Raw genomic sequence first — 57,671 nt, 5'->3', positions numbered from 1 at the left:
GCATATGGAGGTGCTGCATGAGCGAAGTTTCCTCGCTGCGCTGGCGAATGCCGAGAATGTTCGCGAAGCAGCCTGTGCACGTTCTCGAGCCGATTCTCAAATCGCTCAGGAAGCACGACCCCCGCGCCAACACCGCGCTCGTGCAGCGCGCCTACGAGGTCGCGAAGGATGCGCACGAGGGGCAGTTCCGACGCAGCGGCGAGCCGTACATCACCCACCCGGTCGCGGTCGCCAAGATCCTCGCCGACCTCGGCATCGGCTCGATCACCGTGGCAGCGGCCCTCCTCCACGACACGGTCGAGGACACGGAGTACACGCTCGACGAGCTCCGCTCAGATTTCGGTGACGAGATCGCGATGCTCGTCGACGGCGTCACCAAGCTCGACAAGGTCAAATACGGCGACAACGCGCAGGCGGAGACCGTGCGCAAGATGGTCGTCGCGATGTCCAAGGACATCCGCGTCCTCGTGATCAAGTTGGCCGACCGTCTCCACAACGCCCGAACCTGGGGCTTCATGTCGCCTGAGAAGGCGAAGAGCAAGGCCAAGGAGACCCTGGAGATCTACGCCCCGCTCGCGCACCGGATGGGCATCCAGGCGATGAAGAACGAGCTCGAGGATCTCTCGTTCGCCGTCATCAACCCCAAGATCTACTCAGAGATCAAGAACCTCGTCGCTCACCGTCAGCCAGAGCGCGAGAAGTACGTCCAGCGCGTCATCGCCGAGGTGCAGTCCGACCTCCGCCAGCTGAAGATGCGCGGCGACGTCTACGGGCGCCCCAAGGAGCTCTACTCGATCTACCAGAAGATGATCGTCCGCGGGCGGGACTTCGACGAGATCTACGACCTCACCGCCATCCGGCTCATCGTCGACTCGGTCCGCGACTGCTACGGCGTCCTCGGAGCGATCCACGCACGGTGGACGCCGATGCCCGGCAGGTTCAAGGACTACATCGCGACGCCCAAGTTCAACCTCTACCAGTCGCTGCACACGACGGTCATCGGGCCGGACGGCAAGCCGGTCGAGATCCAGATCCGCACCGTCGAGATGCATCGTCGCGCCGAGTTCGGCGTCGCGGCGCACTGGATGTACAAGCAGAACGCCCAGTCAGGCAAGCAGGACAAGGCTGATGAGACCCGGACCGAGATGGCCTGGCTCAAGCACCTCAGCGACTGGCAGCAGGAGACGACGGACCCGGGGGAGTTCCTCGACTCGCTGCGCTTCGACCTGGGCGCGAAGGAGGTCTACGTCTTCACGCCGCAGGGAAAGGTCATCGGTCTCAGCGCCGGAGCGACACCCGTGGACTTCGCGTACGCCATCCACACCGACGTCGGTCACCGGACGATGGGCGCGAAGGTCAACGGGCGGCTCCTCCCGCTCGACTCCAAGCTGCAGAACGGTGACGTCGTCGAGGTGTTCACCTCGAAGAACCCGGACGCGGGACCGAAGCAGGACTGGCTGACCTTCGTCGCCAGCGCCAGGGCGAAGAACAAGATCAGGCAGTGGTTCTCGAAGGAGCGCCGCGACGAGGCGATCGAGCAGGGCAAGGACTCCGTCGCGAAGGCACTGCGCAAAGCGGGGCTCCCGCTTAACAAGGACCATGTCCAGGAGGCGTTCTCGTCCGTCGCCTCCAACCTGCGCTACCTCGACGTGACCGCCCTCTACGCGGCGGTCGGCGATGGACACGTCTCCACGCAGTCCGTCATGGAGAAGCTGCAGGCCGCGCTCCGTCAAGAGCAGGACGTCCCGGCCGCCGACGAGGCGCCGCAGTTCACGCCAGGCACGACCATCCCCACGACGAGCGACTCCGGAGTGCTCGTGCGCGGCGCGCCCGACATCCTCGTCAAGGTCGCCAAGTGCTGCACTCCGGTTCCGGGTGATGAGATCCTCGGCTTCGTCACGCGCGGGCAGGGCGTCTCCGTGCACCGTTCCGACTGCAACAACGTGGCAAGCCTCCTCCGCGAGCCGGAGCGCATGATCGAAGTCCAGTGGGCGCCGAGCTCGTCGAGCGTGTTCCTCGTCAACATCCAGGTCGAGGCGCTCGACCGGTCTGGCCTGCTGAGCGACGTCACACGGGTGCTGAGCGAGCACCACGTCAACATCCTCTCGGCAACCGTGCACACCTCGAAGGCGCGCCTCGCGATCAGCAAGTTCTCCTTCCAGATGGGCGACACGACGCACCTGGACCGCGTGCTCAACGCGGTGCGTCGTATCGACGGCGTGTACGACGTGTACCGCGTCAAGACCCAGTAGCGGCCCTCGCCAACGTCGCACGCCTCCTCGCCAGGGCGGCGAACGGCCGACGCAGCGTGACGCGGGCCGCGAGCAGTTCGACAGGATCCAGGTCGAGCCGCCGCACGGCGAGATCGATGGTCGCCTGCTCGGTTCCCGGGTCGTGCAGCAGGTCGAGCAGAGCCAGCCACGGCACGACGACCCGCACGCCGCCGACGAGCCGGACCGCCGCGTCTGGGGGCGCGGTGGACCGATAGCGCACGCCGGCGAGTTGCTGCCTGGGTGGACGCGCTCCGCGCTGCGTGGAGATGGTGAGCGCTGACGGTGCAGGTCCGCCTGTGTGCACCCAGATCGCTGAGGCCCCGCCCACGGCAGCGCTTCCCGTCACCAGCGGCGCGACCGACGCGGCTCGGTGTGCCGGCGTGAGGCGGTCTGCCACGGACGCGTACGCGAGTGCGCAGTCGTGCCCGAAGCGCACGACGACGCCGTCGCGCCACATGACCTGCAGCTCTGCATCGGGCAGCGGACGAAGTGGGGCAGGATGCACTCTCGCATCCTGCCCCACCTGGTGGCCGTCTCGCCGGTCAGCTCGGTGAGCTGTGGACAGCGTTCGACGTTCTAGCTGCCGATGGCTCCGAGCCACACGCGGCGGGCTTCGAGCGCCTCCTCGGCTTCCTTCACGGCACGCGTGTCGCCGCGGGCCTCCGCGGCAGCACGCTCGGCCTCGAGCTTCTCGATCGCCTCGGTGAGCTGGCTGTGCATGCCCTGGCTCCGCGCCTGACGCTCCGGGTTGGACTTCTGCCAGTGGTCGTCGTCGAGCTTGCGGACGTGCTGCTCGATCGCGCGGAGACGGTCCTCCGTCGCCTTGAAGTTCTCACGGGGGACACGACCGATCTCATCCCAGCGTCGCTGGATGTCGGCGAGCTTTTCGCGTGCCGCGCGACGGTCGGTGATCTGGAGGATCGGCGTGGCCTCCTCGAGCAGCGCGGCTTTCGCCTCGTAGTTCGCGGCGTACTCGACGTTCTCGGCCGCGTCGACCTCGCCCTTCGCCTGGAAGAGCACGTCTCCGGCCGCCTTGAACTGGTTCCACAGCGCATCGTCGTACTTGCGACCCGCGCGGCCAGCAGCCTTCCACTCGTCGAGCAGGCGGCGGTACTCGGCCACGCCGTCCGCGCCGCGAGGGGCGAGCGCCTCGGCGCGCTCGAGGATCTTCGTCTTCGCATCCCGAGCGGTCTTGTGGCTGGCATCCAGCTCGGCGAAGAAGGCACGACGCTCGCGCTCGAGCGTGCTCCTGGCACCACGGAAGCGCTTCCAGAGGGCATTGGCCTCGGCCTTGGGCAGACGCGGCCCATCCTGCTGGTGCGCCTTCCACTTCGTGAAGAGCTCGTCGATGCTCGCCGTCGTCTGCTTCCACTGGATGGAGGCCGGGGGCTGAGCAGCAAGGCGCTCAGCCTCGACGACGATCGCCTCGCGTTCCGCGAGAGCCCCGGCGATCTCCTCCTGCTGCGCCTCACGCTGCTGCTCGGTGAGCTCGCTGACCGTCCCACCGAGCGCCTCGAGGCGCGACCGGAGCGCCGCGAGGTCGCCGACGGCGTTCGCGTCGCTCAGCTGCGCGCTGAGGTGCTTGGCCGACTTCGCGATGTCGGAGGCCGGGGCGCCGTTCTTGACGCGCTGCTCGAGCAGCGAGACCTGCCCCTCGAGGTCAGAGAACTTGCGGACGAAGTACGCGAGAGCCTCCTCTGCCGTGCCGTCCGGGTACTGGCCGACCTTGCGCTCAGTCCCTTCTTCGATCACGTACACGGTGCCGTCTTCTTCGACGCGGCCCCACGGGTTCTGGGGGAGTGCAGACATGGCGGGTATTCCCTCACGGTAGGCGTTTGCGCAGCTTGCGCGACTGACTCCCCATGCTAGGACACTGCGGACGCTTCGTTCACCAGCGCATGCCCAGTCTCCGGAGGCGACGGGGAGCCCTGTCGCCGCGTCCGGGCGGCCCGACCCGCTACTCGAGGGTGAGCGACGTGATCACCGCAGGTGCGACGGGCGCACCATCGCCGCCCCCTGAAGCGGGGTCGACGCCGGCATCCACGATGCCCGAGATGAGCTGATCCAGTCCGTCCGTGACCTGACCCATGACGGTGTACCCACCTGCCGCGTCACCGGGCAGGGTCGTGTCCTCGTAGACGATGAAGAACTGGCTTCCCATGCTCTCGGCGTTGCCGCCCTGGCGGGCCATGGCGATGGTGCCGGCCGGGTAGACCCCGTCCTCCGGTGCGTTCTCGATCGGGCCCCAGCTGTAGCCGGGCCCACCCGTCCCGCTGCCGGTCGGATCGCCGCACTGGAGCACGAACAGCCCCTCGGTCGTGAGGCGGTGGCAGGACGTGTCGGTGAAGTAGTTCTCACCGCTGAGGGAGACCATGTTCGCGACCGCCTGGGGAGCCGCCGCACCGTCGAGCTCGATGCCGAGCGTGAGGTCGTCGTTGAAGGTCAGCTCGCCCGTCCAGGTACGCGCCTCGGCGATGGCGGGGTCCGGTACCTCTCCGGCGGGCGTGGCGGCGGGCGTCGAGGTCGCGTCCGCTGCGGGGGCCGGGGCACCGGGGCCACCCGTGAAGTAGAAGACCTGCAGGGCGCCGACGACAAGCGCGACGACGACGAGCGCGACGGTCCAGACGCGGTTGTCTCGACTCCGACGTCGGACACCCCGTTCGTGGACGGCGACGCGCGCCTCGTACTCGCGGGTACGCCGGCGCTGTTCACGCGTGTTCTTCTCCGAAGTTGCCACTGTGCCTCATTCGCTTGTCCTCAGCATGCCGTGCAGGCACCAGAGGGGAGTTTACTAACATCGGGCCTCATGACCGGTGACGCGCCAAGCCTGGCGGGGACAACCGCGCCCCTCGCGGTGCGGATGCGCCCGCGATCTCTCGACGAGGTCGTCGGCCAGCGGCACCTCCTGCGGCCGGGATCGCCCCTCCGCGCGCTCGCATCCCCCGAGCAGGACGCACGAGCCGGCACCTCCGTGATCCTCTGGGGTCCGCCAGGAACGGGCAAGACGACACTCGCGCAGGCGATCGCGCACACCTCCGGCAAGCGGTTCACCCAGCTCTCCGCGATCTCGGCCGGCGTCAAGGACGTCCGCCAGGTGATGGATGAGGCGCTCACGCAACGCGACCTCTACGGCATCCAGTCGGTGCTGTTCCTCGACGAGATCCACCGGTTCACGAAGGCGCAGCAGGACGCGCTCCTGCCAGGCGTTGAGAACGGCTGGGTGACGCTCGTCGCAGCCACGACGGAGAATCCGTCGTTCTCGGTGATCAGCCCGCTGCTCTCCAGGAGCCTGCTGCTCACGCTGCAACCGCTCGACGAGGCGGATCTGATCGAGCTCATCGACCGCGCCGCAACCGACAAGCGAGGACTCTCCGGGGTCTTCGAGGTCGCAGACGACGCCAAACGGGCTATCGTCCAGTTCTCCTCCGGCGACGCGCGACGCGCGCTGACCACACTCGAGGCGGCGGCCGCCGCAGCGCAGGCCTCCGAGCAGACGACCATCGACGCCGAGCTCGTCGCGAGCGCCTCCGACCAGGCGCTCCTGCGCTACGACAGGGACGGCGACGAGCACTACGACGTCATCAGCGCGTTCATCAAATCCGTCCGAGGGAGCGACCCGGACGCTGCGCTCCACTACCTGGCGCGGATGATCGTCGCGGGGGAGGACCCGCGCTTCATCGCCCGGCGCCTCATCGTGCTGGCAAGCGAGGACATCGGACTCGCGGAACCGCGCGGACTCGAGATGGCAGTCGCCGCGGCAGATGCCGTGCAGCTCATCGGAATGCCAGAAGGGCGGATCCCGCTCGCCCAGGCCACGGTGTTCCTCGCCACGGCCCCGAAGTCCAACGCCGCGTACTCCGGCATCAACGCCGCCATCGCCGATGTCAAGGCGGGCGGCATCGGCCGCGTTCCCAAGCACCTTCGGGACGCGCACTACGCAGGAGCGAAGCGCCTCGGTCACGGCAAGGGGTACAAGTACCCGCACGACGACGCGCGCGGTGTCTCCGAGCAGCAGTACCTCCCCGACGAGCTGAGCCAGCGCGAGTACTACTCGCCGACCCGCTTCGGCGAGGAGCGCGAGATCGCTGCCAGGCTCGAGAAGCTCCGCGCCATCACCAAGCCGGGTACCTGAGGGCATGCCGCACTGTGCTAGTCTTTCTCGGTCTACGTCCCGGGATCGCGTGCGGCTGCGCGTCCGAGAGTAAGGCGTGCAGTCTGTAGCCGACGCACGCGCGACACTGCTCAAGTTTGACGCCGGGGCATGGCCTTGGCGGAGAGCAACTTCATTTCTGCGCGCTCACGCGCGCCAAACTTCGCTCGAAAGGCAATTGTGTCCAAGACCTCACGTTCACGCAGCAAGGTGCGCCTCAGCCGCGCACTCGGCATCGCACTCACTCCGAAGGCAGAGCGCGCGCTCGAGAAGCGCCCGTACGCACCGGGCGAGCACGGCCGCACGCGTCGCAAGACCGACAGCGACTACGCCGTCCGTCTCCGCGAGAAGCAGCGCCTGCGCGCCCAGTACGGGCTCCGCGAGAAGCAGCTTCGCATCGTCTTCGAAGAGTCGCGTCGCGCGGCAGGCCTGACGGGTGAGAACCTCGTCGAGCTGCTCGAGATGCGCCTCGACGCGCTCGTCCTGCGTTCGGGCTTCGCCCGCACGACGGCCCAGGCTCGTCAGCTCGTGGTGCACCGCCACATCCTCGTCGACGGCAAGCTCGTCGACCGCCCCAGCTTCCGCGTGAAGCCGGGACAGCTCATCCAGGTCAAGCAGCGCTCGGAGGCCCTCGAGGTCTTCCAGGTCGCCGCAGCCGGTGGCCACGCGGACGTCCTCCCGAAGCTCCCCGCGTACCTCGATGTCGACCTCGCAACGCTCCAGGCGCGCCTCGTGCGTCGCCCGAAGCGCGTCGAGGTCCCGGTGACGTGTGAAGTCCAGCTCGTCGTCGAGTACTACGCTGCTCGCTAGCCAAGCTGGCGCTCCGGTTCGCCGCAACTGGCAGTTCGGGGCGACCCGAGCAGCCGGAGCCAACTAACATAGGGGCGGGTCATCGCGAGATGACCCGCCCTTTTGTCTGTCCTGCGGCGCTGCGGCGCTCGTCTACCCGCGCGGCGACGCGCCGCGCTCACTAAGGAGCACCATGTCTGGTGGCGACATCGCCGGCCTCATCGCGGCCGGAGTCTTCCTCATCCTCGTCCTTCTGCTCGCGGTGCCGCTGCTCAAGCTCGGGGGAGTGCTCGACGAGGTGCGCAGCGGCATCCGAGAATCCGTCGATGCGATCACGCCGACGCTCGCCGAGACGCAGGTCACCGTCCTCGAGGCCAACAAGCAGCTCGCGAAGATCGACAGCATCACGACGCACGTCTCCGAGACGACAAGCAACGTGTCCAGCCTCGTCGCGCTCACGGCGGCGACGGTCGGTGGCCCGCTCATCAAGCTCGCCGGCTTCTCCGCAGCGGTCCGCGCTGGCATCTCGAGCCTCAAGAGCGACGGACCAGCGACGGTCAAGTCCGCCTCGAAGCCGAAGAAGCCGAAGCCGCGCGCAACACGCTGACCCGCCAGACACCCGCTCACCACGTTCCAGGAGATCTCATGCGCACAGCGCTCAGCATCATCGGCGGCATCGCCGCAGGCTTCGCCCTCGCCCACCTCGTCAACTCGACCCCTGCAGGCCGCAGGTTCTTCTCCGGCGTGAACGAGCGCGTCGACGAGTTCACCGAAGCCGTGGCGGAGGGCTACCGCGCCCGCACGCAGGACCTCACCGCGGCCATCGCCGACATCAAGTAGCGCGACACCCCACCCACCGTCCGGGGGACCTCGTCGCCCGTCGCCAGTCGCCACAGAAAGAGCCACACAGCACGATGCAAACCGCCGAGATCCGTCGCCGCTACCTCGACTTCTTCGAGAAGCGGGGGCACACCGCCGTCCCCTCAGCGCCCCTGGTGAGCGACGACCCGACGATCATGTTCACGATCGCCGGCATGGTTCCGTTCATCCCGTACTTCACGGGAGTCGTCCCAGCGCCGTTCGACCGCGCGGTGAGCGTGCAGAAGTGCATCAGGACCAACGACATCGAGGAGGTCGGCAAGACCCCCCGGCACGGCACGTTCTTCCAGATGTGCGGGAACTTCTCGTTCGGCGACTACTTCAAGCAGGGTGCGATCGAGTTCGCCTGGGAGCTGCTCACCACGCCCGAGAGTGCGGGTGGGCTCGGATTCAGGCCGGAAGACCTGTGGATCACGGTCTACGAGAAGGACGACGTCGCACGCGGCATCTGGCGCGAGGTCACGGGGTTCCCCGATGCACGCATCCAGGGCCTCGGCATGAAGGACAACTTCTGGTCGGCGGGCGGCCCAGGCAGCCCCGCCGGGCCATGCTCTGAGATCTTCTTCGACCGTGGCCCGCAGTACGGAGCCGACGGCGGACCGGCGACCGACGATGATCGCTACGTCGAGATCTGGAACCTCGTATTCATGCAGTACGAGCGCGGCGAGGGCACGACCAAGGACGACTACGAGATCATCGCCGACCTCCCGAAGCAGAACATCGACACGGGCATGGGGCTCGAGCGCATCGCCTTCATCAAGCAGGGTGTCGACAACATGTACGAGATCGACCAGGTGCGCCCGGTCCTCGACAAGGCTGCCGAGATCTCGGGCAAGGCCTACGGAGCCTCCCACGAGGACGACGTGCGCATGCGCGTCGTGGCCGACCACGTGCGCTCGTCGCTCATGCTCATGGCCGACCGGGTCGAGCCGGGCAACGAGGGACGTGGGTACATCCTGCGACGCCTCCTGCGCCGTGTCGTCCGAGCCATGCGCCTTCTCGGGTTCGAAGGCGCGAGCCTCCCGCAGCTCCTGCCCGCTTCGAAGGAAGCGATGAAGGACGCCTACCCGGAGCTGGTGGACGCGTTCCCGCGCATCGCTCGTCTCGCCTACGCCGAGGAAGAGACCTTCCTCCGCACGCTCGCAGCTGGTACGGCCATCCTCGAGACCGCGGTGACCGAGACCCGTGCAAGCGGCGTGCAGCACCTCTCCGGAGAGACCGCGTTCAAGCTGCACGACACGTTCGGCTTCCCCATCGACCTCACCGTGGAGATCGCCGAGGAGGCGGGCGTCAGCGTCAACCGCGAGGCGTTCGAGCGGCTGATGAGCGAGCAGCGCACGCGTGCGAAGGCGGATGCGAAGTCCAAGCGCTCGGCCCTGGCCGACGTCTCCGTGTACAGCGAGTTCCGTTCCCTCGGCGAGACCGCCTTCGTCGGGTACACCGACCTGGCCCACGAGAGCGAGGTGCTCGGCCTCATCATCGACGGGCATCCGGCTGCGAGCGCGAGCACTGGTCAGCAGGTTGAGCTCATCCTCGCGAGCACCGCGCTCTACGCGGAATCGGGCGGACAGGAAGCCGATTCGGGCCAGATCACCTCAGCAGCTCGGGGGCTGGTGGCCGACGTCGTCGACGTCCAGCGACCGATCGCCGGTCTCGTGAGCCACACCGTCTCCATCGTCTCGGGTGAAGTGGCCGTCGGCGACCGCGTCGAGACGATCGTCGATGCCGGGTACCGCCGGAGCGCGAACCAGGCGCACACGGCGACGCACCTCCTCCACGCCGCGCTCCGCGACGTGCTCGGACCTGATGCGCACCAGTCCGGGTCATACAACAAGGCCGGCTACCTGCGCCTCGACTTCTCCTGGAGCCAGGCGCTCACGAACGACACGAAGGCCGAGCTCGAGGGCATCGTGAACGACGCGATCCGGGCGAACCACGTCGTCACGACGCGCGAGATGGACCTCGACGAGGCGAAGTCGCTCGGCGCTCGAGCGCTGTTCGGTGAGAAGTACGGCAGCCGGGTGCGGATGGTCGACATCGGCGGCCCGTGGTCGCGCGAGCTGTGCGGTGGAACGCACGTCGGCAGCTCCTCGGAGATCGGGATCGTCAACCTCGTGGGGGAGTCCTCCGTGGGTTCGAGCAACCGACGCATCGAGTCGCTCGTGGGCCGAGACGCCTTCGCCGACTTCGCCGTCGAACGCGCCATCGTCTCGCAGCTGACGAGCAGCCTCAAGGCGCCGCGCGAGCAGCTGGCTGACCGCGTGCAGGATCTCGCGACCAGCCTCAAGACGGCGCAGAAGCGCATCGCGGAGCTCGAGGCCGCCGAGGCCATGCAGCGCGTGCCAGCGATCGCCGCCGAGGCGAGCAGCGCTGGCAGGGTCGTCCTCGTCGCGAAGCACCTCGGCGAGGTGCGCAGCGCGGACGAGCTCCGGTCCCTGGCGCTCGCCGTGCGCGAGCAGCTGGGCGACCGCCCGGCCGTCGTCGCACTCGGCGCCGCATCGAACGGCAAGCCGATCGTCTTGGTCGCCACCAACCCGGGCGCCCGCGACGCAGGTGCCGCGGCCGGCGCCCTCGTCCGCATCGCCGCACCCATCCTCGGGGGTGGCGGTGGAGGGAAGCCGGACGTCGCCCAGGGCGGCGGCACGGACGTCGATCGCCTCGACGACGCGCTCGCCGCGATCCGCACTGAACTCGCGAATGGCTGACATCCGCCCAGGCACTCGCCTCGGCGTCGACGTGGGCAAGGCCCGCGTCGGCGTCAGCAGGAGCGACCCGCACGGAATGCTCGCGACGCCGCTGGAGACGGTGCCGCGGGATGGCGCCAAGGGCGACGCACACGCCAGGCGGATCGCGGAGCTCGTCGTCGAGTACGACGCCATCGAGATCATCGTGGGTCTCCCGCTCTCGCTCTCGGGCACCGAGACCGCATCGACCGCGGATGCGAGGGGCGTGGCCGAGCAGATCGCCGCCCACTCCCCGGTTCCACTCAGGTTGGTGGACGAGCGTCTGACGACGGTCAGCGCGAGCCGGCAGCTTCGCGACGTGGGCCGGAAGGCCTCCAGATCTCGGAACATCATCGACCAGGTGGCGGCAGTCGTCATCTTGCAGACCTCGCTCGACGCGGAGCGCCAATCCGGACGTGCGCCGGGTGAGCTCCTCTCCCGAAAGGATCAGGACTCTGACGGACAACCAGCCCCCAGGTAGCCAAGAAGGTCGCAAGCGATTCACCCCGGACGATCCGTTCGGTGACCTCCTCTCCGACGAGACCGCGAAGCAGGCGGACGCAGGCGACGGCAGTCCGCGGAGGTCCGGCGGGAACCGCAGGCGCCAGTCGGCCGCGGCCAGGCAGGGCAAGCGCAGCCTGATCGTCATCCTCGTGCTCGTCGTGGTCGTGGCCGTGAGCGCGGCGGTCGTCTGGTTCGGCTTCGGCTCGCAGCTGCGCAGCCTGTTCGGGGGTGGTGCGTCCTCGGCCGACTTCGAAGGCAGCGGCAACGGCACGGAGATGGCGTTCACCATCGAGTCAGGCGATACCGGCACCTCCATCGGCGAGCGACTCTCAGAGGTCGGCATCGTGAAGTCCCCCGGTGCCTTCGTGGACGAGGTGCTCGCGCAGCCCGAGGATCCCGTCTTCATTCCGGGCAGCTACGGCATGCAGGAGGAGATGAGCGCCGAAGCCGCGCTCGCCTCGCTGCTCGACCCCGCGAACCGCCAGGAGTCGACCGTCGTGATTCCGGAGGGCACGGCGCTCCAGGACGTCTACGCGCTCATCGAGGGTGGCGTCGGCATTCCCGTCGCCGATCTCGAGGCAGCGGCGATCCCAGCCAACTTCGGGCTCCCCGCAGAGGCGACGACGCTCGAGGGGTTCCTGTTCCCGGCGACCTACAGCTTCGACCCCGGCGTAGACGCGAACACGGTGCTGAAGACGCTTGTCGACCGCATGTTCCAGTCACTCGACGAGCACGGCGTCGCGCCAGAAGCACGCTGGGACACGATCCGTCTGGCCTCCCTCATCCAGAAGGAAGCGGGCCTCCGCGAGGACTACTACAAGGTCTCCCGGGTGTTCCTCAACAGGCTCGACATGGGCATGCTCCTGCAGTCCGACGCGACCGTGGCCTATGGCACCGGCAACACACACCGAGTCTCCACGAGCGACGCGGAACGCGCCGACGCGGCGAACATCTACAACACCTACGTGCATCCTGGGATGGTCGCGGGGCCGATCTCGAACCCGGGCGATATCGCCATCGACGCGGCCGTGAACCCCGCAGACGGGCCATGGGTGTACTTCGTGACCTGGAACCTGGACACGGGGGAGACGATCTTCTCCGAGACGTTCGAGGAGCACGAGGTCGCGGTCGCCAAGTGGCTCGCATGGATGGAAGATCACCCTGAGTATGGCTGAGACAGGCGAGGCCTCGCCGGGGACCAGGCTCGCGGTCCTCGGCTCCCCGATCGACCATTCGAAGTCGCCGGCGATCCATGCCGCGGCGTACAGGCAGCTCGGGCTCGACTGGCGCTACGAGCGGTTCGACGTTCCGGAAGGCGAGCTCGCCGACTTCATGTCGACGCGCGGACCGGGGTGGCGTGGGTTCTCCATCACGATGCCCCTCAAGCAGGAGGCGCACGAATTCGCGTCCTGGCTCGCCCCGGCTGCCGTTGAGATCGGGGCCGTCAACACGCTCGTCTTCGACGATCCGGACGCGGGCGGCGCCGCTCGTGGGTGGAACACGGATGTGCTCGGGTTCGTCGCAGCGCTGAACGCTGCGGGTGTGCAGGCTGCGCCGAGGGTCCGCCTGCTCGGGGCCGGGGGCACGGCGGCGGCTGTCGTCGCAGCGCTGCCATCGCTCGGCACGTCCGAGCTGCTTGTCGTCGTCCGCGCTCCTGAGCGCGCGCGGGAGCTGGCCGCGCTGGCGTCGTCACTCGGGGTGGGCGTCGACGTGCTGACGTTCGCCCAGTTTGACGCCCTGCCTGTCGAGTCCAAGCACGCCGAGCTCGTCGTCAATACCGTCCCTGGTGACCAGGACCACCTCCTGGTCGACGAGGCCTGGGTCGACGGAGCTGTCCTCTTCGACGTGCTCTACGACCCGTGGCCGACGAATCTCGCGTCGCGCTGGCTGTCTGCCGGCGGACAGGTGGTCTCCGGACTCGAGCTCCTGCTCGAGCAGGCGCTCGTGCAAGTGCGCCTCTTCACCGGACGCGGGGTCTCCGAACCGCTGCCGCGAGAGGCCGACGTGCGGGCCGCGATGCGGAGCGCCGCGCTGCGCGTGTCAGAATAGTCCAATGCTTCGATGGCTCACGGCCGGGGAATCCCACGGCCCAGAACTCCTTGCGATCCTCGAGGGACTCCCAGCAGGTGTCCCGCTGTCCCTCGACGATCTCCGCACCGACCTCGCGCGGCGAAAGCTCGGCCACGGCCGGGGAGCGCGGATGAAGTTCGAGCAGGACGAGCTGACGCTCTCCGCGGGCGTGCGCCACGGCGTCACGATGGGGTCGCCCATCGGCATCCGAATCGGCAACACGGAGTGGCCCAAGTGGGTCGAGGTCATGAGCCCGGAGCCCGTAGACCCCGCCGTGTTCGACACCGGCAGGGGTGCGAAGCTCACGCGTCCGCGCCCCGGACACGCCGATCTCATCGGCATGCAGAAGCACGGCTTCGACGACGCCCGCCCCGTCCTCGAGCGCGCGAGCGCCCGTGAGACAGCGGCGCGTGTCGCGCTCGGCGCGATCGCGAAGCGCTTCCTGGCCGAGCTGGGGATCACGACGCTCAGTCACACGCTGGCCATCGGCACGGTTCGCGTTCCGGACGACGCGCCGCTACCTGCCTACGCCGACCTTGCGGCGATCGACGCGGATCCCGTCCGAGTCTTCGACGCGGAGACGTCGGCGGCGGCCGTTGCGCTCATCGACGAGGTCCGCAAGAGTGGCGACACGCTCGGCGGGGTCACGGAGGTCCACGTGTGGGGACTGCCGCCCGGCATCGGTTCATACGTGCACTGGGACCGTCGACTCGACGCGCGCCTCGCGAAGGCGCTCATGAGCGTGCAGGCCATCAAGGGTGTCGAGGTCGGCGACGGGTTCGAGACGACTCGCCGTCCGGGGACCGCTGCGCACGACCCGCTGTACGTCAGGGACGGCTCCATCGTGCGCTCGAGCGACCGCGCCGGCGGTATCGAGGGCGGCATGGCCACGGGCACGGTCCTGCGCGTGCGAGCGGGCATGAAGCCGATCGCGACCGTCCCGAAGGCGCTGCACACCGTGGATGTCGCGACCGGCCAGGACGCGGCAGCGCACCACCAGCGCTCCGACGTGTGCGCGGTCCCGGCCTCCGGCGTCGTCGTCGAGGCCATGGTGGCCCTCACCATCGCGGACTCGATCCTGGAAAAGTTCGGCGGGGACTCGGTGGCGGAGACGAAGCGAAACATCGAGAGCTACCTCGAGAGCATCCCACCGCTGCTGCGGACGTCCCACGAGTCGGTCTCCGAGTCCGAGCTGCAGGCCGGTCCCGTCGACGAGACGCCGATGGGGGACTCGCTGAGCGAGTGGCGCGTATGAGCGTCGTCCTCATCGGCCCGCCTGCGGCCGGCAAGTCGAGGGCTGGGCGCCGGCTCGCAAAGGTGCTCGGAGCGAGCTACGCGGACACCGACAAGGTGATCGTGGCGCGCCACGGGGCGATTCCCGACATCTTCGCCGCACACGGGGAGCTCGAGTTCAGGCGACTCGAGCGCGACGTGATCGCGGAGCACCTCGAGACGACCGAGGTCCTCTCGCTCGGGGGCGGGGCGGTCATGGATGCCGAGACGCAGGCGCGGCTCGACGGCCACACGGTCGTGCTGCTGACCGCGTCCCCCGCTGCCATCGCGGAGCGCATCACCGGCAACTCGAAGCGGCCGCTCATCACGGGCATCGAGAGCTGGACACAGATCTACGAAGCCCGCCGCGAGACGTACGAGCGTCTCGCGGACGTGAGCTTCGACACCTCATTCCGGCCCATGGTCCGCGTCGTCGACGACATCGCGGAGTGGCTGGAGCAGAACTCCAAGGAAGGACCAAGCGACGTTGCCTGAGATCATCGAGGTTCCCGGCGCCCACGGCGACATCATCATCGGCGGCGGCCAGTTCCGCGACGCGGCCACCGTGGTCCCGGCGCTGCTGGGCGAGGGCGTCGCCAAGGTCCTGATCGTGCACGCCCCCCACCTCGCGAACGTGGCGGAGCGTGTCCGGGAGCAGCTCGTCGTCGAGTACACCCAGGTCCTGATCGCCGAGATCCCGGATGCGGAGGGCGCGAAGCGCATCGAGGTGGCCGCGTTCTGCTGGCAGATCCTCGGCCAGGCGGACTTCACGAGGTCGGACGCCGTCATCACGATCGGCGGAGGCGCGACGAGCGACATCGGCGGCTTCATCGCCGCGACGTGGCTGCGTGGCGTCAAGGTCGTGCACATGCCCACGACGGTGCTCGCGATGGTTGACGCAGCGATCGGCGGCAAGACAGGGCTGAACACGAACGAGGGCAAGAACCTCGTCGGGTCCTTCCACCCTCCTGCTGGCGTCGTCATCGATCCGGAGATCCTCGACAGCCTGCCGCGAAACGAGCTCCTGGCCGGCTTCGCCGAGGTCGTGAAGGCCGGCTTCATCGCGGAGCCGGAGATCCTCGACATCATTGAGCGTGACCCGGAGCGGGCTACCGACCCGACGACCCCCGAGTTCCTTCGGGTGCTCGAGCTCGCGATCCGCGTCAAGGCGCGGGTCGTCGGCGAGGACTTCACCGAGCAGGGGCTGCGGGAGATTCTCAACTACGGCCACACGCTCGGGCACGCCATCGAGAACGCGGAGCGCTACCAGTGGCGCCACGGTGCTGCCATCTCCATCGGCATGGTGTTCGTCGCCGAGCTGGCGAGGCTCTCCGGGCGCCTGGACGACGCGACCGCGGACCGCCATAAGGCGATCCTCGAGCTCCTCGGTCTCCCCACGAGCTATCCAGCCGGCCGGTGGAAGACGTTGCTCGCCACGATGCGCCGCGACAAGAAGGCGCGGGGTGCCATGCTCCGGTTCGTCGTCCTCGATGGCCTCGGGCGTCCGACGATCATGCGCGCGCCGGATGAGAGCCTGCTCTTCGCCGCGTTTCAGGAGATCGCCAGCTAGGCGCTCTGCCGTTCGTCGCGCCGGACATACTCGTCGATCGTCACGCCCGATTCGAAGCGCTGCGTCGCCCTCAGCGTGAAGGCCTGCGGCGAGTATCCGGCGTGGCCGAAGAGCGGAACGCCGGCACCGAAGGCGACCGGATTCCGCTTCAGGACGAGGCGGTCGATCTCGCCGCGGAGTGAGCCGGCGAGCTCGCCCCCGCCGCAGAGCCAGATCGGCAGCCCGTCCTCGCCTTTGAGCCGTCGGACGGCGTCGACGGGGTCGCTCGTGAGCGTCACGTCGTCAGCGACGCGGCGGTCGCCGCGGCTCGCGACGACCTGACGCAGATGCGGGTACGGGCTCTCGATGCCAGCGTCGAGAGCTGGCCGCAGGGTGTTCCAGCCCATGATGACGGTGTCGAACGTCGTGCCTGGGGCCCGCATCCCGAGCGCACCGAGCACGTGCGCAGGGAACGCGTCGGCGTAGTCCGCGAGCAGGGCGGCCATGTGGTCGCCCTCCATCGGGAACGCGTCGAAGCCTCCGCTCGGGTCGGCGATGAATCCGTCGATGCTCGTCGCGACGTAGTACACGAGCTCTCGCATGAGCTGCCCCTCTCTGCCTCACTTGTTCGAGGACCCTACGTCGCCGCCCTGGGTCGCCCCTCCCCGGGGGCGCTCAGCAGCAGCTCGTCCGATCTGGACCCTCCAGGTATCGGAACGCCCCGAGCCTGCGGTACCCCAGCCGTTCGAAGAGCCGGAGCGAGGCGTCGTTGCCGTCGACGACCATGGCCAGGCAGGACGATGCGCCGAGCGCGAGGGCTTCGTGCTGGGCACGCTCGAGAAGCAGACGGGCGTAGCCGCGTCCCCTGCTCGCCCGATCCGTGACCAGGCAGTCGACGACCCCGAGGCCGTCGACCACCGAGAGCCGCGCGGTCGCCGCGAGTGAGCCGTCGACGCTCACGCTGAGGAAGCTCGGCGTGCCCTGGCTCAGGATGCGCGGGGCGAGTCGCCGGTCGCTCGGCAGGCGGCGGCCGTTCCAGGCCAGCCAGGCGTCGAGCCAGTCTGACGGCAGCTGCGGGCCGGATACGGAGACGAACGCGGACGGATGTGCGGCAGGGAGCGGCTGACCACGACCGTCAGTGGGGCCGAGCGAACGCGCGAGGATCCCGCCAGAGAGCGAGGTCACGTAGCCGAACGCCCGCAGCGCCGCCACCTCGTCCACGTCGCTCGAGTCGGTCGTGAGGAAACGGCTGGGGAGGCCGCGTACGCGGTACGCCTCCTCGACGGCGCCGACCGACGACTGCAGGTCCTCGACCGCGTCGAGCATCCACACGCTGTTCGCGCGCCTCGTGAACCCCTCAGAGAAGCCGAGGAGCCAACCGGCGAGTCGTCGCTCGTCGAGGGCGGGCCAGCTGCCCCGCAGCGCTCTGGCCGCGCGATCGAGCGATGGCGGGGAGGCCCGCTCGCTTGCCGGGGTGGCAGGGTCGGCAGGCATGCTCAGAGGCTAGGCGGTCACAGTCGGATTCGCCAGGCTCCCGTGACCGTCGGCGTGCTGGCATCGTCTAGCCTGGTGGACGGCCCAGCTGCCGCCTCATCGTCTCGACGGAGCACCTCGGGCGTCGGCCGCACGCATCCAGCAGAAGGACACAGTTGACCAGGCGCATCGTCTTCCTCGACATCGACGGCACCCTCATCGACGACCAGGAGCGCATCCAGCCGTCGACGGTCGAGGCCGTCAGCCGCGCGAGGGCCGCAGGTCACCTGGTCTTCATCTGCACGGGCCGCTCGCGCGCGGAGATCTATCCCCAGATCCTCGACATCGGCTTCGACGGCATCGTCAGCGCAGGCGGCAGCTTCGTGTGGTTCGGCGGCGAGACGCGCGTCTCGCGCACGATGTCGCTCGCCGACGTCACGTTCGCCATCGACGTCTTCACCCGGTCCGGGATCGACTTCTACGTGCAGAGCGACTCGGCGGTCATCGCGAGTCCCGGCTTCCGCGCGCACCTCCGCAGGCTGCTCGCCGTCGATCTCGCCGACTCCGACCGCGTCGAGGCCGACGGGGCCCTGCAGTTCGAGACGTTCTTCGAAGAGGGTGGCGAGCTGCTTCGAGACGACATCGGCAAGATGTGCTTCCTGAGTGCGGAGACGCCCATCGACGAGATCCGCGAGACCTTCGCTGGACGTTTCGACGTCATCAATGCCACGGTCCCTGTTCTCGGGCCCCACAGCGGCGAGCTCCTGCAGCTCGGCGTCAACAAGGGGAGCGCCATCCTCGAGGTGTGCCGTCTGATGGGGCTCCAGCGCGCGGACACGATCGGCATCGGCGACAGCATCAACGATGTCGAGATGCTCCAGCTCACGGGAGTCGGCGTCGCCATGGGCAACGCACCGGATGCCATCAAGGCCCACGCGGACCAGGTGACGACCGGCGTGGACGACAACGGGGTCTGGAACGCGTTCGTGCGCAACGAGCTCATCTCGGCGGACGAGTCGGTCGTCCCGACGGCGGCCTTCGCCTGACCCGTCGATAGACTGACGCGCATGCGCATCCTCGTCCTCGGCGGCCCCAATCTCGATCGACTCGGCACCCGCGAGCCGGAGACGTACGGCACGCAGACGCTCGCCGACATCGTCGACCTCCTCCGCACCACCGCGGGCAGCAGCGTCGAGATCGACGCTCGCCAGTCCAACTTCGAGGGGCAGCTGGTCGAGTGGCTGCACGACGCGGCGGATGCGCGCATCCCGGTCATCCTGAACCCGGCCGCGCTCACCCACTACTCCATCGCCCTCCGCGACGCGGTCTCGATCGTCACCGAGACGGGGACCCCGGTCATCGAGGTGCACCTCTCGAATCCCCACGCGCGCGAGCCGTTCCGGCACACGAGCGTCATCTCGGCGGTCGCGACGGGCGTCATCGCCGGGCTCGGAGCCGGCTCGTACCTGGCAGCGCTCGAGGGCATCCGCGCCCTGAGCGAGCCGAACCGGCACTCCCGCGACACCCTGCACTAGACTTCTGCGGGGCCGCTGGGGCGCAAGCCTCGCGCCGACAGCTCGCGCGTACCTCACTCAGGTGCCGAAAACTGAAGAATCCCGCTCTTCCGCGGGATGGACACGGAGAAACTTCCATGGCAACTACGGCAGACATCAAGAACGGCGTCGTGCTCCTCATCGACGGCCAGCTCTGGCAGGTCATCGACTTCCAGCACGTCAAGCCGGGCAAGGGTGGCGCCTTCGTGCGCACCAAGCTCAAGCAGGTCGTCAGCGGCAAGACGGTCGACCGCACGTTCAACGCCGGCGCCAAGATCGAGACCGCGACGGTCGACCGCCGCGACTTCCAGTACCTCTACCGTGACGGCGACGGCTACGTCTTCATGGACCAGAGCGACTACGACCAGATCACGCTCGACGAGAAGATCGTCGGCGACGCCGCCAAGTACATGCTCGAACAGCAGAGCGTGCAGATCGCGTTGAACGAGGGCGAGCCCCTCTACATCGAGCTCCCGCCGTCGGTTGTCCTCGAGATCACGTACACCGAGCCGGGCCTGCAGGGTGACCGCTCCAATGCCGGCACCAAGCCAGCCACCGTCGAGACAGGTGCGGAGATCCAGGTCCCACTGTTCCTCAACGCCGGCACCAAGGTCAAGATCGACACCCGCACGGGCGACTACCTGGGCCGCGTCAACGACTAGTGAGCGCCCGCACGAAGGCGCGCAAGCGCGCCATGGACATCCTGTTCGCCTCCGACGTCCGCGGGACCCCGATCCCCGAGCTTCTCGGCCAGGAGGCGGAGCGGGCTGCGGATGAGCCCGACCGCGCGGCGAGCTGGCGGTACGCCAGGGAGATCGTGCTCGGCGTCATCGAGCACGCAGACGAGATCGACGGCTACATCGTCGAGACCGCACGCGACTGGACGCTGGAGCGCATGCCAGCGCTCGACCGCTCGATCCTGCGCGTCGCGATCTGGGAGCTCAAGTACAACGACGAGATCCCCGCCGCCGTGGCGATCACCGAGGCCGTGAGCGCGGCCGGTGAGTACTCGACGGATGCGTCGGGCAAGTTCATCCACGGCGTGCTCGGCCGCATCAGCGAGCAGTAGCCGATGCTAGGCTGGGGGCCTGAGCCGAGACCGCCGTTGGCGAGACGGCCCGGCCCCCAGTTCCAGACATCCTTTAACACCGTCCAGTGAGGCGGGGAAGGAGGTCGACGTGCCCCAGCGAACAGTGCTGAACCACGACGACGTTCAACGAGCCCTCGTGCGCATCGCGCACCAGATCCTCGAGCAGAACCGTGGGTCGAAGGACCTGCTCCTGCTCGGCATCCCGAGCCGAGGAGTTCCCCTCGCGAAGCGCCTCGCCAGCCTCATCGCTGGCTTCGAGGCCTCGAACGGGACGCACGTCGACGCCGCGGAGATCGCTGGCGCCCTCGACGTGACCATGTACCGCGACGATCTCCGTCGAGGACCGGCGCGCGTCTCGCAGCCCACGCACATCCCCGTTGGGGGCATCGACGGCAAGACGGTGGTGCTCGTCGACGACGTGCTCTTCTCCGGCCGCACGGTGCGGGCCGCGCTCGACGCGCTCAGCGACACCGGTCGCCCTCGTGCCGTGCAGCTCGCGGTGCTGGTCGACCGCGGTCACCGCGAGCTGCCTATCCGCGCTGACTACGTCGGCAAGAACCTGCCCTCCGCCCGCAGCGAGCGCATCGGCGTCGAGCTCACAGAGCTCGACGGCGGCGACCGCGTCGTCATCACGGATGGGGGACGCGCATGAAGCACCTGCTCTCCACCAAGGGCATGACCCGCGAGGACGCGATCATGCTGCTCGACGTCGCCGAGGACATGTCGGATGTCGGCGACCGCGAGGTGAAGAAGCTGCCAGCCCTGCGTGGCATCACCGTCGTGAACCTGTTCTACGAGGACTCCACGCGCACCCGCATCTCGTTCGAAGCCGCTGAGAAGCGGCTCTCCGCCGACGTCATCAACTTCGGCGCCAAGGGATCGAGCGTCTCCAAGGGCGAGTCGCTCAAGGACACGGCCCAGACGCTCAAGGCCATCGGCGCTGACGCCGTCGTCATCAGGCACCCCTCGAGCGGCGCGCCGCAGCTCCTCGCCGAGCGCGACTGGATCGACGCCCCCATCCTGAACGCCGGCGACGGCATGCACGAGCATCCCACCCAGGCGCTCCTCGACGCGTTCACGCTGCGACGACGCGTCCACGGGCGTGCCGCGGCCCGGGGCAAGGGGCTCGACGGCTGCCACATCGTCATCGTCGGCGACATCCTTCACTCGCGAGTGGCCAGGTCGAACGTGTGGCTCCTCACGACGCTCGGCGCCGAGGTCACGCTCGTCGGCCCGCCGACACTGGTCCCCGTGCGCACGGAGTCCTGGCCCGCGACGATCACGAGCGACCTCGACGCCGCGCTCGCCACGCACCCGACCGCGGTCATGCTGCTCCGCATCCAGGCGGAGCGGATGCACGACGCGTTCTTCCCGAACACGCGCGAGTACGCCAAGAACTGGGGGCTGGGCGAGACCCGGTTCCGCGACCTTCCCGAGGCTACGATGGTCATGCATCCCGGGCCCATGAACCGCGGTCTGGAGATCTCCTCCATCGCCGCCGACTCGCCGCAGTCGACGGTCCTCGAGCAGGTCGCGAACGGTGTCGCCGTCCGCATGGCCGCGCTCTACGTGCTCTGCTCCGCCGAGCGAGACGGGAGCGGCTCGTGAACCAGGGCCAAGGAAACGAGAAAGGCACCATGACCACGCTGTATCGAGGCGCCAAGCTGCTCGGCGCCGACCCCGTCGACGTGCTCGTCTCCGGAACCACGATCGCCGAAGTCGCGCCGGCCGGATCCGTCTCCGCCGACGGCGTGGAACGCGTCATCGATGTCGAGGGCATTGTGCTCCTGCCTGGCCTCGTCGACCTGCACACGCACCTGCGCGAGCCCGGCTTCGAGTCGAGCGAGACGGTGCTGACCGGCACCCGCGCCGCGGCGTTCGGCGGGTACACGACGGTCTTCGCCATGGCGAACACCTCGCCGGTGCAGGACACCGCAGGTGTCGTGGAAGCGGTGGCCGCGCTCGGACGCGCCGCCGGATACGCCGATGTCCGGCCCATCGGGGCCGTGACGGTCGGACTCGAGGGCGAGCAGCTCTCCGAGATCGGCGCGATGGCGCAGTCGAACGCGGGCGTCCGCGTGTTCTCCGACGACGGCAAGTGCGTCTTCGATCCGCTCATCATGCGTCGCGCCCTCGAGTACGTGAAGGCCTTCGGCGGCGTCGTCGCCCAGCACGCACAGGACCCTCGCCTCACGGCAGGCGCCCAGATGAACGAAGGGGCGCTCTCGGCCGAGCTCGGCCTCGGCGGGTGGCCGGCTGTGGCCGAGTCCTCGATCATCGCCCGCGATGCGCTGCTCGCCGACCACGTCTCCTCACGCCTGCACGTCTGCCACGTCTCCACCCGAGAGGGTGTGGATGTGGTGCGCTGGGCCAAGTCACGCGGCATCGACGTGACCGCTGAGGTGACACCCCACCACCTCCTCCTCACCGAGGAGCTCGTGCGCGGCTACGACGCCCGGTTCAAGGTCAACCCGCCGCTTCGGACCCAGGACGACGTGCTCGCGGTGCGAGAAGCGCTGGCCGACGGCACGATCGACATCGTCGCCACCGACCACGCGCCGCACCCCGTCGACGCCAAGGAGACCGAGTGGGACCAGGCCGCGATGGGCATGGTCGGCCTCGAGTCCGCCCTGCGCGTCGTGCAGCACACCATGGTCGACACCGGCGCGCTGAGCTGGGGTGACGTGGCGCGGATCATGTCGGAGACACCCGCTCGCATCGGGGGCGACTCCGCATCCGGACGCCCCGTCGCGGCCGGCGAGCTCGCCAACCTCGTCTTCTACGATCCAGCCCCGACGGCCGACTTCACGACGGCAGCGCTCGGCGGGAAGAGCATCAACTCGCCATTCCTCGGCATGCCACTGCCCGGTCGGGTCGTGCACACGGTCTATCGCGGAACCAGGACGCTCGACGACGGCGTGCTCCTCTCGGCCGAAGGTGCAGCCGCCGCCGCACGGGCGCGCGAGCAGGAACTCGCCTGATGGACGACCGCGTACTCCCCGCCGCCCTCACGATCGTCGCGTTCCTCGTCATCGTCGCGCTCATGTGGCTCGGCTGGCGACGCCGGACACGGGCCCAGGCCGGCATCGCCACGCCCCTGAGCCCCCCGCAGTCGACCGAGCAACCGCTCGGGCACTGGCACGACGTGCACTACGTGTCCACGAGCCGCACGGGTGACACCCTCGACCGCATCGTCGTCCCGCCGCTCGGATTCCGGGGGAGGGCAGAGGTGACCGTGCTCCGGGAAGGACCCGTCGTGCGGATCGCCGGCGAACGAGCCTTCTTCATCCCAGCGGCAGACATCGAGGCCACCATCGACGGCACCGTCACGATCGACCGCGTCGTAGAGAACGGCGGACTCACGATCATCCGGTGGCTCCTGCCCGCCGACGACACAGCGAACGGCCGCGTGAGCGTCGAGACCTCCCTCCGAGTTGTCGACGCGACCGCGCGAGAACAGCTCAAGACCGCGCTGCACTCGCTGCAGCGAACACCAGCCCCCACGACCGAGGAGTCCTCATGACGCCACCAATTCCCGCCGTGCTCGTCCTGGAGGACGGGACGCGATACGAGGGCGACGCCTACGGCGCCGTCGGTGAGACGCTTGGCGAAGTCGTGTTCTCGACCGGCATGACCGGGTACCAGGAGACCCTGACGGACCCGAGCTACGCAGGTCAGATCGTCGTCCAGACCGCCCCGCACATCGGCAACACCGGGGTCAACGCCCAGGACATGGAGTCGCGGCAGATCTGGGTCGACGGCTACGTCGTCCGCGACCCCTCCCGCGTCGTCTCGAACTGGCGCTCCGAGGACACGCTCGAGAACGCCCTCACCGAGACCAGCATCGTCGGCATCGCCGGCGTCGACACCCGCGCGCTCACCCGACGCATCCGCAGCGAGGGCTCGATGCGCGGCGGCATCTTCTCCGGAGAGGCGGCCTCGGCCGACGAGACCACGCTGCTCGAGAAGGTGCGTGCGCAGCCGAGCATGGCGGGGCGCAACCTCAGCGACCGCGTGTCGACGCCGGAGCCCATCGTGCACCCGTCGACGGCCGACGAGCGGATCGGCTCCGTCGCCATCATCGACCTGGGCATCAAGACGGCCACCGTCAAGGCGCTGGCCGAGCGCGGCTTCGACGTGCACGTGCTGCCGCACGCCACGACCATCGACCAGCTGCGCGAGCTCGCGCCGACGGCCGTCTTCTACTCCAACGGGCCGGGCGACCCTGCGTCCAGCGACGCGCACGTGGAGCTGCTGCAGAACGTCCTCCGCGACGGCACGCCGTTCTTCGGCATCTGCTTCGGCAACCAGCTGCTCGGCCGCGCCCTCGGCTTCGACACGTACAAGCTGCCCTTCGGCCACCGCGGCATCAACCAGCCGGTCGTCGACACCTTCTCCGGCCGCATCGAGATCACCGCCCAGAATCACGGCTTCGCCGTCCAGGCACCACTCGACGGCCCCGTCGAGACACCGGCGGGCTTCGGCCGTGCGCAGGTCAGCCACATCGGCCTCAACGACCAGGTCGTCGAAGGCCTCCGCTGCCTCGACATCCCGGCGTTCAGCGTGCAGTTCCACCCGGAGGCCGCAGCGGGCCCACACGACTCCGCCCCGCTCTTCGACCAGTTCAGGCAGATGGTGCGCGAGCACCTCGCCTCCCCATCCACCCCCACCAACGGCCAGGAGAACGCGTAAGCATGCCAAAGCGCACAGATATCTCGAGCGTCCTCGTCATCGGCTCGGGACCCATCGTCATCGGCCAGGCGGCCGAGTTCGACTACTCGGGCACGCAGGCCTGCCGCGTGCTCCGCGAGGAGGGCGTGCGCGTCATCCTCGTGAACTCAAACCCCGCGACGATCATGACCGACCCGGACTTCGCCGACGCCACGTACGTCGAGCCGATCACCCCGGACATCATCGAGTCGATCATCATCAAGGAGCGCCCTGACGCGATCCTCCCAACCCTCGGCGGGCAGACGGCGCTCAACGCCGCCATCGCGCTCCATGAGGAGGGCATCCTGGAGCGCCACGGCGTCGAGCTCATCGGCGCGAAGGTCGACGCGATCCGCCGCGGCGAGGACCGCCAGATCTTCAAGGACCTCGTGATCGAGGCCGGCGCCGAAGTCGCCCGCTCCCACATCGCGACGAGCGTCGAGCAGGCGATCGGCTTCGCCGAGGACCTCGGCTACCCACTCGTCGTCCGCCCCTCGTTCACGATGGGCGGCCTCGGCTCCGGCTTCGCCTACAACGAAGAGGACCTGATCCGCTTCGTCGCCGACGGCGTGCAGTCAAGCCCCACCGGAGAGGTGCTCCTCGAGGAGTCGATCCTCGGCTGGAAGGAGTACGAGCTCGAGCTCATGCGCGACACCGCCGACAACACGGTCGTGGTCTGCTCGATCGAGAACGTCGACCCCGTCGGCGTCCACACCGGCGACTCCATCACGGTCGCCCCAGCGCTCACGCTGACCGACCGCGAGTACCAGCGCCTCCGCGACATCGGCATCGCGATCATCCGCCTCGTGGGCGTCGACACCGGTGGATGCAACATCCAATTCGCCATCGACCCCTCGAACGGTCGCATCATCGTCATCGAGATGAACCCTCGCGTGTCCCGCTCGTCGGCGCTGGCGTCCAAGGCGACAGGCTTCCCGATCGCGAAGATCGCGGCGAAGCTCGCCATCGGCTACCGCCTCGACGAGATCCCCAACGACATCACGAAGGTGACGCCCGCGAGCTTCGAGCCGACGCTCGACTACGTCGTCGTCAAGGTGCCCCGCTTCAACTTCGAGAAGTTCCCGGCCGCCGACACGACGCTGACGACCACCATGAAGTCGGTCGGCGAGGCCATGGCGATCGGCCGCAACTTCTCGACCGCGTTGCAGAAGGCGCTGCGCTCGCTCGAGAAGCGGGGATCGTCGTTCACGTGGGCCGCAGACGAGGTCTCCGTCGAGGAACTCCTCGAGACGATCAAGATCCCGACCGACGGCCGCATCGTCAACGTGCAGCGCGCGCTCTGGAAGGGTGCGACGCCGGAGCAGATCTTCGAGTCGACCGCCATCGACCCATGGTTCATCGACCAGATCGTGCTCATCAACGAGGTCGCGGCCGAGATCGGCTCAGCAGACGTCGTGGACGCCCGCCTGCTCCGGTACGCGAAGCGCCACGGCTTCTCCGACGCCCAGATCGCGGAGCTCCGCGGGAGCCGCGAGGACGAGGTCCGCGCGATCCGCCACAACTTCGGGGTCCGCCCGGTCTTCAAGACCGTCGACACGTGCGCCGGCGAGTTCCCCGCCTTCACGCCGTACCACTACTCGAGCTACGACCAGGAGTCCGAGGTCACGCCAAGCGACCGCCGCAAGGTGATCATCCTCGGCTCGGGCCCGAACCGCATCGGCCAGGGCATCGAGTTCGACTACTCGTGCGTGCACGCGTCGTTCGCGCTCTCGGATGCCGGCTTCGAGACCATCATGATCAACTGCAACCCCGAGACGGTCTCCACGGACTACGACACGAGCGACCGCCTCTACTTCGAGCCGCTCACGCTCGAGGACGTCCTCGAGATCGTCGAGGTCGAGCGCGGTGCAGGCGAGCTGCTCGGCGTCGTCGTCCAGCTCGGCGGCCAGACAGCGCTGGGACTCGCGAAGGGGCTCGAGGCAGCCGGCGTCCCGATCCTCGGCACGAGCCCGGCAGCGATCGACCTCGCCGAGGAGCGCGGACTCTTCTCCGGCGTCCTCGACCGCGCCGGCCTGATCTCGCCGGAGAACGGCACCGCGACCGACCTCGACGGCGCCCTCGACGTCGCAACGGGCATCGGCTACCCCGTGCTCGTGCGCCCCAGCTTCGTGCTCGGCGGACGCGGTATGGAGATCGTCTACGACGCAGAGCAGATGCAGGACTACTTCTCGCGCATCGAAGGCCAGGCGATCGTCGGTCCCGCACACCCGCTGCTCGTCGATCGATTCCTCGACGAGGCCACGGAGATCGACGTCGACGCCCTCTTCGACGGCGACGAGCTCTACATCGGCGGCATCATGGAGCACATCGAGGAAGCCGGCATCCACTCCGGCGACTCGGCGTGCACGCTGCCTCCCGTCACCCTCTCGAGCGCTGTCCTCGACAACGTCCGCGACGCGACCCTCGCCATCGCCCAGGGCGTCGGCGTCCGTGGCCTGCTCAACGTGCAGTTCGCGCTGTCTGGTGGGAAGCTGTACGTGCTCGAGGCCAACCCGCGCGCCTCCCGCACGGTGCCCTTCGTCTCGAAGGCCCTCGGAACGCAGCTCGCGAAGGCTGCCGCCCGTGTGATGACGGGTGTCTCGATCGCCGAGCTGAAGGCCGAGGGACTCCTCCGCGACCAGGACGGCACGCACCAGCCGGCTTCGAGCCCCGTCGCCGTGAAGGAAGCGGTGCTTCCCTTCAAGCGCTTCCGCACGAAGGACGGACGCATCGTCGACTCGCTGCTCTCGCCCGAGATGCGCTCCACCGGCGAGGTCATGGGCATCGACACCGACTTCCCGACCGCATTCGCCAAAAGCCAGCTCGCGGCCTACGGCGGCCTGCCGAAGTCGGGCACCGTGTTCGTCTCGGTCTCCGACCGCGACAAGCGCGCGATCGTCCTTCCCGTCGCCAAGTTCGTCGAGCTCGGGTTCTCGATCGCGGCCACCGAGGGCACAGCAGCCGTCCTCGCGCGCCACGGCATCACCGCCAAGGTCGTCGGGAAGTTCACGCCGGATTCGCCCGACGGCACCACACCCGGCCAGGACCGCAATATCGTGGACATGATCCACGGGGGAGAGGTCGACATGGTCATCAACACCCCGTCCGGCCGCGCGTCACGGGCCGACGGCTACGAGATCCGCACGGCGGCAGTCTCGGCTGACCTGCCCATCTTCACGACGATCTCGGAGCTGTCCGCAGCTGTCGGTTCCCTCTCCGCGCTGCGAAGCGGATTCACGGTGACGAGCCTGCAGGAGTACAACACCCAGAGGGGGGACAGCTAGTTGACTGAGGCGTTCGCGGCGCGTGCTGGAGTAGGCGGGTTCGGAACCCGACTCCAGCACGCCGTGGAGAACCGGGGCAGGCTGTGCATCGGCATCGATCCGCATGAGTTCCTGCTCGACGCGTGGGGACTGCCGAACACCGCGGCGGGTGCCAGGGAGTTCGGGCTCCGCGTCGTCGAGGCAGCTGGGGAGCGTGTCGGCGTCGTCAAGCCGCAGATCGCCTTCTACGAGCGCTTCGGCTCCAGCGGATTCGCGGCGCTCGAGTCTGTGCTCGGCGCCGCACGGGAGGCGGGCCTGCTCGTGATCGCGGATGTCAAGCGCGGTGACGTCGGCACGACCCTCGAGGCCTACGCCAAGGCGTGGCTCGAGGAGGGCTCACCGCTCGAAGCGGACGCCATGACCGTGAACCCCTATCAGGGCTTCGACTCGCTTGCCTCGGCGCTCGAGCTCGCCGACCGTCTCGGCAAGGGCCTCTTCGTGCTCGCGGCCACCTCGAACCCGGAATCCACCTCGATCCAGACGGCCCGACGGGACCGCGGCTCCCAGATCGGCGAGACCGTCGCCGGCGGCATCACGAAGCGCGCGGCCGCCTGGAATGCCGACCACGCGGATGGCGCGCTCGGCTCGGTCGGCGTCGTCCTCGGCGGCACGGTCGACTTCGACCTCCTCGGCGTGGACCTCACGGCACTCGGCGCCGCACCCCGGACCCCGATCCTCGCCCCAGGCTTCGGCCACCAGGGAGCCGAGTTCGCGCGCATCAGGGAGATGTTCGGCGCGGCAGCGGAGTCCGTCATCGTCAACGTGTCACGCAGCGTCCTGGCCGCCGGGCCGGACGGCATCGCCGACACCATCGACCAGCAGGCAGCGGAGCTGGAGGACGCTCTCTCATGACCCAGGTCCCACCTCCCGTCGATCGCGTCGCCGCATCACGCGCGGCTGTCCTCGCGCGCCAGGCTCGCGCCGAGGTCAAACGCGCCCTGGCGAACGGAACCCGCTCGCCGATCTCCGTGCTCGACGCGAGCCAGTCCGCCGAGCACGCTGCCGAGCACTCCCTCCGCGTGACGCAGTTCCTGCTCAGCATCCCGCACATCGGCGCCACGAAGCAGGCGCGCATCCTCGAAGAGCTCGCGATCTCACCCTCCAAGCGCCTCGGCGGCCTCGGCCGGAATCAGCGCATCCGCCTCCGCTCGTTCCTGGAGGAGCGGCTCGGCGCCCCGACTGGCGAGAGCCGTCTCGTCGTGCTGGCCGGCCCCACAGCCGTCGGCAAGGGCACCGTCGCGAACTACATCCGAGAGCACTACCCGGAAGTCGAGCTCTCGGTCTCCGCCACGACTCGTGCCCCACGTCCGGGTGAAGTCGACGGCATCAACTACCACTTCACCGACGACGATGGCTTCGACCGGCTGGTCGCCGACGAGCAGCTCCTCGAGTACGCCACCGTGCACAACGCCTTCAGGTACGGCACTCCGCGCGGACCCATCGACGACGCCATCTCCTCCGGACGCTCGGTCCTCCTCGAAATCGACATTCAGGGCGCCAGACAGGTCCGATCGCGCATGCCAGAGGCTAGACTGGTATTTTTGTTGCCTCCGAGCTGGGACGAGCTCGTGCGGCGCCTCGTGGGGCGTGGCACGGAATCGGCCGAAGAACAGGCTCGGCGCCTCGAAACCGCGAAGGTCGAACTTGCCGCCCAGGACGAGTTCGATGCACTGGTCGTCAACGACTCCGTGCCTGAGGCTGCGGCACGCGTAGTCGAACATCTGGGACTGAACAAGGAGCACGCATGATTGAGAAGCCAAAGGGCATCATCGACCCGCCCATGGACGAGCTGCTGCAGCGAGTCGACAACAAGTACCAGCTGGTCATCTTCGCATCGCGTCGCGCGCGTCAGATCAACGACTACTACTCCGATCTGCACGACGGAGCGATCTACCAGAACGTCGGCCCGCTGATCGACTCCTCGATCGACGACAAGCCGCTGTCGATCGCTCTGCACGAGATCAACGAGCAGAAGATCGTCATGGTTGAGGCACGCCCGCTCGAGACCCCGGACGACGTCATCGTGTTCGATGACGAGATCAACTTCGAAGACGACGCCCCTCAGGCATAGCACGACCGTGAGCGAGACCGCCGGCGCGCATCCGGCTGACCACGAGACCGACGCGTCCGACGGCCAGCCGATGCGCGTCGTCGTCGGTGTCACCGGGGGCATCGCCGCGTACAAGGCCGTTCAGGTCATCCGCGACCTCGTCCTCCTCGGTCACCACGTCGACGTCGTCCCCACGGAGTCCGCGCTGCGGTTCGTGGGGCGTCCGACCTTTGAAGCCATCTCTCGCAATCCCGTGCGGACGGACGTCTTCGACGACGTGGCCGAGGTGCGGCACGTCGCGCTGGGTCAGCAGGCCGACGTCATCGCGGTGGTCCCAGCCACCGCGAACTCCATGGCGAAGATCGCCGCGGGGCTCTCCGACGACCTCCTCGGCACGACCATCCTCGCGTCGACGGCGCCGCTCATCGTCGCCCCGGCCATGCACACCGAGATGTGGCTCAACCAGGCGACGCAGGCCAACGCCGCGCGGCTGGATGCACGCGGCGTTGTCCTCGTGGGACCTGCGGAGGGGCAGCTGACGGGCAGCGACTCGGGCCCCGGACGCCTCGCCGAGCCCAGTGAGATCGTCGCGACGATCCTGAGTGCCGGTCGCGGCGAGCGACGCCGCCGTAGGGACGCCGAACTCGCCAGCGATCTGCGAGGCAGGCGGGTCCTCATCACCGCCGGAGGCACGCGCGAGCCACTGGACCCTGTCCGGTTCATCGGCAACCGATCGAGCGGGCGGCAGGGCTTCGCGCTCGCAGGGCGGGCGCTTGCCCGTGGCGCGGAGGTCACGCTCGTCGCCGCCAACGCCGAGGTCCGTCCGCCAGAGGGTGTCAAGCTCGTGACGGTCTCGAGCGCCCAGCAGCTCGCGCAGGCCTGCGCCGAGATCGCCCCGCGACACGACGTCATCATCATGGCCGCCGCAGTTGCCGACTACCGTCCGGTCACCGTGGCGGAGGGCAAGATCAAGAAAGAGCAGGCTGGCGAGGAGCTGACGCTCACGTTCACCCGCAATCCCGACATCCTGCAGGATCTCTCAGCCGCACGCGGCAGCGAGCAGGTCATCATCGGCTTCGCCGCGGAGACGGAGACCGACGACGCCGCACTGCTCGAACTCGGTCGCGCGAAGATCGCTCGCAAGGGGTGCGACTACCTCGTCGTGAACCGGGTCGGCTGGAACCTCGGGTTCCAGTCGGACGAGAACTCGATCTTCGTGCTCTCAGCGTCCGGCGACGTTGTCTCGCGTCACACTGGCGACAAGGTGTCGGTGGCCGATGTCATCCTGGACCTGCTCGTCAACGTCTAGCCGTACCGGCCGGTCCAAACCGTCCAGCCAAAACTTCACCGCAAGGGGTTCTTCTTGTCTACGCTTCGCCTGTTCACCTCGGAGTCGGTCACCGAGGGCCACCCTGACAAGATCTGCGACCAGATCTCCGACCGCATCCTCGACGACCTCCTCGCGCAGGACCCGGCCTCTCGGGTCGCGGTGGAGACGCTCGTCACGACCGGCCAGGTGCACGTGGCGGGGGAGGTCACGACCAACGCCTACTCCGATATCGCGGGCATCGTCAGGCGCACGATCAGCGAAATCGGCTACACGTCGAGCGACGTCGGCTTCGACGGCTCCTCGTGCGGCGTCTCGATCTCCGTCGGCGAGCAGTCGCCGGAGATCGGCGAGGGCGTCACGACCTCGCTGGAGCACCGCTCTGAGAGCTCTGAGGACGCGATCGCCAAGCAGGGCGCCGGCGACCAGGGCATCATGTTCGGGTACGCGACCCGCGAGACGGAGGCGCTCATGCCGCTTCCGATCCACCTCGCGCATCAGCTCGCCCAGCAGCTCGCCGCGGTGCGCAAGTCCGGTGAGGTCGCCTATCTGCGGCCAGACGGCAAGACCCAGGTCACGGTCGGCTACGAGGGGAGCGTGCCGCGTTCCATCGAGACCGTCGTCCTCTCGACCCAGCACGACCCGGGCCTCGAGCAGGCACAGATCCGGGAGGACGTCATCGCGCACGTCGTTCGGCCCGTTCTGGAGCGGAACGGCTTCTCCGGGTCCGAGCCCACCTTCCTCGTGAACCCGTCGGGCAGCTTCATCGACGGCGGCCCCCGCGCCGATGCGGGTCTCACGGGGCGCAAGATCATCGTCGACACCTACGGCGGCATGGCCAGGCACGGGGGTGGGGCGTTCAGCGGCAAGGACCCGTCGAAGGTCGACCGCTCCGCCGCCTACGCCATGCGGTGGGTCGCGAAGAACGCTGTCGCGGCCGGGCTCGCGGATCGACTCGAGGTTCAGATCGCCTACGCGATCGGCAAGGCTGAGCCCGTTGGGCTGTACGTCGAGACGTTCGGCACCGGCGCCGTCGCCGACGACAAGATCATCGCGGCGATCCTGGCCACCTTCGACCTCCGACCCGGTGCGCTTGTCGAGGACCTCGATCTCCGTCGCCCCATCTACGCGCAGACCTCGGCGTACGGACACTTCGGACGCGAGCTGCCCGACTTCACGTGGGAGCGCACCGACCGGGCCGAGGAGCTCCGCCAAGCGGCAGGCCTCTGATCAGCCAGCTCACCATGTCCGACGACCTCCCGCGGGTCGCGCGAGTCGTCGTCGCCTCGCCCCTCCCGCAGCTCGACAGGGAACTCGAATACGAGATCCCCGTCGAGCTGCGCGAGCGGATCGGCGTCGGGATGCGCGTCGCAGTGCCCCTCCGCACCTCGAACCGCCAGCTGCAGGGCTTCGTGGTCGCCCTCGAGCGTGCGGCCGAGTACGGGGGGAAGCTCGCCACGATCACCGAGCTCGTCTCGACCGCTCGCGTGCTGACTCCCGAGATCGCTGGGCTTGCACGAGCGGTGGCGGACCGGCAGGCGGGATGCGCGGCCGATGTCCTGCGTCTGGCGATCCCGGCCAGGTCCGTGCGCGTCGAGCAGCGGTGGCTGGAGGCGCAGGCGGCTCGCCCCGACGCGAGGGACCAATCCGCCAGTGCAGTCGCCTCTGTGCTCGACGACCCAGAGGCGACGCTTGTGCCCATGTACGGCCCGGACGCGGCGGCCCTCCTCGCGAGGGGTTCGGCAGCGAGGCTCGCGATCGATGCCCCCGTCGGCGTCGACGCCGGCGTGCCCCGCTCGCTCCTCGCCCTCTCGGCCGCGGCCGCTGCGAGGGTCCGGGCGGGGGAGTCCGTCATCCTCGCCGTCCCGGACTACCGAGACGTCGAGCTCGCGCTGAAGGCCCTCGGGCGGTTCCTCGAGACGTCCCGCATCCGCCGCCTCGACACGCGGGCCAAGCCCGCCGATCGGTACGCCGCCTTCCTCGCCTGCCTCGACGACACCCCAGGCGTCGTCGTCGGGACGCGAAGCGTCATCTACGCCCCCGCGTCGCATCTCGGCGCAGTGCTCGTGTGGGACGACGGCGACGAGAGCTTCATCGAGCAGCTCGCCCCGTACGCGAGCACGCGTGACGTGGCCCTGCTGCGCGCAGAACGAGAATCCCTCACGCTCGTGTTCGCCGCGCACACACCGAGCCTGGAGGTCGCGCGTCTCGTCGGCATGCACTGGCTCACGCCCGTGCCGCTGGTTCGCCCTGAAGCCCCGAAGATCATCTCGGGGAGCCAGGCGCTCGCCGAGGAGACCCCAGCCGCGCACGCCCGCATCCCGGCCCTCGCCTGGCAGGAGGCAAGACGCGCCCTCGAGCACGGGCCCGTCCTGCTCCAGGTCGTCAGGGCCGGCTACATCCCGAGCCTCAGCTGTGCCAGGTGCCGCACGCCAGCTCGTTGCAGCGTCTGCGGCGGGGCACTCGAGTTCGCGCGCCCGTCCGCGCCACCGTCGTGCCGGGTGTGCGACGCCCTCCACCCCGAGTGGCAGTGCCCTGAGTGCGGCGACAAGCGACTTCGCAACACCTCACTCGGAGCCGAGCGGACCGCGGAGGAGCTCGGTCGTGCGTTTCCTGGCACCCGCGTGGTCGTGGCGGACGGCGCTTCGGAAACGGTGTCCATCGACGACCGCCCGTGCCTCGTCGTGGCGACACGAGGAGCCGAGCCCGTGCCCACCTCCGGGTACGCCGGGATCGTGCTGCTCGACACGGAGCGCTCTCTCGCGCAGGAGCGACTCGACGCGAGCGTGGATGCACTCCGCGGCTGGTCGAACGCCGCCGCGCTGGCGCACCCGAGCGCCAAGGTGGTCATCGTCGGAGGCGAGACGCCGGCGGCGCACGCCCTCCGCACCTGGCAGCAGCCCGAGTACGCGACTCGTGAGCTCTCCGAGCGCCGCGAGCTCCACTTCCCGCCCGCTGTGCGCGTCGTCGCGCTGACGGGAACTGACGAGGAGGTCCGTCGGGCGCTCTCGACCATCGAGGCGGTGCCTGAGCTCCAGCCGGGCGCCGCGCTGCAGGTCCTCGGGCCGACGCCGCAGGAGGTCGGGAGCAGGGTCGTGATCAAGTTCGGCTACGCGCTCGGCACGCCGCTCGCGAAGGCGCTCAAGAGCGAGCTCGTGCGTTCGGCCACCAGCAGGCGCCCGCGGGTCGCCGGTCGAGGCGGCGGCCACGCCTCGACCCTGCGCGTACGATTTGACCCGCCGGGGATCTTCTGACCCTCGTCCCAGCTCCACGTTCCACCCAACCTCGAGAGGCACCAGCTATGCGGCTCGTCTTCGCCGGCACACCCATCACCGCCGTCCCCAGCCTCGATGCGCTGGTCGACGACGGCCAAGAGATCGTGGCTGTGCTGACGCGCGACGACGCCAAGGTCGGTCGGTCCAGGGCGCTGACGCCGTCCCCGGTGGCTGCCCGCGCCCACGAGCTCGGGCTGCACGTCATCAAGAGCAACCGGATGACGCCTGAGGTGACGGCAGAGCTCACGGGGCTCGGTGCCGAGCTCGGGGTCATCGTGGCCTACGGCACCCTCATCGACGCCGCGACCCTGACGGCGCCGTCGCTCGGCTGGGTCAACCTGCATTTCTCGCTCCTCCCAGACCTCCGTGGCGCCGCCCCGGCCCAGCGCGCCGTGATGCGAGGCGACACCACCACCGGCATGACCATCTTCCAGCTCACCGCCGGACTCGACGAGGGCCCCGTCTTCGCTGTGCAGCGGTCCCCGATCGCTGAGGGAGAGACCGCTGGCGAGCTCCTCGAGCGTCTCGCGGGGGAGGGCGCGGAGTTCCTCGCCGAGACCGTCCGCGCCATCGGCTCCGGAACGCTGAGCGCCGAGCCGCAGACAGGCGAGGCGACCTTCGCACCGAAGCTCGGCAAGCACGACTCGACCATCGACTGGGCGGCTCCCCTCGACGTCGTCGACGCCCACATTCGCGGAGTCACCCCAGAGCCAGGGGCGGTGGCCCAGGTCGACGGACAACCGCTGCGCATCCTGCGCGTCGCGCGCCCGGATGGGGAGACCGACGCACTCGCCCTCAGCCCCGGCCAGCTCAGTGCGGTCGGCAGGGACGTGTTCGTGGGCACGGGAACCAGCCCGCTCCAGCTGCTCTCCGTGCAGCCGGCAGGAAAGAAGCCCATGCCTGCCAGAGACTGGCTTCGCGGTCGCCGCGACGCAGCGACGCTGGTGCTCGCATGAGCCCCGCAGGAGCTGGCGGCCGCGGTGGCAGCCCCTACCAGGGACGGCGACGACCGGATCAGCCTCCAGCTGGGCGCGGAGTGACGCGCTCACGCCAGGTGGCCTTCGAGGTGCTGAGGGCGGTCGACGAGGATGACGCCTACGCGAACCTGCTGCTTCCGCATCGCATCTCGGCGGCACGGCTCTCGCCGTCCGACGCGGGGCTCGCCACCGAGCTGACCTACGGCACGCTCCGACGCCGCGGCACCTACGACGCCATCATCGTGGAGGCGTCCGGTCGCGACATCCGCGACATCGACCCACCCCTCCTCGACGTGCTGCGCCTCGGAGCGCACCAGCTGCTCAGCATGCGCACGCCGAGCCACGCGGCGGTCAACGAATCCGTCGAGCAGGCGGCACGCATCGCGTCCCGCGGCGCCTCTGGCTTCGTGAACGCGATCCTGCGCAAGATCTCCCGCACGGATCTCGACGACTGGCTCGACCAGGTCTCCGAGGGTCTGACCGACGAACGGGCGCTCGCCGTCCGGCACTCGCATCCGGACTGGATCGTGCGCGCGCTCCGCGACGCCCTCACCGCGGAGCATCGCGGCGACGAACTCGCGGCGAGCCTCGCCGCCAACAACGAGTCGCCTGCGGTCAGCATCGTGTCCCTGCCCGGGTTCGACACGCCGGATGAACTCGTCGCGTCCAACCCCGACCTCCTGGTCTCGGGTCGCGTCTCACCGCGCGGCCTGACCCTCGCGTCGGGCGACCCCTCATGGGTGCCGCAGGTCAAGGCGGGGCGCGCCCGCGTGCAGGACGAGGGCTCGCAGCTCGTCACGCTCGCGCTGCTCGATGCCGAACCCGTGCGGCCAGGAGAGCTCTGGCTCGACATGTGCGCCGGCCCCGGCGGCAAGGCCGCCCTGCTCGCCGCCAGCGCCACCGAGCTGCAGGCGAAGCTGACAGCCAACGAGCTCGTGCCGGCGCGCGCTGGACTCGTGCGTGCCGCCCTCGCACCGCTCGCCGCCCCCGTCACCGTCACGAACGAGGACGGCCGCTCATTCGCCGACTCGCACCCGGGCACGTTCGACCGTGTCCTGCTCGACGCGCCCTGCACGGGCCTCGGCGCGCTGCGTCGCCGACCGGAGGCGCGATGGCGCAAGCAGAGCAGCGACGTGGCCGAGCTCGTCCAGCTGCAGGAGGAGCTCCTCGAAGCGGCACTCGCCGCCGTCAAGCCGGGCGGGATCGTGGCCTACGTCACCTGTTCGCCGCACCAGGCGGAGACGACAGCCGTCGTCCGCCGGGCAGTTCGGATCTCGGGCGCGGAGGTGCTGGACGCGGCCGCCATCGCGAAACGTGCGTCGAGCACTCCCGACCTCGATCTCGGCGCCCGCCCACTCGGCGACGGCACGCTCGTGCAGCTGTGGCCGCACCGCCACGGCACCGACGCGATGTTCCTCGCGCTGCTGCGTCGAGCGCCTGCCGCGAACCCCGAGAAGCAGACCCCGTAGGATCGGCCCGTGAACGCGCGCATCAACCCCAGCATCCTGGCCGCCGACTTCGCGAACTTCGAGCGTGATCTCAACCGGATCTCCACCGCCGACGCGGCACACGTCGATGTCATGGACAACCACTTCGTCCCGAACCTCACGTTCGGCCAGCCGATGGTCGAGCGCCTGCAGGAGATCACGCCGATCCCGCTCGATCTGCACCTCATGATCGAGAACCCGGACCACTGGGCGCCGCAGTTCGCCGAGATGGGGGTCTTCTCGGTGACGTTCCACGCGGAGGCTGCGACGAGCCCGGTGACGCTCGCGAGGAAGCTCAGGGAGCGCGGGGCGCGCGCTGGGATCGCCATCAACCCGGCAACCCCGTTGAGTGCCGTCGAGGAGATCCTTCCCCATTTCGACCAGCTGCTCATCATGACCGTCGAACCAGGCTTCGGCGGGCAGTCCTTCATGGCGGACATGATGCCCAAGCTCGCGAAGGCCGACGCGCTCCGGCGCTCGCACGGCCTCGAGACCTGGCTGCAGGTCGACGGCGGGATCTCCCTCGACACCATCGAGCTCGCAGCGGCGAACGGGGCAGACACGTTCGTCGCAGGATCGGCGGTCTTCCGAGGTGACCCCGGTGAGCAGATCGCCGCGCTGCGCGCCGCGGCGACGGCGGCTCCGCACGCGCACTGACCGGCAAGCGACTACGCTGTGCCTGTGAAATCCTTCGACACGCTGTTCGCAGAACTCTCCGAGAAAATCAGCTCCCGCCCCGAGGGTTCCGGGACGGTCCGAGAGTTCGACGCCGGCGTTCATACGATCGGGAAGAAGATCGTGGAGGAGGCCGCCGAGGTCTGGATGGCCGCGGAGTACGAGAGCGACGAGGAGACAGCCGAGGAGATCTCGCAGCTGCTCTACCATCTGCAGGTCCTCATGCTGGCCAAGGGCCTCACGCTCGACGACGTGTACAGCAAGCTCTAGGCAGCAGGACCCGGCCAGCGCTCCAACCAGCGTGCATGAGCCAGCGCAGCACGCGCGCGGCCGAGTCGGCGCCCCAGGTGCACACCCGGCGCCGCGAATCCACCCCCGACGCACACTTCCCAGAACCAAGGACGTTCCCACAATGCTTCGCATCGCCGTGCCAAACAAGGGCATGCTCGCCGAGACGGCCAATGAAATGCTCCAGGAGGCCGGATACCGCGGCCGCGGTGACAGCCGAGAGCTCGTCGCCATCGACCCCGTCAACGACGTCGAGTTCTTCTACCTGCGCCCGCGCGACATCGCGACGTACGTGGGGTCCGGTGTCCTCGATGCCGGCATCACCGGCCGCGACTTCCTGCTGAACACCGAGTCGGCCGCCAAGGAGGTCCGGGCGCTCGACTTCGGCGACTCGACCTTCCGTTTCGCGGGGCCCGCTGGGGAGTTCACGGACGTGAACCAGCTGCAGGGTAAGCGCGTCGCCACGAGCTACACGGGTCTTCTCGGCTCCTGGTTCGCTCGGGCAGGCATCGAAGCCGAGCTCGTGCCGTTGGAGGGCGCCGTGGAGTCGGCCATCCGCCTGGGCGTCGCCGATGCCGTGGCCGACGTCGTGTCGACCGGTGGGACGCTGCGCAAGGCCGGCCTCGAGGTCTTCGGCCCCGTGATCCTGGAGTCGACCGCAGTGCTCATCTCGACGCCCGAGAAGGAGCACGCGGCGAGGCGCCTCCTAGGCCGCCTGGACGGCGTGCTCGTCGCCCGCCGCTACGCGATCATGGACTACGACATCGAGTCCTCGAAGCTCGACGCGGCCCTCGCCATCACGCCCGGCTTCCAGTCGCCGACGATCTCACCCCTGCGCGACTCCGAGTGGGTCGCCGTGCGCTCGATGGTGCCGCAGAACGAGCTCAACCAGGTCATGGACCGGCTTCAGGACGCCGGCGCCAAGGCCATCATCGTGACGGCCCTGCAAGCCGTCCGGATGTGATCTCGATGACCGCCTCATCCTCCCCGCGGACGTCGCCCGGCCTCGCGACGCGTGTCATCCCGTGTCTGGACGTCGCAGCGGGGCGCGTGGTGAAAGGGGTGAACTTCCTCGACCTCCAGGACGCCGGTGATCCGGTCGAGCTCGCGGCCCGCTACGCAGAACAGGGCGCGGATGAGCTCACGTTCCTCGACGTCACGGCGTCGACGGAGGGGCGGGGCACAACCTACGACCTCGTCACCCGTACCGCCGAGCAGGTCTTCATCCCCCTCACCGTGGGGGGTGGTGTGCGCAGCGTCGAGGATGTGCGCGTCCTGCTGGCGTGCGGCGCTGACAAGGTGGGTGTCAACTCGGCAGCCATCGCCCGCCCCGCGCTCCTCGACGAGATCTCGTCGACCTTCGGCAACCAGGTGCTGGTACTGTCGCTGGACGTGAAACGCTCCGCGTCGACCGCGTCCGGATTCGTCGTGACGTCGCACGGAGGCCGCACGGACACGGGCATCGACGCGCTGTCCTGGGCCAGCGAGGCCATCGAACGCGGCGCGGGTGAGCTCCTCGTCAACTCGATGGACGCCGACGGGACCAAGGCCGGTTTCGATCTGGAGCTCACCAGGCTCGTCCGTGAGCTCTCTTCTGTCCCGGTCATCGCCTCAGGCGGTGCCGGTGCGCTCGAGCATTTCGCGCCCGCCGTAGAGGCGGGCGCCGACGCGGTTCTCGCGGCGAGCGTCTTCCACCACAGGCAGTTCACGATCGACGAGGTCAAGAACTCCCTCGCCGAAGCGGGGGTCACCGTGAGGAGGAGCGTCCGTTGAGCACCGCCAGCTTCCCAGTGCCGTCCGAGCAGCTTGGCCAGATCGTGGCCAGGACCTCCTTCGATGACCGCGGTCTCGTCCCCGTCATCGTCACGCAGCACGACACCCGCGAGGTGCTCATGCTCGCCTACATGAACGAGGAGTCGCTCCGCATGACGCTCACGGAGGGCCGGGTCGTGTACTGGTCCCGTTCGCGCTCCGAGCTGTGGCGCAAGGGCGACACCTCCGGCAACACGCAGCGGCTCGTGAGCTTCGCACTCGATTGCGATGCCGACACGATCCTCATCCGCGTCGACCAGCATGGTCCCGCCTGCCACACCGGCACGCGGACGTGTTTCGACGGCGACCAGCTGGCCCTGGACTTCGAAGCTCATGAGCACGCCTGACGCGGCTGGAAAGCGGAACAAGCGCACAGCGCTGATGTCGATCGTCGTCGGCGCGGGGCTGGCGATCCTCGCTTGGTCGCAGGTGTGGTTCTCCTTCGACCTCGCCCTCGGCCCGGAGAGCTACGGCGGTGAGGTCCGCGGAGACGTCGCAGCTCCCGCCGTGATGGCGCTCGCGCTCGCCGCACTCGCGGTCCTCGCCGCGCTGGCGCTGGCCGGCGTCGTCTTCCGCTACGTTCTCGGCGGCTTGCTGACGCTCGTCGGCGCCGTCCTCGTGCTGCAGTCGTTCGTCGCGGTCGGGAACCCAGCCCCGGCGATCGCGCCGGAGGTGACGGCGGCGTCCGGTCTGGCGGGGGAGCAGACGATCGCGGATGCTGTCGCGTCCGGTACGGTGACGGTCACGTTCTGGCCATGGCTCGCGGTTGTCGCGGGAGCGATCCTCATGCTCGCGGGCCTGTTCGCCATCACCACGGCTCGCAGATGGCCGACCGGAGGACGCCGCTTCACGACGACGTCGCTTGAGCCGGTGGATGCGGTTGCAGGCGGCGAGGACGAGCCGGACACGGCGCCGGCTACCGCGCCCACCGACAGCGACCGGCGGGTCGAGCAGTGGGATGCGCTCAGCCACGGGGATGACCCCACCGACACCGGCGGCACACGAGCATCCAGCTAGACTTATGCAAGCGCACGTGACAAGGAGCACCCTCATGACTGAAATGTCCGCGAAGACGTCCCACGAACCCACGAACATCGCCGAAGCCGAAGAGGTGCAGGAAGCTCCGCTGCAGGAGCCGCACGAGAGCCACGGGCACTCGGTCGCCGCCTGGACCGGCGTGCTCATCATGCTCGCGGGCTTCACCGTCGGCACCCTCGGCATCTGGTTCGATCAGGCCATCCTGACCTGGGTCGGCGTCGCCGCCGTCGCAGTCGGAGCCGTCGCCTGGCCCGTGCTCGCGCGCCTCGGCTTCGGGCCGAAGGCCCACTAGCTTGCTCGAGTCGCTCTACCACGGCGCACTCGAGGACGCCGCAGAACGGCGCGAGCGGACGCCGGCGCGAGCTCTCGAGGCACGAATCGCCGACGTTGCACCAGCGCTCGACGCCTATTCGGCATTGGCGCGCTCCGAGCGCGTGAACATCATCGCCGAGGTCAAGCGCGCGAGCCCATCCCGCGGCCGTCTCGCAGACATCCCGGACCCGGCCGTCCTCGCTGCCTCCTACGAGCGCGGGGGAGCAGCCGCCATCTCGGTGCTCACCGAGCAGCGCAAGTTCCTCGGCTCGCTCGACGACCTCCGAGCCGTGCGCGACACGGTGGCCGTTCCGGTGCTGCGCAAGGAGTTCATCGCCGAGGAGTACCAGCTGCTCGAGGCTCGCGCCTGCGGTGCCGACCTCGCGCTCCTCATCGTCGCCGGCCTCGACCAGTCGACGTTGGTGCGACTCGCGGAGTTCACCGAGCAGCTCGGCATGACGGCGCTCGTGGAAGCGCACTCGAAGGACGAGCTGCTGCGTGGCCTCGATGCCGGCGCTCGCATCCTGGGCGTCAACGCGCGCAACCTGGCGACGTTCGAGCTGCACCCCGAACTCTTCGGAGAGCTCGCCCCCCTGTACCCGAGTGACGTGGTGAAGGTCGCCGAATCGGCCGTCCTGGAGCCAGCGCACGTTCGCCGCTACCGCGATGCGGGCGCGGACGCAGTCCTCATCGGGGAGGCGCTCGTCACGGGCGGCGACCCCGAAACTACTTTGGAGACCTTCCACCTCGCATGAGCACTCAGCCCCCAAGCACGTCGTCGCTTCGCGACGCCTCAGGCCCCTACTTCGGCGAATTCGGCGGGAGGTTCGTTCCCGAGAGCCTCATGGCCGCTCTCGACGAGCTCTCGACCGCGTGGGAGGCGGCGAAAGCTGACGACGAGTTCTGGGCCGAGCTCTCGCGACTGCACCGCGACTACTCGGGGCGCCCGTCGATCATCACCGAGGCACCCCGGTTCGCGGCGCACGGCGGCGGAGCGCGCATCATCCTGAAGCGCGAGGATCTCAACCACACGGGCTCGCACAAGATCAACAACGTCCTCGGTCAGGCGCTCCTGACGAAGCGCATCGGCAAGACCCGGGTCATCGCCGAGACCGGTGCCGGCCAGCACGGCGTCGCGACCGCGACGGCGGCCGCGCTCTTCGGGCTCGACTGCACCATCTACATGGGCGCCGTCGACACGGCCCGTCAGGCCCTCAACGTGGCCCGGATGCGCCTGCTCGGCGCCGAGGTCGTCGCCGTCGAGGCGGGCTCCGCCACGCTCAAGGACGCGATCAACGACGCCATGCGCGACTGGGTGGCGTCCGTGGACACCACGAACTACCTCTTCGGGACCGCCGCGGGGCCGCATCCGTTCCCCGCGCTCGTGCGCGACCTGCAGGCAGTGATCGGCGAGGAAGCTCGCAAGCAGGTCATCGACCTGACGGGGTCGCTGCCGGACGCCGTCGTGGCCTGTGTCGGCGGCGGCTCGAATGCCATCGGCATCTTCAGCGCCTTCCTCGACGACGAGAGCGTCGCCCTGTACGGCTACGAGGCGGCAGGTGATGGCGTGGACACGCCCCGCCACGCGGCCACGATCGGCGGCGGACGTCCTGGGGTGCTCCACGGCGCGCGCACGCTGCTGCTGCAGGACACGGACGGCCAGACGGTCGAGTCGCATTCGATCTCGGCCGGCCTCGACTACCCCGGAGTCGGACCCGAGCACGCCTACCTCTCGTCCATCGGGCGCGCCCGCTACCTTCCGGTGACCGACGCCGCGGCCATGGAGGCCTTCCGGCTCCTCGCTCGCACCGAGGGCATCATCCCGGCGATCGAGTCGAGCCACGCGCTCGCCGGCGCGCTCGAGCTCGGGAAGGAACTCGGTCCCGATGCCACGATCCTGGTGTCGCTCTCCGGGCGCGGCGACAAGGACATGGAGACGGCCGCCGAGTACTTCGGTCTCGGAGACCCGGACCGCACCGAGGGCCTCGACGCATCAGAAGGACAGGGCAAATGACCTCAGCACCCTCCGCACTCGAGAGCGTCATCGACGCCGCGAACCGGGACCGCAGGGGCGCGCTCGTCGCCTACCTGCCTGTCGGGTTCCCCGACTTCGAGACCTCCGTCGCGGCGGCCATCGCAGTCGTGAAGGCCGGGGCGGACGTGCTGGAGCTCGGCATGCCGTACTCCGACCCCGTCATGGACGGCCCCGTCATCCAGGCCGCGGCCGTGCAGGCGCTCGAGGGCGGTTTCCGCACCGAGCACGTGTTCGAGGCCATCAGGCGGATCCGAGCCGAGGTCGACGCACCCATCGTCGTCATGACCTACTGGAACCTCGTCATGCAGTACGGCGTCGACGCATTCGCGCGCGACCTCGCAGACGCCGGGGGCAACGGGCTCATCACCCCGGACCTCGTGCCAGACGAGGGCGCCGAGTGGATCGCGGCGGCCAAGAGCCATGACCTCGACCGAGTCTTCCTCGCGGCACCCAGCTCGAGCGACACCCGCCTCGACCTCGTCATCGACTCCAGCAGGGGCTTCGTGTACACGGTCTCGACGATGGGCATCACCGGCGCCCGTGCCGATGTCGACCAGGCGGCGCGGACGCTCGCGGATCGACTGCACGCGCACGGCTGCACTCGAGCCTGCGTCGGACTCGGCATCTCCACAGCGGAGCAGGTGCGCGAAGTCCTCGAATACGCGGAAGGCGCCATCGTCGGCTCCGCCCTCGTCAAGGCCCTCGCGGCCGGAGGCGTCGAGGCGGTCGCGGAGACCGCGGCCCAGCTCGCGCGCGGCACGGCCCTCGAGGCCACGACTTCGAAGGAACACGCATGACGCCACTGACCGGAATCCCCAGCCCGCCCCTCGACTGGGCGAGCTTCGAGGTCGGCCCCCTGACGGTACACCTCTATGCGCTCTTCATCGTCGCCGGCATGGTGCTCGCCGTGCTGTGGACCGACCGGCGCCTGACTGCTCGTGGTGGTGAAAAGTGGATCACGGTCGACTTCGCCATCTGGGCCGTCCTGCTCGGTCTGCTCGGCGCCCGCCTCTACCACGTCTTCACGCACCCGGCCGACTACTTCTTCGAAGGCGCGAACTTCTGGCGCATCTTCTTCATCTGGGAGGGTGGCAACGCCATCATCGGCTCCCTGATCGGGGGCGCGATCGGCATCTTCATCGCGAGCCGCATGACGGGCATCCGGATGCTCGCGTTCTCGGACGCGCTCATCCCCGGCCTGCTGCTCGCGCAGGCGGTCGGACGCCTCGGAAACTACTTCAACCACGAGCTCTACGGGTGGCCCACCGACCTGCCATGGGGCCTGCAGATCGAGGCGAGCAACCCGGCGTTCCCTGTCGGCCTGCCTGAAGGCACGCTCTTCCACCCCACGTTCCTCTACGAGATGCTGTGGAACCTCGCCGGCATCGCGATCATCGTGCTCCTCGAGCGCATGTTCCGGTGGCGCACCGGCAAGACCCTCGCGTCCTACCTCATCTGGTACGGCACGGGTCGCATCTGGATCGAGTCGATCCGCGTCGACTACTCAGAGGTCATCCTCGGCATGCGCTCGAATGTCTTCGGCGCCCTGTGCCTCGTCATCGTCGGCATCGCCCTGTTCGTCGTCGTCTCGCGTCTCCCGGCCTCGCAGCTGAGCGACAGCGTCTATCTGCCCGGTCGCGACCCGGAGTCGGAAGCGGCGAAGGCCGCCCAGGCAGATGAGCTGGACGAGGAGGAGACGGGCCAGATCGACGAGGACGAAACGGACGCAGACGAAACCTCCGCGCAATCTGAGGTTCACGACGAGGAAACTTCCGAAGCCAAGCCTAACTCGGCCGATGGCGAAGAAACTCCTGATGAGAGCAAGGAAGCATCCGACTCGTCGAGAGTGTGACCGCTCGGACACGACCCTCCCCAGGCACCTGGAGTCGCACGCGAAACACAGAAGTAACACAGCGGTCGTACTCTGCTGACTGGACCGACGGACGCCTGTAGGCACCCGCCCCCACGGGCTCCGTCAACATCAGTCTTCTGTCGAGTCCGCCAAGCGACCCATGGCACCACCGACGAGGGGACGAGTTATGACCTCCGCCGCCTTTCCAACGAATGGCTACCCAGAAGCAGCTGGTCTCTATGACCCTGCGAATGAGCGCGACGCCTGCGGGCTCGCGATGGTCGCCACCCTGCGAGGCACGCCGGGTCACGACATCATCGATCACGCGCTCGACGCGCTCCGCCACATGGAGCACCGCGGCGCGGTCGGCTCTGACGCCGGAACGGGCGACGGCGCCGGCATCCTGACCCAGATCCCCGACGACTTCTTCCGCGCGGTGAGCGGATTCGACCTTCCGGCCGAGGGACGCTACGCGGTTGGCAACGCCTACCTCCCGGTCGACGCAGACGAGCGCGCTCGCGTCAAGGCCGGAATCGTCAAGCTCGCGGCGGAGGAGGACCTCCGGGTCATCGGCTGGCGCGAGGTCCCCGTGCAGCCGGATGAGCTCGGCAAGCTCGCGCGCGCCGCGATGCCGGTCATCGAGCAGCTCTACGTGCGCAGCGAGCGCCAGAACTTCCGCGGCAACCCCCGCAAGGGCGCGTCCCTCGACCGTCAGTGCTACCGCCTGCGCAAGCGCGCCGAGCACTCGCTCGGGGTCTACTTCATGTCGCTCTCGTGCCGCATGATCACCTACAAGGGCATGGTGACGACGCTCCAGCTGGAGCCGTTCTTCCCCGACCTCGGCGACGAGCGCTTCGCGTCCAAGCTCGCGATCGTCCACTCTCGCTACTCGACCAACACGTTCCCGTCGTGGCAGCTCGCGCAGCCCATGCGCATGATGGCCCACAACGGTGAGATCAACACCGTGCGCGGCAACCGCAACTGGATGCGGGCCCGCCAGTCGCAGCTTCGGTCCGAGATCCTCGGTGACGTCTCCGACCTCTTCCCGATCGTGACCGAGGGTGCGAGCGACTCCGCATCCTTCGACGAGGTGCTCGAGCTGCTCACGCTCTCGGGCCGCTCCCTCTCGCACGCCGTGCACATGATGGTGCCCGCCGCGTGGGAGACCGCGGAAGACCTGAGCGCCGAGGTTCGCGACTTCTACGAGTACCACTCGCTCATCATGGAGCCGTGGGACGGCCCCGCCGCCATGGCCTTCACCGACGGCCGCTACGTGTGCGCGACCCTCGACCGCAACGGCCTCCGCCCTGGCCGCTTCGTCCAGACCGCCGATGGGCTCATCGTCCTCGGCTCAGAGGTCGGCGTCGCCAGCCTCGACCCCGCCACCGTCATCCGCAAGGGGCGCCTGCGTCCCGGCCAGGTGCTCCTCGTGGACACCGAGGTGGGCCGTCTCATCGAGGACGACGAGGTCAAGCACGACCTCGCAGAGCTCCAGCCGTGGGGCGACTGGCTCGACGAGGGACGCATCAACCTCGCGGAGCTGCCGGAGCGCGAGCACGTGACGCACACCCCCGCGTCCGTCGAGCGCCGCCAGCGCACGTTCGGGTACACGGAGGAGGAGCTTCGCATCCTGCTCGCCCCCATGGCGAAGAACGGCGCTGAGCCGATCGGTGCCATGGGAACGGACACGCCCATCGCGATCCTCACCGACCGACCGCGCCTCGTCTTCGACTACTTCACGCAGAACTTCGCGCAGGTCACGAACCCGCCGCTGGATGCGATCCGCGAGGAGGTCGTGACGAGCCTCACGACGAGCATCGGGCCGCAGGAGAACCTCCTGAGCGCAGGCCCCGAGCACGCGCGCCAGGTCGTCCTCGACTTCCCGGTCATCGACAACGACCAGCTCGCGAAGATCCAGCACATCGAACAGCGCCCAGGCATCGACGCGGCCGAGACGCTTCGCGGCTGCTACCGAATCGACGACGGCGTCGAGGGCCTGCGGAAGCGGCTCGAGGAGCTGTGCGAGGAAGCAGATCGCGCGATCGACGCCGGCGCGGGCTTCCTCGTGCTCTCCGACCGTGACTCGAACCGCGACTACGCCCCCATCCCATCGCTGCTCATGACGAGCGCCGTGCACCACCACCTGATCCGGACCGAACGCCGCATGCGCGTCGGCCTCGTCATCGAGGCGGGCGACGTGCGTGAGGTGCACCACGTCGCCGTCCTGCTCGGCTACGGCGCGTCCGCCGTCAACCCCTACCTGGCCATGGAGTCCTGCGAGGACATGGTCCGCCAGGGCAAGCTCACGGGGGTCACCGAGGAGAAGGCGGTCGCGAACCTCATCAAGGCGCTCGGCAAGGGCGTGCTCAAGATCATGTCGAAGATGGGCATCTCGGCAGTCGCCTCGTACGCGGGCGCGCAGTGCTTCGAGGCCGTCGGCCTCTCGAACGAGCTCGTCAGCGAGTACTTCACGGGCACGGCGTCGAAGATCTCCGGCATGGGCCTCGAGGGCATCGCGCGCGAGAACGAGCTGCGTCACCGCCACGCGTACCCCGCCCAGGCCGCGCCCGCCTCGCACCGCCCGCTCGACATCGGCGGCGAGTACCAGTGGCGGCGCGAAGGGCCGCCCCACCTCTTCAACCCGAACACGATCTTCCGCCTCCAGCACTCCACTCGCGAGGGTCGCTACGACATCTTCAAGGAGTACACGAAGCTCGTCGACGACCAGGCGGCCGAGACGATGACGCTCCGCGGGCTGTTCAAGCTCAAGGTCGGCGAGCGTCCGCCCGTCCCGATCGACGAGGTCGAGCCAGCCTCAGAGATCCTCAGGCGGTTCCAGACCGGAGCGATGAGCTACGGCTCCATCTCGAAGGAAGCGCACGAGACGCTCGCGATCGCGATGAACCGCATCGGCGGCAAGTCGAACACGGGCGAGGGCGGCGAGGACGTCGAGCGTCTGCTCGACCCGGAGCGCCGCAGCGCCATCAAGCAGGTCGCCTCCGGACGCTTCGGCGTCACGAGCATGTACCTGACGCACGCCGACGACATCCAGATCAAGCTCGCGCAGGGCGCCAAGCCGGGCGAGGGCGGGCAGCTGCCCCCGACGAAGGTCTACCCGTGGGTGGCGCGCACGCGTCACGCGACGCCAGGCGTCGGGCTCATCTCGCCGCCCCCGCACCACGACATCTACTCGATCGAAGACCTCAAGCAGCTGATCTTCGACCTCAAGAGGGCCAACCCGTCGGCACGCATCCACGTGAAGCTCGTGAGCGAGAACGGCATCGGGGCAGTGGCCGCCGGGGTGACGAAGGCGCTTGCCGACGTGGTCCTCGTCTCCGGCCACGACGGCGGAACCGGTGCCTCGCCGCTCAACTCGCTCAAGCACGCGGGAACGCCCTGGGAGCTCGGCCTCGCCGAGACCCAGCAGACGCTCATGCTCAACGGCCTCCGCGATCGAGTGGTCGTGCAGGTGGATGGGCAGCTCAAGACGGGCCGCGACGTCATCGTCGGCGCGCTGCTTGGCGCCGAGGAGTTCGGCTTCGCGACAGCCGCGCTCGTCGTGTCCGGCTGCATCATGATGCGCGTCTGCCACCTCGACACGTGCCCGGTCGGCGTCGCGACTCAGAACCCTGAGCTGCGAGCGCGCTACACGGGACAGGCGGACCACGTCGTCAACTTCTTCGAGTTCGTGGCGCAGGAGGTTCGCGAGTACCTCGCGGAGCTCGGCGTCCGCTCGCTCGACGAGATCATCGGCAAGCGCGAGCTGCTCGAGGTCGACGACGCCATGCACCACTGGAAGACCGAGGGCCTCGATCTCTCCCGAGTCCTCACGGGCCACGAGTTCGGCGACGCACCCACGCGCAGCCTCGTCACACAGGAGCACGAGCTCGACCAGCACTTCGACCAGAAGCTCCTCGAGCTCGCCGAGCAGGCACTCGAGAACGGTGAATCGGTCAAGGTGTCGATGGACGTCATCAACACCGACCGCGCCGTCGGCACGATGCTCGGCCACCACGTGACGCGCGGGCACGGCGAACACGGACTCCCGGCCGGCACGATCGACATCGAGCTGCGGGGAACCGCCGGGCAGTCGCTCGGTGCGTTCCTGCCGAACGGCATCCGCATCCGCCTCGTCGGTGACTCGAACGACTACGTCGGGAAGGGCCTCAGCGGTGGGGAGATCATCCTGCGCCCTGACGAGCGCGCGCCGTTCAAGTCCCACGAGAACGTCATCGCCGGCAACGTCATCGGCTACGGCGCGACAAGCGGCACGATGTTCCTCAGCGGCGTCGTCGGCGAGCGCTTCCTCGTGCGCAACTCCGGTGCGACGGCCGTCGCAGAAGCCGTGGGCGACCACGCGCTCGAGTACATGACGGGAGGCCTCGCCGTGATCCTCGGCGAGACCGGCAAGAACTTCGGCGCTGGCATGTCGGGCGGCATCGCCTACGTGCACAAGCTCGACCCCAAGCTCGTCAACCCCGACATGCTCTCGACGGGTGAGCTCGGTCTCACGACGCTCACGAGCGCCGACGCGGACATCCTCCGCGACATCCTCGAACGGCATGCCACGGAGACAGACTCGCAGCTGGCCCGCGAGATGCTCGACGACTTCGACGCGGTGTCGAAGGAGTTCACGAAGGTGCTCCCTCGCGACTACGCGAAGGTCACCGAGATCCGCAACGCAGCCATCGAACGCGGTGGCGACCCCGACGACAGCACGACCTGGCACGAGATTCTGGAGGCGACCCGTGGCTGACCCGAGAGGATTCCTCACCAACCGCGAGCGGGAGCTCCCGACTCGCCGTCCCGTGCCAGTGCGCATCATGGACTTCAGCGAGGTCTACGACCCGCAGGAGCCCACCCAGCTGCGCCGGCAGGCGGGGCGCTGCATGGACTGCGGCGTTCCGTTCTGCCACCAGGGCTGCCCTCTCGGCAACATCATCCCGGAATGGAACGACCTGACATTCCGCGGCGACATGGCCGGAGCGAGCGAGCGACTGCACGCCACGAACAACTTCCCCGAGTTCACGGGCCGCCTGTGCCCGGCTCCGTGCGAGTCGTCGTGCGTGCTCGGCATCAACCAGCCGGCCGTGACGATCAAGCGCGTCGAGCAGTCGATCGCAGACACCGCGTTCGCCGAGGGCAACGTGCGCCCGCACCCGCCCGAGCGCCTCACGGGCAAGACGGTCGCGGTCGTCGGCTCGGGCCCAGCCGGCCTCGCCGCCGCCCAGCAGCTGACGCGCGCGGGCCACACGGTCGCCGTCTTCGAGCGCGACGACCGCATCGGCGGACTCCTGCGCTACGGCATCCCGGACTTCAAGATGGAGAAGTCCGTCCTCGACGCCCGCCTCTCGCAGATGCGTGCGGAGGGCACTCGGTTCCGCACCGGCATCGAGATCGGCCGGGACATCACGTGGGACAACCTGCGCCAGCGCTACGACGCCGTCGTGGTCTGCACGGGCGCCATGGTCCCGCGCGACCTCCCCGTCCCCGGACGTGAGCTCAAGGGCGTCCACTACGCGATGGACTTCCTCACGCAGTCGAACCGCGTGGTCGCGGGTGACGACCTCGCCTCGCAGATCCACGCGGAGGACAAGCACGTCATCGTCATCGGCGGTGGTGACACGGGAGCCGACTGCATCGGCACGTCGCACCGCCAGGGCGCCGCTTCGGTCACGAACCTCGCCATCGGCAAGGAGCCACCGACAGAGCGCCCGGCGCACCAGCCCTGGCCGACGACGCCGACGCTGTTCGAGGTCTCCACCTCGCACGAGGAGGGCGGCGAGCGAGCGTTCCAGGCATCGACGGTCGAGTTCATTGGCGACGAGTCCGGACGCGTGCGCGCGATCCGCCTCGCGGAGACCGAGTTCCGCGCGGATGGCTCGCGCGGCCCGAAGGCGGGAACCGAGCGGGAACTGCCCGCCGACCTCGTGCTGCTCGCCATGGGCTTCACGGGACCGGAGCGGCACACGATCGAGCCGCAGCTCCAGCTTCCGTTCACCTCGCGCGGTGCCCTCGACCGCACCGCCGAGTACGAGACAGAGCTGCCCGGCGTCTTCGTCGCGGGCGACGCGGGACGAGGGCAGTCGCTCATCGTCTGGGCCATCGCAGAGGGACGTGCGGCGGCGGCCTCCGTCGACCGGTATCTTGAACAGTCGACGGAACTTCCCGAGCCGATCCTCGCCACCGAGCGCGCGATCTCGCTCTGAATCCGCCACCACGCGCCGCAAGGCGCACCTCAGTCTCGACGAACCGGAGATATGCATGAGCCGTAGAGCGAAGATCGTCGCCACCCTCGGACCAGCCGTCAACACCCCTGAAGGGATCCGCGCCCTCATCGCCGCTGGCGTCAACGTCACGCGCTTCAACCTCAGCCACGGTGACCACACCGTGCACACCGACAACTACAAGCTCGTCCGGGATGCGGCCGAGGAGCTCGGTGTTCCCGTCGCGATCCTCGTCGACCTGCAGGGCCCGAAGATCCGTCTCGAGAAGTTCGAGGACGGCCCGCACGATCTCGCGGTCGGGGACATCTTCAAGATCACCTCCAAGGACGTGCCAGGTACGAAGGAGCTCGTGGGCACGACCTACAAGGGCCTGCCCACCGACGTGAAGCCCGGCGACCCGCTGCTCATCGACGACGGCAAGGTGCTCGTGCGCGTCGTGGAGACCGACGGGGTGACCGTCACGACCCGCGTCGAGGTGCCTGGCAAGGTCTCGAACAACAAGGGCATCAACCTGCCGGGCGTCGCCGTGAACGTGCCTGCCCTGTCGGAGAAGGACGAGGACGACCTCCGCTGGGGTCTGCGCATCGGCGCCGACATCATCGCCCTCTCCTTCGTGCGCTCGGCCGAGGACATCAACCGCGTGCACGCGATCATGGACGAGGAGGGCATCCGCCTTCCCGTGATCGCGAAGATCGAGAAGCCGCAGGCCGTCGAGAACCTCAACGAGATCGTCGACGCGTTCGACGGCATCATGGTCGCCCGCGGCGACCTCGGCGTGGAGCTTCCCCTCGAGCAGGTCCCGATCGTGCAGAAGAACGCGATCCAGCAGGCCCGCCGCTGGGCGAAGCCCGTCATCGTCGCGACGCAGATGCTCGAGACGATGATCGAGAACCCGCGCCCCACCCGCGCGGAGGCCTCCGACTGCGCGAACGCCGTCCTCGACGGTGCCGACGCGCTCATGCTGTCAGGTGAGACGAGCGTCGGCGCGTTCCCGATCGAGGCGGTGCGCACCATGGCGCGCATCATCGAGTCGACCGAGACGCACGGCCTCGACCGCATCCCGCCGCTGGGCACGAAGCCCTTCACGCAGGGCGGCGCGATCACTCTCGCCGCATCCGAGGTCGGCGAGTTCCTCAAGGCAAAGTACTACTGCGTGTTCACGGAGTCCGGTGACTCCGTGCGCCGCATGGCTCGCCTGCGCACCGAGATCCCCGTGCTCGGATTCACGCCGAGCCCGCACATCGCGCGCCGCATGAACCTCTACTGGGGCGTCACGGCGGCGATCGTCGACCGCGTCACCCACACGGACGAGATGATCGGGCAGGTCGACAAGTACCTCATCGAGAACGGCCTCGCCCAGGCCGGCGACGTCGTCGTGGTCGTGGCCGGTATGCCGCCGGGACGTGCGGGCACCACCAACGACCTCCGCGTGCACCGCGTGGGCGTCGACGACGACCGCGTCGTCCCCGCGTACGAGGGCAAGCACACCCGCTGACCCCAGCGAGATGCGGAGAGGCCGGACAGCACCGAGGTGCTGTCCGGCCTCTTGCTGTCTCCCCGCGTCCCGCGATGGCCCGGGCGAGTATCGTTTCACCATGCCGAAGTCAGACACGGGGAGCGCGACGTGAGTCCAGTGCAGGGCCCCACCCATTTGGATGACACTGCGTCACTCGACGCTGCAACGGCGTGGCGTCCCGACATCCTCGGTGCCGGATTCTCCGCGCTCGACCTGCCCCTCAAGCCCGACCAGGAGGGCGAGGTGCTCGCGACTCTCGTCCGCGGCCCGAGAGCGGACCCGTTCGCGCGAGGTGCCGCGCGAGGTGCCGACGTCCTGTACGTCCATGGCTGGTCGGATTACTTCTTCCAGAAGCACCACGCCCACTACTGGGCAGGCGAGGGAGCACGATTCTTCGCACTCGATCTCCGCAAGTACGGGAGAAGCCTCCGAGACCACCAGACACCGGGATTCGTCACCGACCTCGCCACCTACGACGAGGAGCTCGACCGCGCGCTCGAGATCATGGGCCATGGGCCAGGTGGACACCGTCGAGGACGTCACCCGCTCATCCTGATCGGCCACTCCACGGGTGGCCTCACGCTGAGCCTCTGGGCCGACCGGCACCCTGGCCGCGCGAATGCGCTCATCCTGAACAGCCCGTGGCTTGAGCTGCAGACGCGCGCCGCGGTGCGCACGGCGCTGACGCCGCTCATGACCCTCGCCGCCCAGCTGCGGCCCACGGACACCTTCAACAACGTCGACTTCGGCTTCTACACACGGGCGGTCAAGAAGGAGCTCGGTGGCGAGTGGGAGTTCGACGACCGCTGGCGCCCGACGCCGAGCTTCACGGTCCGCGCCGGTTGGCTCAACGCGATCCTCGCCGGCCACGCCGCCGTGGCTGTCGGTCTCGACATCAAGGCACCGGTCCTGACGCTGCTGTCGGCCCGCAGCACCCTGTCGCCGATCTGGCACGATGCGATGCGCAGGACAGACTCGGTGCTTCGCGTCGATGACATCGCCAGACGCTCACTCAACCTCGGCGAGACCGTGACGGTCCGACGCCTGGACGGTGCGCTGCACGACGTGCTGCTGTCGGCGCCGGACGTGCGAGCCAAGGCCTTCGAGTCGATGACCAGGTGGGTCAAGGGGTACCTGAGCTGACCCGCGCCGGGAACATCCGCGGCGCACTCCCGGTTGGACTGCGTGTACCCCGAGCCGAAAGGTCAGCATGAGCCGTCTCCTGTCACCGATCACCCTCCCGAGCGTCGCAGGCGACGGCCTGCCGCTGCGCAACGCCACATTCCTCGCTCCCATGTGCCAGTACTCCGTCACCGAACGGGACGGCCTGCCGACCTCCTGGCAGCTGGTGCACCTCGGCGCGCGGGCCAGCGGAGGCTTCGGGCTGGTCTGGACAGAGGCGACCGCGATCGTCCCAGAGGGACGCATCTCCCCAGAGGACGCGGGCATCTGGAGCGACGAGCATACGGAGGCATGGCGCCCGATCGTGGAGTTCATCCACGCGCAGGGCGCGGCGGCCGGCATCCAGCTCGCGCACGCCGGAGGGAAGGCGTCCACGTATCCTGCACTGCCCGATACGCAGCGCGGCCGGGTCCCAGCGGATGAAGGCGGGTGGACGGCGGAGGCACCCTCGAGCAACGAGGCGCTCGGCCTGACCCCGCCGGAAGCCCTCACCATCGGGCAGATCAGCGGACTCGTGAGCGCCTGGGGCGTCGCGGCGCGGCGAGCGGACGCGGCCGGCTTCGACGCGCTGCAGATCCACGCGGCGCACGGCTACCTGCTGCACGAATTTCTCTCACCGCGCTCGAACGAGCGAGACGACGAGTACGGCGGCTCCTTCGAGAACCGCATCCGCTTCGCTCTCGAGGTCGTGCGCGAGGTGCGACGCAACTGGCCTGCCGAGAAGCCGCTCGCGATCCGCTTCTCGGGCGAGGACTGGATCGAAGGCGGTTGGACCATCGATGAGACCGTCGAGCTCGCGAAGCGCGTGCACGAACTCGGCGTCACCGTCTTCGATCTGTCGAGTGGCGGCATCGGCGCCTTCACGGGGCCGGTCGGCCCGGGGTATCAGGTGACGCTCGCACGCGCCGTACGCGAGGCGCTGCCGCGCGAGGGCACGTTCGTGACGGCAGTCGGCCAGATCACGGATGCACGCCACGCTGAGGCGATCCTCGTGGCCGGTGACGCCGATGGCATCACGATCGGCCGTGCGGCGCTCGCCAACCCGAACTGGCCGGTCCATGCCGCGGTCGAGCTAGGGGACGGGCAGGAAGCGTTCGTAGCGCCCCAGTACTGGCGCGCGAGCATGGCCTAGCAGCTGGGACGGGCCAGCCGCTCGGATTCAGGCCCGCAGGCGGGCGTCAGCGCACGCCTGGCGACCGCCTGCGCCTCGGTCGCTTCGAGCGGACGTGGAGTCGGCCAGCAGCTGCGTGAGCGTGTCCTTGAGCGCCTCGAGTTCGGGGATGCTCCAGCCGAGCTCGGCAACGACCTTGACTGGGACTTCTTCCGCTTGCAGCCTGAGCGCGCGCCCCGCGTCCGTGAGTCGGATCTCGACAGCGCGCTCATCCGCTGGCCGCCGGTTTCGCGTGATGAGGCCCGATGCTTCGAGTCGCTTCACGAGCGGGCTCAGGGTTGCCGGTTCGAGGTGCAGCGCTCTCGCCAGTTGACCGAGGGTCTGCCCGTCGTCCTCCCAGAGGCCCAGCATCACGAGGTATTGGGGGTGAGTGAGGCCGAGGGGCTCGAGGATCGGGCGGTACAGCGAGATGACGCTCCTGCTCGCAGCAGCGAGGGCGAAGCAGAGTTGCTTGTCGAGGGCGAGGAGGTCCACGCGTCCAGACTAGCCGAGGCGACAAGCCTACGAATAGTTAGTACACTAACAACATGCCGAACGACAGACTCCCGAACCCCTACAAGGGTCAACCGGGTTGGTGGAACCGAATCAACCAGGCACTCTTCCCATTCATGGGCCCCGCCCAGGTGGGGACCGGGGGAGTCGCACGTACCGACCCCGTGCGCGCACCATCCGCCTGCCGCGACTGCGGACACCCCTATTCGGAGCATCAGGTGCGCCGTGGCGTCGGAGGGAACCAGCCGAGCAGCATCCTCTGCCCGGCGAAGCGTTCCACGGACAGCTAGAGCGAGACGACCGGCACCACGAGAGCGAGAGCGAGCAGCCCAAGGCAGTTGAGCCAGAACGACTGGCCGAGGAAGCGCGCTCGCACGTGTGCGACCGCGGCGCACGCGAAGTACGCGACGACGCCCACGTTCGCCGCGAGAGCAACGCCCGGAACCCAGAGGCCCGCCACGAGGCCGGTCGCGGCAGTCAGCTTGATGACGATGAGCGTCCACCACCAGTCACGCGGGAAGCGCACCCGGTCAAGGCAATCTCGGATGATCCCGGGCGGCTTGAGCGACATCCCAGCGTCGGCGGCGATGACGACAGCCAACACGATCGTTGGCCACCACGGGTCGGGGAGAAGTGTCATCGTCACTCCGTGCAGGTGCAGATCGCGGCGAACGCGCGGTGGAGATCCGCGGCAAGACCCGCGGGGTCGGAGGCGCGGCGGGCTGAGGCTGTGAAGAGCAGGCCGACGTAGGCGAAGTACAGGGCGCCGGCTTTCTGGGCGGCTTGCGAGCGCGGCGTGCAGCCTCGCTCCGTGATCACGGAGCGGAACTCCTCGGTGAGTCGCGCCGCGAGCTCCGAGAAGAGACTCGAGGAGTGACCGCCGGAGACGAGGATCGACGCATAGACGCGGGCGAGGTCGTCATTCCGCATGAAGACGGCGACAAACGGGGCGGCCAGAGCCACCAGGCGGTCTGAACAGGTGCCCGTGCCCGGGGCACGAGATTCGACACCAGGGAGCCGCCTTGGTCGAGTCGTCACCGAGTCGACGTTCCCACCCGCTGCATCACGGTCGTGCTCGGCTTCGATGAGGCGATCGAAGACTCGCACGAGCAGCGTGTTCTTGTCGCCCACCGAGATGACGGTTCCGGTGCTCACGCCCGCGGACTTGGCGATACCGCGGATGCTGGCTCCAGCGAACCCTTCCTCCTGGAAGATCTGCTCGGCAGCGTCGAGCACGCGAGCCTGAGTGTGCGTCTTGATCTCCGCGCGTGTGCTCGACATAGGTGGAGCTTACAGTGAACGGGTTCAGTGAACACGTTCACTGGGCTCGAGGAGTGCGGATCGTGTCGATTGGCTTCACCACCTGGGGTTCTCTTGTGGTTCGTGCGGTATAGAACCTAGTTTCGATGTTTCTCCACAATCCCTGGTCAATAGCTGGTTCTTGACCCGGTCCACTGCTAGGCTGGTGGTGATCTTGGGGGAGGTTATCGTGGCATCGCAGTCGGAGCAGGAAGCGCATCGTCAGTCGTCGACGGAGACGGCTGTGGTGGATGCGCTGCTCGAGGCGCGGTGTCAGCTGGCGGGTCTTCCGGATGGG

The 57,671-nt window shown here is 68.8% G+C and carries 55 protein-coding genes; 47 read left to right on the top strand and 8 right to left on the bottom strand.

Translation table 11 applies throughout. From position 1 onward, the window contains the following. The first annotated feature begins 17 nt into the window (after positions 1-17). Positions 18-2,252 carry a bifunctional (p)ppGpp synthetase/guanosine-3',5'-bis(diphosphate) 3'-pyrophosphohydrolase gene (locus tag C5C17_RS10185; protein WP_104253281.1) on the top strand — a complete coding sequence of 745 codons (2,235 nt, stop codon included), beginning with the start codon at positions 18-20 and terminating at the stop codon, positions 2,250-2,252. Here the strand turns inward: C5C17_RS10185 and C5C17_RS10180 are convergent. The 3 genes from C5C17_RS10180 to C5C17_RS10170 form a co-directional block, all read right to left on the bottom strand. Then, entirely contained in the window at positions 2,239-2,778 is a 540-nt protein-coding gene (locus C5C17_RS10180; protein ID WP_104253280.1) for a hypothetical protein, read from the bottom strand. The genes C5C17_RS10185 and C5C17_RS10180 overlap by 14 nt on opposite strands. A gap of 71 nt (positions 2,779-2,849) precedes the next feature. Beyond that, the gene (locus C5C17_RS10175) at positions 2,850-4,082 is read right to left on the bottom strand and encodes a DUF349 domain-containing protein (protein WP_104253279.1); all 1,233 of its coding nucleotides are present in this window, start codon (positions 4,080-4,082) and stop codon (positions 2,850-2,852) included. Between the two features lie 148 nt (positions 4,083-4,230). Further along, complete coding sequence (locus C5C17_RS10170) at positions 4,231-5,010, bottom strand: peptidylprolyl isomerase (RefSeq protein ID WP_104253278.1); 780 nt, start codon at positions 5,008-5,010, stop codon at positions 4,231-4,233. A gap of 69 nt (positions 5,011-5,079) precedes the next feature. Between C5C17_RS10170 and C5C17_RS10165 the strand changes: the two genes are divergently transcribed. The 11 genes from C5C17_RS10165 (at position 5,080) to aroB (ending at position 16,230) form a co-directional block, all read left to right on the top strand. Next, positions 5,080-6,405, top strand: coding sequence for a replication-associated recombination protein A (locus tag C5C17_RS10165; protein WP_104253277.1), 1,326 nt, complete (start codon positions 5,080-5,082; stop codon positions 6,403-6,405). A 198-nt stretch (positions 6,406-6,603) separates the two neighbouring features. Further along, entirely contained in the window at positions 6,604-7,233 is a 630-nt protein-coding gene (gene rpsD, locus C5C17_RS10160; protein WP_068484404.1) for a 30S ribosomal protein S4, read from the top strand. Between the two features lie 172 nt (positions 7,234-7,405). Further along, on the top strand, positions 7,406-7,819 hold the full coding sequence (locus C5C17_RS10155; RefSeq protein WP_104253276.1) for a DUF948 domain-containing protein: 414 nt from the start codon (positions 7,406-7,408) through the stop codon (positions 7,817-7,819). Positions 7,820-7,857: 38 nt separating this feature from the next. Next, positions 7,858-8,052 (top strand): Na+ dependent nucleoside transporter N-terminal domain-containing protein, encoded by a 195-nt coding sequence (locus C5C17_RS10150; protein ID WP_104253275.1) that lies wholly within the window; start codon positions 7,858-7,860, stop codon positions 8,050-8,052. Between the two features lie 74 nt (positions 8,053-8,126). Further along, positions 8,127-10,796 carry an alanine--tRNA ligase gene (gene alaS, locus C5C17_RS10145; protein ID WP_104253274.1) on the top strand — a complete coding sequence of 890 codons (2,670 nt, stop codon included), beginning with the start codon at positions 8,127-8,129 and terminating at the stop codon, positions 10,794-10,796. Next, on the top strand, positions 10,789-11,295 hold the full coding sequence (gene ruvX, locus C5C17_RS10140; RefSeq protein WP_104253273.1) for a Holliday junction resolvase RuvX: 507 nt from the start codon (positions 10,789-10,791) through the stop codon (positions 11,293-11,295). The genes alaS and ruvX overlap by 8 nt, the downstream gene beginning before the upstream one ends. Continuing rightward, on the top strand, positions 11,240-12,493 hold the full coding sequence (mltG, locus tag C5C17_RS10135) for an endolytic transglycosylase MltG (protein ID WP_258066155.1): 1,254 nt from the start codon (positions 11,240-11,242) through the stop codon (positions 12,491-12,493). The genes ruvX and mltG overlap by 56 nt, the downstream gene beginning before the upstream one ends. After that, entirely contained in the window at positions 12,486-13,367 is an 882-nt protein-coding gene (locus tag C5C17_RS10130) for a shikimate dehydrogenase (RefSeq protein ID WP_104253271.1), read from the top strand. Before mltG ends, C5C17_RS10130 begins: the two co-directional genes overlap by 8 nt. 4 nt (positions 13,368-13,371) lie before the next feature. Continuing rightward, complete coding sequence (gene aroC / locus C5C17_RS10125) at positions 13,372-14,643, top strand: chorismate synthase (RefSeq protein ID WP_104253270.1); 1,272 nt, start codon at positions 13,372-13,374, stop codon at positions 14,641-14,643. Beyond that, a complete protein-coding gene (locus tag C5C17_RS10120) occupies positions 14,640-15,155 on the top strand; it encodes a shikimate kinase (RefSeq protein WP_104253269.1) in 516 nt (171 codons plus the stop codon). The genes aroC and C5C17_RS10120 overlap by 4 nt, the downstream gene beginning before the upstream one ends. Beyond that, positions 15,148-16,230 (top strand): 3-dehydroquinate synthase, encoded by a 1,083-nt coding sequence (gene aroB / locus C5C17_RS10115; protein ID WP_104253268.1) that lies wholly within the window; start codon positions 15,148-15,150, stop codon positions 16,228-16,230. The genes C5C17_RS10120 and aroB overlap by 8 nt, the downstream gene beginning before the upstream one ends. On the opposite strand, the gene C5C17_RS10110 is transcribed toward aroB, so the two are convergent. Both C5C17_RS10110 and C5C17_RS10105 read right to left on the bottom strand, forming a co-directional pair. After that, on the bottom strand, positions 16,227-16,811 hold the full coding sequence (locus C5C17_RS10110; RefSeq protein ID WP_104253267.1) for a dihydrofolate reductase family protein: 585 nt from the start codon (positions 16,809-16,811) through the stop codon (positions 16,227-16,229). The genes aroB and C5C17_RS10110 overlap by 4 nt on opposite strands. A gap of 73 nt (positions 16,812-16,884) precedes the next feature. Further along, positions 16,885-17,703, bottom strand: a complete 819-nt coding sequence (locus C5C17_RS10105; protein WP_104253266.1) for a GNAT family N-acetyltransferase — start codon at positions 17,701-17,703, stop codon at positions 16,885-16,887. 155 nt (positions 17,704-17,858) lie between these two features. On the opposite strand from C5C17_RS10105, the gene C5C17_RS10100 reads away from it, so the two are divergent. The 34 genes from C5C17_RS10100 (at position 17,859) to C5C17_RS09935 (ending at position 55,543) form a co-directional block, all read left to right on the top strand. Continuing rightward, positions 17,859-18,728 carry a Cof-type HAD-IIB family hydrolase gene (locus C5C17_RS10100; RefSeq protein ID WP_181028547.1) on the top strand — a complete coding sequence of 290 codons (870 nt, stop codon included), beginning with the start codon at positions 17,859-17,861 and terminating at the stop codon, positions 18,726-18,728. Positions 18,729-18,749: 21 nt separating this feature from the next. Beyond that, entirely contained in the window at positions 18,750-19,217 is a 468-nt protein-coding gene (aroQ, locus tag C5C17_RS10095; protein ID WP_181028546.1) for a type II 3-dehydroquinate dehydratase, read from the top strand. Positions 19,218-19,333: 116 nt separating this feature from the next. Next, a complete protein-coding gene (gene efp, locus C5C17_RS10090; protein WP_104253263.1) occupies positions 19,334-19,897 on the top strand; it encodes an elongation factor P in 564 nt (187 codons plus the stop codon). Next, positions 19,897-20,304 (top strand): transcription antitermination factor NusB, encoded by a 408-nt coding sequence (gene nusB / locus C5C17_RS10085; protein ID WP_068484434.1) that lies wholly within the window; start codon positions 19,897-19,899, stop codon positions 20,302-20,304. Before efp ends, nusB begins: the two co-directional genes overlap by 1 nt. A 109-nt stretch (positions 20,305-20,413) precedes the next feature. Continuing rightward, positions 20,414-20,977 (top strand): bifunctional pyr operon transcriptional regulator/uracil phosphoribosyltransferase PyrR, encoded by a 564-nt coding sequence (gene pyrR / locus C5C17_RS10080; RefSeq protein WP_104253262.1) that lies wholly within the window; start codon positions 20,414-20,416, stop codon positions 20,975-20,977. Continuing rightward, entirely contained in the window at positions 20,974-21,933 is a 960-nt protein-coding gene (locus C5C17_RS10075) for an aspartate carbamoyltransferase catalytic subunit (RefSeq protein ID WP_104253261.1), read from the top strand. Before pyrR ends, C5C17_RS10075 begins: the two co-directional genes overlap by 4 nt. A gap of 29 nt (positions 21,934-21,962) precedes the next feature. Beyond that, the gene (locus tag C5C17_RS10070; RefSeq protein WP_104253260.1) at positions 21,963-23,306 is read left to right on the top strand and encodes a dihydroorotase; all 1,344 of its coding nucleotides are present in this window, start codon (positions 21,963-21,965) and stop codon (positions 23,304-23,306) included. Next, a complete protein-coding gene (locus tag C5C17_RS10065; RefSeq protein ID WP_104253259.1) occupies positions 23,306-23,848 on the top strand; it encodes a hypothetical protein in 543 nt (180 codons plus the stop codon). The genes C5C17_RS10070 and C5C17_RS10065 overlap by 1 nt, the downstream gene beginning before the upstream one ends. Next, positions 23,845-25,017 (top strand): glutamine-hydrolyzing carbamoyl-phosphate synthase small subunit, encoded by a 1,173-nt coding sequence (gene carA, locus C5C17_RS10060; RefSeq protein WP_104253258.1) that lies wholly within the window; start codon positions 23,845-23,847, stop codon positions 25,015-25,017. The genes C5C17_RS10065 and carA overlap by 4 nt, the downstream gene beginning before the upstream one ends. A gap of 2 nt (positions 25,018-25,019) precedes the next feature. After that, positions 25,020-28,319 carry a carbamoyl-phosphate synthase large subunit gene (gene carB / locus C5C17_RS10055; protein ID WP_104253257.1) on the top strand — a complete coding sequence of 1,100 codons (3,300 nt, stop codon included), beginning with the start codon at positions 25,020-25,022 and terminating at the stop codon, positions 28,317-28,319. Beyond that, the gene (pyrF, locus tag C5C17_RS10050; protein ID WP_104253256.1) at positions 28,320-29,210 is read left to right on the top strand and encodes an orotidine-5'-phosphate decarboxylase; all 891 of its coding nucleotides are present in this window, start codon (positions 28,320-28,322) and stop codon (positions 29,208-29,210) included. Continuing rightward, positions 29,207-30,106, top strand: a complete 900-nt coding sequence (gmk, locus tag C5C17_RS10045) for a guanylate kinase (protein ID WP_104253255.1) — start codon at positions 29,207-29,209, stop codon at positions 30,104-30,106. The genes pyrF and gmk overlap by 4 nt, the downstream gene beginning before the upstream one ends. Further along, positions 30,103-30,429 carry a DNA-directed RNA polymerase subunit omega gene (gene rpoZ / locus C5C17_RS10040; RefSeq protein WP_068484449.1) on the top strand — a complete coding sequence of 109 codons (327 nt, stop codon included), beginning with the start codon at positions 30,103-30,105 and terminating at the stop codon, positions 30,427-30,429. The genes gmk and rpoZ overlap by 4 nt, the downstream gene beginning before the upstream one ends. A gap of 70 nt (positions 30,430-30,499) precedes the next feature. Beyond that, positions 30,500-31,717, top strand: coding sequence for a bifunctional phosphopantothenoylcysteine decarboxylase/phosphopantothenate--cysteine ligase CoaBC (gene coaBC / locus C5C17_RS10035; RefSeq protein ID WP_104253838.1), 1,218 nt, complete (start codon positions 30,500-30,502; stop codon positions 31,715-31,717). A gap of 54 nt (positions 31,718-31,771) precedes the next feature. Beyond that, positions 31,772-32,965, top strand: coding sequence for a methionine adenosyltransferase (metK, locus tag C5C17_RS10030; protein ID WP_104253254.1), 1,194 nt, complete (start codon positions 31,772-31,774; stop codon positions 32,963-32,965). Between the two features lie 14 nt (positions 32,966-32,979). Continuing rightward, a complete protein-coding gene (locus C5C17_RS10025) occupies positions 32,980-34,989 on the top strand; it encodes a hypothetical protein (protein WP_104253253.1) in 2,010 nt (669 codons plus the stop codon). Positions 34,990-35,036: 47 nt separating this feature from the next. After that, positions 35,037-35,966 (top strand): methionyl-tRNA formyltransferase, encoded by a 930-nt coding sequence (gene fmt, locus C5C17_RS10020; protein ID WP_104253252.1) that lies wholly within the window; start codon positions 35,037-35,039, stop codon positions 35,964-35,966. Continuing rightward, complete coding sequence (locus C5C17_RS10015) at positions 35,963-37,456, top strand: RsmB/NOP family class I SAM-dependent RNA methyltransferase (protein WP_104253251.1); 1,494 nt, start codon at positions 35,963-35,965, stop codon at positions 37,454-37,456. Before fmt ends, C5C17_RS10015 begins: the two co-directional genes overlap by 4 nt. Positions 37,457-37,465: 9 nt before the next feature. Then, positions 37,466-38,131 carry a ribulose-phosphate 3-epimerase gene (rpe, locus tag C5C17_RS10010; protein WP_104253250.1) on the top strand — a complete coding sequence of 222 codons (666 nt, stop codon included), beginning with the start codon at positions 37,466-37,468 and terminating at the stop codon, positions 38,129-38,131. A gap of 24 nt (positions 38,132-38,155) precedes the next feature. After that, entirely contained in the window at positions 38,156-38,419 is a 264-nt protein-coding gene (locus C5C17_RS10005; protein WP_068484501.1) for a phosphoribosyl-ATP diphosphatase, read from the top strand. Positions 38,420-38,561: 142 nt separating this feature from the next. Beyond that, complete coding sequence (hisG, locus tag C5C17_RS10000; protein WP_104253249.1) at positions 38,562-39,401, top strand: ATP phosphoribosyltransferase; 840 nt, start codon at positions 38,562-38,564, stop codon at positions 39,399-39,401. A 5-nt stretch (positions 39,402-39,406) separates the two neighbouring features. Then, positions 39,407-40,210, top strand: coding sequence for an imidazole glycerol phosphate synthase subunit HisF (hisF, locus tag C5C17_RS09995; protein ID WP_104253837.1), 804 nt, complete (start codon positions 39,407-39,409; stop codon positions 40,208-40,210). Continuing rightward, positions 40,207-40,596, top strand: a complete 390-nt coding sequence (gene hisI / locus C5C17_RS09990) for a phosphoribosyl-AMP cyclohydrolase (RefSeq protein WP_374953908.1) — start codon at positions 40,207-40,209, stop codon at positions 40,594-40,596. The genes hisF and hisI overlap by 4 nt, the downstream gene beginning before the upstream one ends. Next, complete coding sequence (locus C5C17_RS09985; protein WP_181028545.1) at positions 40,583-41,266, top strand: Trp biosynthesis-associated membrane protein; 684 nt, start codon at positions 40,583-40,585, stop codon at positions 41,264-41,266. Before hisI ends, C5C17_RS09985 begins: the two co-directional genes overlap by 14 nt. Before the next feature lie 34 nt (positions 41,267-41,300). Then, positions 41,301-41,579, top strand: a complete 279-nt coding sequence (locus tag C5C17_RS09980) for an HGxxPAAW family protein (RefSeq protein WP_146079131.1) — start codon at positions 41,301-41,303, stop codon at positions 41,577-41,579. 1 nt (position 41,580) lies between these two features. After that, positions 41,581-42,354, top strand: coding sequence for an indole-3-glycerol phosphate synthase TrpC (trpC, locus tag C5C17_RS09975; RefSeq protein ID WP_104253246.1), 774 nt, complete (start codon positions 41,581-41,583; stop codon positions 42,352-42,354). Then, complete coding sequence (gene trpB / locus C5C17_RS09970) at positions 42,351-43,613, top strand: tryptophan synthase subunit beta (RefSeq protein WP_104253245.1); 1,263 nt, start codon at positions 42,351-42,353, stop codon at positions 43,611-43,613. The genes trpC and trpB overlap by 4 nt, the downstream gene beginning before the upstream one ends. After that, entirely contained in the window at positions 43,610-44,431 is an 822-nt protein-coding gene (gene trpA, locus C5C17_RS09965) for a tryptophan synthase subunit alpha (protein WP_104253244.1), read from the top strand. Before trpB ends, trpA begins: the two co-directional genes overlap by 4 nt. Beyond that, the gene (gene lgt, locus C5C17_RS09960; RefSeq protein ID WP_104253243.1) at positions 44,428-45,486 is read left to right on the top strand and encodes a prolipoprotein diacylglyceryl transferase; all 1,059 of its coding nucleotides are present in this window, start codon (positions 44,428-44,430) and stop codon (positions 45,484-45,486) included. The genes trpA and lgt overlap by 4 nt, the downstream gene beginning before the upstream one ends. A gap of 187 nt (positions 45,487-45,673) precedes the next feature. Further along, positions 45,674-50,242 carry a glutamate synthase large subunit gene (gene gltB, locus C5C17_RS09955; protein ID WP_219820501.1) on the top strand — a complete coding sequence of 1,523 codons (4,569 nt, stop codon included), beginning with the start codon at positions 45,674-45,676 and terminating at the stop codon, positions 50,240-50,242. Beyond that, positions 50,235-51,695 (top strand): glutamate synthase subunit beta, encoded by a 1,461-nt coding sequence (locus C5C17_RS09950; protein WP_104253241.1) that lies wholly within the window; start codon positions 50,235-50,237, stop codon positions 51,693-51,695. The genes gltB and C5C17_RS09950 overlap by 8 nt, the downstream gene beginning before the upstream one ends. A gap of 55 nt (positions 51,696-51,750) precedes the next feature. Continuing rightward, complete coding sequence (pyk, locus tag C5C17_RS09945) at positions 51,751-53,208, top strand: pyruvate kinase (RefSeq protein ID WP_104253240.1); 1,458 nt, start codon at positions 51,751-51,753, stop codon at positions 53,206-53,208. A 129-nt stretch (positions 53,209-53,337) separates the two neighbouring features. Beyond that, complete coding sequence (locus tag C5C17_RS09940) at positions 53,338-54,372, top strand: alpha/beta hydrolase (protein WP_308471311.1); 1,035 nt, start codon at positions 53,338-53,340, stop codon at positions 54,370-54,372. Positions 54,373-54,439: 67 nt separating this feature from the next. Next, a complete protein-coding gene (locus C5C17_RS09935) occupies positions 54,440-55,543 on the top strand; it encodes an NADH:flavin oxidoreductase/NADH oxidase (protein ID WP_104253238.1) in 1,104 nt (367 codons plus the stop codon). A gap of 27 nt (positions 55,544-55,570) precedes the next feature. On the opposite strand, the gene C5C17_RS09930 is transcribed toward C5C17_RS09935, so the two are convergent. Then, positions 55,571-56,056 (bottom strand): MarR family winged helix-turn-helix transcriptional regulator, encoded by a 486-nt coding sequence (locus C5C17_RS09930; RefSeq protein ID WP_104253237.1) that lies wholly within the window; start codon positions 56,054-56,056, stop codon positions 55,571-55,573. A 53-nt stretch (positions 56,057-56,109) separates the two neighbouring features. Between C5C17_RS09930 and C5C17_RS18360 the strand changes: the two genes are divergently transcribed. Next, complete coding sequence (locus C5C17_RS18360) at positions 56,110-56,364, top strand: hypothetical protein (protein WP_146079130.1); 255 nt, start codon at positions 56,110-56,112, stop codon at positions 56,362-56,364. Here the strand turns inward: C5C17_RS18360 and C5C17_RS09925 are convergent. Together C5C17_RS09925 and C5C17_RS09920 are read right to left on the bottom strand one after the other, a co-directional pair. Then, positions 56,361-56,714 (bottom strand): DoxX family protein, encoded by a 354-nt coding sequence (locus C5C17_RS09925; RefSeq protein ID WP_104253236.1) that lies wholly within the window; start codon positions 56,712-56,714, stop codon positions 56,361-56,363. The two genes, C5C17_RS18360 and C5C17_RS09925, sit on opposite strands and share 4 nt — an antisense overlap. A gap of 2 nt (positions 56,715-56,716) precedes the next feature. After that, a complete protein-coding gene (locus C5C17_RS09920; RefSeq protein WP_104253235.1) occupies positions 56,717-57,355 on the bottom strand; it encodes a TetR/AcrR family transcriptional regulator in 639 nt (212 codons plus the stop codon). Between the last annotated feature and the right edge of the window lie 316 nt (positions 57,356-57,671).

Origin of the sequence: Pseudoclavibacter sp. RFBA6 (genome assembly GCF_002931575.1) — a bacterium.
Lineage (GTDB): Bacteria > Actinomycetota > Actinomycetes > Actinomycetales > Microbacteriaceae > Pseudoclavibacter > Pseudoclavibacter terrae.
The sequence above is the reverse complement of the archived record's forward strand: the minus strand, read 5'-3'. Positions and strand labels throughout refer to the sequence as shown.

Excerpts from the sequence above, each read along its gene's own strand:
- C5C17_RS10185 (WP_104253281.1), top strand. The coding sequence starts at position 18 with ATGAGCGAAGTTTCCTCGCTGCGCTGGCGAATGCCGAGAATGTTCGCG.
- C5C17_RS10175 (WP_104253279.1), bottom strand. The coding sequence starts at position 4,082 with ATGTCTGCACTCCCCCAGAACCCGTGGGGCCGCGTCGAAGAAGACGGC.
- C5C17_RS10165 (WP_104253277.1), top strand. The coding sequence starts at position 5,080 with ATGACCGGTGACGCGCCAAGCCTGGCGGGGACAACCGCGCCCCTCGCG.
- C5C17_RS10155 (WP_104253276.1), top strand. The coding sequence starts at position 7,406 with ATGTCTGGTGGCGACATCGCCGGCCTCATCGCGGCCGGAGTCTTCCTC.
- C5C17_RS10150 (WP_104253275.1), top strand. The coding sequence starts at position 7,858 with ATGCGCACAGCGCTCAGCATCATCGGCGGCATCGCCGCAGGCTTCGCC.
- alaS (WP_104253274.1), top strand. The coding sequence starts at position 8,127 with ATGCAAACCGCCGAGATCCGTCGCCGCTACCTCGACTTCTTCGAGAAG.
- ruvX (WP_104253273.1), top strand. The coding sequence starts at position 10,789 with ATGGCTGACATCCGCCCAGGCACTCGCCTCGGCGTCGACGTGGGCAAG.
- C5C17_RS10130 (WP_104253271.1), top strand. The coding sequence starts at position 12,486 with ATGGCTGAGACAGGCGAGGCCTCGCCGGGGACCAGGCTCGCGGTCCTC.
- aroC (WP_104253270.1), top strand. The coding sequence starts at position 13,372 with ATGCTTCGATGGCTCACGGCCGGGGAATCCCACGGCCCAGAACTCCTT.
- C5C17_RS10120 (WP_104253269.1), top strand. The coding sequence starts at position 14,640 with ATGAGCGTCGTCCTCATCGGCCCGCCTGCGGCCGGCAAGTCGAGGGCT.
- C5C17_RS10110 (WP_104253267.1), bottom strand. The coding sequence starts at position 16,811 with ATGCGAGAGCTCGTGTACTACGTCGCGACGAGCATCGACGGATTCATC.
- C5C17_RS10105 (WP_104253266.1), bottom strand. The coding sequence starts at position 17,703 with ATGCCTGCCGACCCTGCCACCCCGGCAAGCGAGCGGGCCTCCCCGCCA.
- aroQ (WP_181028546.1), top strand. The coding sequence starts at position 18,750 with ATGCGCATCCTCGTCCTCGGCGGCCCCAATCTCGATCGACTCGGCACC.
- efp (WP_104253263.1), top strand. The coding sequence starts at position 19,334 with ATGGCAACTACGGCAGACATCAAGAACGGCGTCGTGCTCCTCATCGAC.
- C5C17_RS10075 (WP_104253261.1), top strand. The coding sequence starts at position 20,974 with ATGAAGCACCTGCTCTCCACCAAGGGCATGACCCGCGAGGACGCGATC.
- C5C17_RS10070 (WP_104253260.1), top strand. The coding sequence starts at position 21,963 with ATGACCACGCTGTATCGAGGCGCCAAGCTGCTCGGCGCCGACCCCGTC.
- C5C17_RS10065 (WP_104253259.1), top strand. The coding sequence starts at position 23,306 with ATGGACGACCGCGTACTCCCCGCCGCCCTCACGATCGTCGCGTTCCTC.
- carA (WP_104253258.1), top strand. The coding sequence starts at position 23,845 with ATGACGCCACCAATTCCCGCCGTGCTCGTCCTGGAGGACGGGACGCGA.
- carB (WP_104253257.1), top strand. The coding sequence starts at position 25,020 with ATGCCAAAGCGCACAGATATCTCGAGCGTCCTCGTCATCGGCTCGGGA.
- gmk (WP_104253255.1), top strand. The coding sequence starts at position 29,207 with ATGACCCAGGTCCCACCTCCCGTCGATCGCGTCGCCGCATCACGCGCG.
- rpoZ (WP_068484449.1), top strand. The coding sequence starts at position 30,103 with ATGATTGAGAAGCCAAAGGGCATCATCGACCCGCCCATGGACGAGCTG.
- coaBC (WP_104253838.1), top strand. The coding sequence starts at position 30,500 with ATGCGCGTCGTCGTCGGTGTCACCGGGGGCATCGCCGCGTACAAGGCC.
- C5C17_RS10025 (WP_104253253.1), top strand. The coding sequence starts at position 32,980 with ATGTCCGACGACCTCCCGCGGGTCGCGCGAGTCGTCGTCGCCTCGCCC.
- fmt (WP_104253252.1), top strand. The coding sequence starts at position 35,037 with ATGCGGCTCGTCTTCGCCGGCACACCCATCACCGCCGTCCCCAGCCTC.
- C5C17_RS10015 (WP_104253251.1), top strand. The coding sequence starts at position 35,963 with ATGAGCCCCGCAGGAGCTGGCGGCCGCGGTGGCAGCCCCTACCAGGGA.
- hisG (WP_104253249.1), top strand. The coding sequence starts at position 38,562 with ATGCTTCGCATCGCCGTGCCAAACAAGGGCATGCTCGCCGAGACGGCC.
- hisF (WP_104253837.1), top strand. The coding sequence starts at position 39,407 with ATGACCGCCTCATCCTCCCCGCGGACGTCGCCCGGCCTCGCGACGCGT.
- C5C17_RS09985 (WP_181028545.1), top strand. The coding sequence starts at position 40,583 with ATGAGCACGCCTGACGCGGCTGGAAAGCGGAACAAGCGCACAGCGCTG.
- C5C17_RS09980 (WP_146079131.1), top strand. The coding sequence starts at position 41,301 with ATGACTGAAATGTCCGCGAAGACGTCCCACGAACCCACGAACATCGCC.
- trpB (WP_104253245.1), top strand. The coding sequence starts at position 42,351 with ATGAGCACTCAGCCCCCAAGCACGTCGTCGCTTCGCGACGCCTCAGGC.
- trpA (WP_104253244.1), top strand. The coding sequence starts at position 43,610 with ATGACCTCAGCACCCTCCGCACTCGAGAGCGTCATCGACGCCGCGAAC.
- lgt (WP_104253243.1), top strand. The coding sequence starts at position 44,428 with ATGACGCCACTGACCGGAATCCCCAGCCCGCCCCTCGACTGGGCGAGC.
- gltB (WP_219820501.1), top strand. The coding sequence starts at position 45,674 with ATGACCTCCGCCGCCTTTCCAACGAATGGCTACCCAGAAGCAGCTGGT.
- pyk (WP_104253240.1), top strand. The coding sequence starts at position 51,751 with ATGAGCCGTAGAGCGAAGATCGTCGCCACCCTCGGACCAGCCGTCAAC.
- C5C17_RS09935 (WP_104253238.1), top strand. The coding sequence starts at position 54,440 with ATGAGCCGTCTCCTGTCACCGATCACCCTCCCGAGCGTCGCAGGCGAC.
- C5C17_RS18360 (WP_146079130.1), top strand. The coding sequence starts at position 56,110 with ATGCCGAACGACAGACTCCCGAACCCCTACAAGGGTCAACCGGGTTGG.
- C5C17_RS09925 (WP_104253236.1), bottom strand. The coding sequence starts at position 56,714 with ATGACACTTCTCCCCGACCCGTGGTGGCCAACGATCGTGTTGGCTGTC.
- C5C17_RS09920 (WP_104253235.1), bottom strand. The coding sequence starts at position 57,355 with ATGTCGAGCACACGCGCGGAGATCAAGACGCACACTCAGGCTCGCGTG.